The organism is Myroides indicus, assembly GCF_004364575.1.
Taxonomy (GTDB): Bacteria; Bacteroidota; Bacteroidia; order Flavobacteriales; family Flavobacteriaceae; genus Flavobacterium; species Flavobacterium indicum_A.
Window position 1 is genome coordinate 1 of record NZ_SOAG01000006.1, and the last position, 57,671, is coordinate 57,671.

47 protein-coding genes and 2 pseudogenes (1 of these 49 running past the window's edge) are annotated in these 57,671 nt (G+C 35.3%); 11 read left to right on the forward strand and 38 right to left on the reverse strand.

The window, feature by feature from the left end; genetic code table 11:
• Positions 1-108: pseudogene (locus C8P70_RS14300) on the forward strand (IS982 family transposase); the annotation flags it as partial.
• An 11-nt stretch (positions 109-119) separates the two neighbouring features.
• On the opposite strand, the pseudogene C8P70_RS03570 reads toward C8P70_RS14300, so the two are convergent.
• A pseudogene (locus C8P70_RS03570) lies at positions 120-563 on the reverse strand (IS982 family transposase); the annotation flags it as partial.
• Between the two features lie 252 nt (positions 564-815).
• Here C8P70_RS03570 and C8P70_RS03575 point away from each other — a divergent pair.
• Both C8P70_RS03575 and C8P70_RS03580 read left to right on the forward strand, forming a co-directional pair.
• Positions 816-1,571 (forward strand): hypothetical protein, encoded by a 756-nt coding sequence (locus C8P70_RS03575; protein WP_133711970.1) that lies wholly within the window; start codon positions 816-818, stop codon positions 1,569-1,571.
• Between the two features lie 72 nt (positions 1,572-1,643).
• Complete coding sequence (locus tag C8P70_RS03580) at positions 1,644-2,438, forward strand: hypothetical protein (protein ID WP_133711971.1); 795 nt, start codon at positions 1,644-1,646, stop codon at positions 2,436-2,438.
• Between the two features lie 89 nt (positions 2,439-2,527).
• On the opposite strand, the gene C8P70_RS03585 is transcribed toward C8P70_RS03580, so the two are convergent.
• Complete coding sequence (locus C8P70_RS03585) at positions 2,528-4,795, reverse strand: inorganic phosphate transporter (protein WP_133711972.1); 2,268 nt, start codon at positions 4,793-4,795, stop codon at positions 2,528-2,530.
• Positions 4,796-4,938: 143 nt separating this feature from the next.
• Between C8P70_RS03585 and C8P70_RS03590 the strand changes: the two genes are divergently transcribed.
• Positions 4,939-6,942, forward strand: a complete 2,004-nt coding sequence (locus C8P70_RS03590) for a thioredoxin domain-containing protein (protein WP_133711973.1) — start codon at positions 4,939-4,941, stop codon at positions 6,940-6,942.
• A 4-nt stretch (positions 6,943-6,946) separates the two neighbouring features.
• The gene (locus tag C8P70_RS03595) at positions 6,947-7,714 is read left to right on the forward strand and encodes a mechanosensitive ion channel family protein (RefSeq protein ID WP_133711974.1); all 768 of its coding nucleotides are present in this window, start codon (positions 6,947-6,949) and stop codon (positions 7,712-7,714) included.
• 58 nt (positions 7,715-7,772) lie between these two features.
• Here the strand turns inward: C8P70_RS03595 and tsaB are convergent, their stop codons facing one another.
• The 19 genes from tsaB to ruvB all read right to left on the reverse strand — a co-directional run bounded on the left by tsaB (position 7,773) and on the right by ruvB (position 30,335).
• Positions 7,773-8,450, reverse strand: a complete 678-nt coding sequence (gene tsaB / locus C8P70_RS03600) for a tRNA (adenosine(37)-N6)-threonylcarbamoyltransferase complex dimerization subunit type 1 TsaB (protein ID WP_133711975.1) — start codon at positions 8,448-8,450, stop codon at positions 7,773-7,775.
• On the reverse strand, positions 8,450-9,694 hold the full coding sequence (locus tag C8P70_RS03605) for an efflux RND transporter periplasmic adaptor subunit (RefSeq protein WP_133711976.1): 1,245 nt from the start codon (positions 9,692-9,694) through the stop codon (positions 8,450-8,452). The genes tsaB and C8P70_RS03605 overlap by 1 nt, the downstream gene beginning before the upstream one ends.
• A 3-nt stretch (positions 9,695-9,697) precedes the next feature.
• The gene (locus tag C8P70_RS03610; protein ID WP_243832654.1) at positions 9,698-11,158 is read right to left on the reverse strand and encodes a TolC family protein; all 1,461 of its coding nucleotides are present in this window, start codon (positions 11,156-11,158) and stop codon (positions 9,698-9,700) included.
• Positions 11,159-11,235: 77 nt separating this feature from the next.
• Complete coding sequence (locus C8P70_RS03615; protein WP_133711978.1) at positions 11,236-11,457, reverse strand: hypothetical protein; 222 nt, start codon at positions 11,455-11,457, stop codon at positions 11,236-11,238.
• Positions 11,458-11,468: 11 nt separating this feature from the next.
• A complete protein-coding gene (locus tag C8P70_RS03620) occupies positions 11,469-12,014 on the reverse strand; it encodes a DUF420 domain-containing protein (protein ID WP_133711979.1) in 546 nt (181 codons plus the stop codon).
• Between the two features lie 2 nt (positions 12,015-12,016).
• Positions 12,017-12,640: an SCO family protein gene (locus C8P70_RS03625; protein WP_133711980.1), complete on the reverse strand. Its 624-nt coding sequence runs from the start codon at positions 12,638-12,640 to the stop codon at positions 12,017-12,019.
• A 1-nt stretch (position 12,641) separates the two neighbouring features.
• A complete protein-coding gene (locus C8P70_RS03630) occupies positions 12,642-13,298 on the reverse strand; it encodes a hypothetical protein (RefSeq protein WP_243832655.1) in 657 nt (218 codons plus the stop codon).
• A gap of 72 nt (positions 13,299-13,370) precedes the next feature.
• Positions 13,371-13,727 (reverse strand): cytochrome C oxidase subunit IV family protein, encoded by a 357-nt coding sequence (locus C8P70_RS03635; RefSeq protein ID WP_133711981.1) that lies wholly within the window; start codon positions 13,725-13,727, stop codon positions 13,371-13,373.
• 20 nt (positions 13,728-13,747) lie between these two features.
• Complete coding sequence (locus tag C8P70_RS03640) at positions 13,748-14,728, reverse strand: cytochrome c oxidase subunit 3 (protein ID WP_133711982.1); 981 nt, start codon at positions 14,726-14,728, stop codon at positions 13,748-13,750.
• 47 nt (positions 14,729-14,775) lie between these two features.
• Positions 14,776-15,357 (reverse strand): cytochrome c oxidase subunit 3, encoded by a 582-nt coding sequence (locus C8P70_RS03645; protein ID WP_133712045.1) that lies wholly within the window; start codon positions 15,355-15,357, stop codon positions 14,776-14,778.
• 2 nt (positions 15,358-15,359) lie between these two features.
• Positions 15,360-16,274, reverse strand: coding sequence for a heme o synthase (gene cyoE, locus C8P70_RS03650; protein WP_133711983.1), 915 nt, complete (start codon positions 16,272-16,274; stop codon positions 15,360-15,362).
• 92 nt (positions 16,275-16,366) lie between these two features.
• On the reverse strand, positions 16,367-17,113 hold the full coding sequence (gene deoC, locus C8P70_RS03655) for a deoxyribose-phosphate aldolase (protein ID WP_133711984.1): 747 nt from the start codon (positions 17,111-17,113) through the stop codon (positions 16,367-16,369).
• 46 nt (positions 17,114-17,159) lie between these two features.
• On the reverse strand, positions 17,160-17,546 hold the full coding sequence (locus tag C8P70_RS03660; protein WP_133711985.1) for a VanZ family protein: 387 nt from the start codon (positions 17,544-17,546) through the stop codon (positions 17,160-17,162).
• Positions 17,536-17,916, reverse strand: a complete 381-nt coding sequence (gcvH, locus tag C8P70_RS03665) for a glycine cleavage system protein GcvH (protein ID WP_133711986.1) — start codon at positions 17,914-17,916, stop codon at positions 17,536-17,538. The genes C8P70_RS03660 and gcvH overlap by 11 nt, the downstream gene beginning before the upstream one ends.
• 55 nt (positions 17,917-17,971) lie before the next feature.
• Positions 17,972-25,357 (reverse strand): T9SS outer membrane translocon Sov/SprA, encoded by a 7,386-nt coding sequence (sov, locus tag C8P70_RS03670; RefSeq protein WP_394346287.1) that lies wholly within the window; start codon positions 25,355-25,357, stop codon positions 17,972-17,974.
• Between the two features lie 3 nt (positions 25,358-25,360).
• Complete coding sequence (gene ruvA / locus C8P70_RS03675; RefSeq protein WP_133711987.1) at positions 25,361-25,942, reverse strand: Holliday junction branch migration protein RuvA; 582 nt, start codon at positions 25,940-25,942, stop codon at positions 25,361-25,363.
• Between the two features lie 82 nt (positions 25,943-26,024).
• Positions 26,025-28,307, reverse strand: coding sequence for an NADP-dependent malic enzyme (locus tag C8P70_RS03680; RefSeq protein ID WP_133711988.1), 2,283 nt, complete (start codon positions 28,305-28,307; stop codon positions 26,025-26,027).
• Positions 28,308-28,372: 65 nt separating this feature from the next.
• Positions 28,373-29,293 (reverse strand): tRNA epoxyqueuosine(34) reductase QueG, encoded by a 921-nt coding sequence (gene queG / locus C8P70_RS03685; protein WP_133711989.1) that lies wholly within the window; start codon positions 29,291-29,293, stop codon positions 28,373-28,375.
• Positions 29,294-29,309: 16 nt separating this feature from the next.
• Positions 29,310-30,335: a Holliday junction branch migration DNA helicase RuvB gene (ruvB, locus tag C8P70_RS03690; protein ID WP_133711990.1), complete on the reverse strand. Its 1,026-nt coding sequence runs from the start codon at positions 30,333-30,335 to the stop codon at positions 29,310-29,312.
• A gap of 166 nt (positions 30,336-30,501) precedes the next feature.
• On the opposite strand from ruvB, the gene C8P70_RS03695 reads away from it, so the two are divergent.
• Positions 30,502-31,140, forward strand: coding sequence for a class I SAM-dependent methyltransferase (locus tag C8P70_RS03695; RefSeq protein ID WP_133711991.1), 639 nt, complete (start codon positions 30,502-30,504; stop codon positions 31,138-31,140).
• A gap of 239 nt (positions 31,141-31,379) precedes the next feature.
• Here the strand turns inward: C8P70_RS03695 and C8P70_RS03700 are convergent, their stop codons facing one another.
• The 8 genes from C8P70_RS03700 to C8P70_RS03735 are packed head-to-tail and all read right to left on the reverse strand — an operon-like array spanning position 31,380 to position 42,620.
• On the reverse strand, positions 31,380-33,176 hold the full coding sequence (locus tag C8P70_RS03700) for a cytochrome c oxidase subunit I (protein WP_133711992.1): 1,797 nt from the start codon (positions 33,174-33,176) through the stop codon (positions 31,380-31,382).
• A 28-nt stretch (positions 33,177-33,204) separates the two neighbouring features.
• Positions 33,205-34,380 carry a cytochrome c oxidase subunit II gene (locus tag C8P70_RS03705; protein WP_133711993.1) on the reverse strand — a complete coding sequence of 392 codons (1,176 nt, stop codon included), beginning with the start codon at positions 34,378-34,380 and terminating at the stop codon, positions 33,205-33,207.
• A gap of 17 nt (positions 34,381-34,397) precedes the next feature.
• Entirely contained in the window at positions 34,398-35,693 is a 1,296-nt protein-coding gene (locus tag C8P70_RS03710) for a quinol:cytochrome C oxidoreductase (protein ID WP_133711994.1), read from the reverse strand.
• A gap of 31 nt (positions 35,694-35,724) precedes the next feature.
• Complete coding sequence (locus tag C8P70_RS03715) at positions 35,725-36,267, reverse strand: c-type cytochrome (RefSeq protein WP_133711995.1); 543 nt, start codon at positions 36,265-36,267, stop codon at positions 35,725-35,727.
• A 7-nt stretch (positions 36,268-36,274) separates the two neighbouring features.
• Complete coding sequence (locus C8P70_RS03720; protein ID WP_133711996.1) at positions 36,275-36,799, reverse strand: DUF3341 domain-containing protein; 525 nt, start codon at positions 36,797-36,799, stop codon at positions 36,275-36,277.
• Between the two features lie 6 nt (positions 36,800-36,805).
• Positions 36,806-38,215, reverse strand: a complete 1,410-nt coding sequence (nrfD, locus tag C8P70_RS03725) for an NrfD/PsrC family molybdoenzyme membrane anchor subunit (protein WP_133711997.1) — start codon at positions 38,213-38,215, stop codon at positions 36,806-36,808.
• A 39-nt stretch (positions 38,216-38,254) separates the two neighbouring features.
• Positions 38,255-41,305, reverse strand: coding sequence for a TAT-variant-translocated molybdopterin oxidoreductase (locus C8P70_RS03730; protein ID WP_133711998.1), 3,051 nt, complete (start codon positions 41,303-41,305; stop codon positions 38,255-38,257).
• A gap of 37 nt (positions 41,306-41,342) precedes the next feature.
• Complete coding sequence (locus C8P70_RS03735) at positions 41,343-42,620, reverse strand: c-type cytochrome (protein ID WP_133711999.1); 1,278 nt, start codon at positions 42,618-42,620, stop codon at positions 41,343-41,345.
• Between the two features lie 217 nt (positions 42,621-42,837).
• On the opposite strand from C8P70_RS03735, the gene C8P70_RS03740 reads away from it, so the two are divergent.
• The gene (locus tag C8P70_RS03740; RefSeq protein WP_133712000.1) at positions 42,838-43,218 is read left to right on the forward strand and encodes an SPOR domain-containing protein; all 381 of its coding nucleotides are present in this window, start codon (positions 42,838-42,840) and stop codon (positions 43,216-43,218) included.
• 70 nt (positions 43,219-43,288) lie between these two features.
• Here the strand turns inward: C8P70_RS03740 and leuS are convergent, their stop codons facing one another.
• The 3 genes from leuS to C8P70_RS03755 all read right to left on the reverse strand — a co-directional run bounded on the left by leuS (position 43,289) and on the right by C8P70_RS03755 (position 48,629).
• Complete coding sequence (gene leuS / locus C8P70_RS03745; RefSeq protein WP_133712001.1) at positions 43,289-46,102, reverse strand: leucine--tRNA ligase; 2,814 nt, start codon at positions 46,100-46,102, stop codon at positions 43,289-43,291.
• Positions 46,103-46,256: 154 nt separating this feature from the next.
• Complete coding sequence (locus C8P70_RS03750) at positions 46,257-47,639, reverse strand: S41 family peptidase (protein WP_133712002.1); 1,383 nt, start codon at positions 47,637-47,639, stop codon at positions 46,257-46,259.
• Positions 47,640-47,765: 126 nt separating this feature from the next.
• Positions 47,766-48,629 carry a LytTR family DNA-binding domain-containing protein gene (locus C8P70_RS03755; protein WP_133712003.1) on the reverse strand — a complete coding sequence of 288 codons (864 nt, stop codon included), beginning with the start codon at positions 48,627-48,629 and terminating at the stop codon, positions 47,766-47,768.
• Positions 48,630-48,766: 137 nt separating this feature from the next.
• Between C8P70_RS03755 and C8P70_RS03760 the strand changes: the two genes are divergently transcribed.
• From C8P70_RS03760 to truB, 4 genes are read left to right on the forward strand one after another with little or no spacing between them, the layout of a single operon-like run.
• Positions 48,767-49,648, forward strand: a complete 882-nt coding sequence (locus tag C8P70_RS03760; protein ID WP_133712004.1) for a cell division protein FtsX — start codon at positions 48,767-48,769, stop codon at positions 49,646-49,648.
• Positions 49,649-49,651: 3 nt separating this feature from the next.
• On the forward strand, positions 49,652-49,894 hold the full coding sequence (locus C8P70_RS03765; protein WP_133712005.1) for a DUF3098 domain-containing protein: 243 nt from the start codon (positions 49,652-49,654) through the stop codon (positions 49,892-49,894).
• Positions 49,895-49,904: 10 nt separating this feature from the next.
• Positions 49,905-50,720, forward strand: coding sequence for an undecaprenyl-diphosphate phosphatase (locus C8P70_RS03770; protein ID WP_133712006.1), 816 nt, complete (start codon positions 49,905-49,907; stop codon positions 50,718-50,720).
• The gene (gene truB, locus C8P70_RS03775) at positions 50,721-51,422 is read left to right on the forward strand and encodes a tRNA pseudouridine(55) synthase TruB (protein ID WP_133712007.1); all 702 of its coding nucleotides are present in this window, start codon (positions 50,721-50,723) and stop codon (positions 51,420-51,422) included.
• An 86-nt stretch (positions 51,423-51,508) separates the two neighbouring features.
• On the opposite strand, the gene C8P70_RS03780 is transcribed toward truB, so the two are convergent.
• The 6 genes from C8P70_RS03780 to C8P70_RS03805 all read right to left on the reverse strand — a co-directional run.
• On the reverse strand, positions 51,509-51,832 hold the full coding sequence (locus C8P70_RS03780) for a helix-turn-helix domain-containing protein (RefSeq protein ID WP_133712008.1): 324 nt from the start codon (positions 51,830-51,832) through the stop codon (positions 51,509-51,511).
• The gene (locus C8P70_RS03785; RefSeq protein ID WP_243832656.1) at positions 51,819-52,295 is read right to left on the reverse strand and encodes a helix-turn-helix domain-containing protein; all 477 of its coding nucleotides are present in this window, start codon (positions 52,293-52,295) and stop codon (positions 51,819-51,821) included. Before C8P70_RS03785 ends, C8P70_RS03780 begins: the two co-directional genes overlap by 14 nt.
• Positions 52,296-52,310: 15 nt before the next feature.
• Positions 52,311-54,278: an OmpA family protein gene (locus C8P70_RS03790; RefSeq protein WP_133712009.1), complete on the reverse strand. Its 1,968-nt coding sequence runs from the start codon at positions 54,276-54,278 to the stop codon at positions 52,311-52,313.
• A gap of 12 nt (positions 54,279-54,290) precedes the next feature.
• The gene (locus C8P70_RS03795; RefSeq protein WP_133712010.1) at positions 54,291-55,217 is read right to left on the reverse strand and encodes a PorP/SprF family type IX secretion system membrane protein; all 927 of its coding nucleotides are present in this window, start codon (positions 55,215-55,217) and stop codon (positions 54,291-54,293) included.
• A gap of 171 nt (positions 55,218-55,388) precedes the next feature.
• Positions 55,389-56,666, reverse strand: coding sequence for a gliding motility-associated C-terminal domain-containing protein (locus C8P70_RS03800; RefSeq protein ID WP_133712011.1), 1,278 nt, complete (start codon positions 56,664-56,666; stop codon positions 55,389-55,391).
• Between the two features lie 143 nt (positions 56,667-56,809).
• Positions 56,810-57,671 carry the 3' portion of a hypothetical protein gene (locus tag C8P70_RS03805; RefSeq protein WP_133712012.1) on the reverse strand. The gene runs 788 nt beyond the window's last position, so only the last 862 of its 1,650 coding nucleotides appear in the window; its start codon lies beyond the right edge, outside the window; it ends in the stop codon at positions 56,810-56,812.

The following is a 57,671-nucleotide window of genomic DNA, read 5'->3' on the forward strand; positions in this document are numbered from 1 at the left end:
AATTTCTTTACTAACCTTATCGCTGGAATTATTGCATATCATTTCTTGCCTAAGAAACCTGCAATTAGATATGAGAAAGTAATAACTAATCAATTAGCCTTGTTATAATCGAACTCAGGTTTATAGCCATAATAATGCATTTTCTGTGAGGCACAGTAACCTTTGTTTGGAAGTGCATAATCGGTTTCTTTGCAAATTTTACTACGTGAGCTTCTTGATAATTTACAAACTTCTAAAGGCATGCTGTCTACAATAAAATATTTTTCAGAATCATTAAATTTTTCTGCTAATAGTTTTCTAATACGTTCCATATATGTAAATAACCTTCTTTTTCTTCTGTTATAAACACTTCGTTCTATAAGTAACTTAATATCAGCAGGTAATATTCTAAAAAGTTGATGCTCACTATCAATACTCATATATTCTGAAGTCAGATTTATAGCGATTAATCTTAAATCTGTTAATTTAGGTTTGCGTATCTGATATAAAAAATTCTCACTTTCAAGACCTAATTTCTTTAATACATCTAAAATTTTATCGTAATTTGCTGTAAAGTTGTGCATTGAATTGTTTGTGTGGTAACTGCAATTCACTCTTTTTTAGAAAATTGCATAACTTTTATTCAATACTTATACAAATGCACTACGGGTAATACTTTACTTTAAAAACAACTTATTTCTATTCCGAAAATAATGTTCCTCTTTATATTAACGGATACTGCTTTTATGGGGAGCAATCTGAAAAATTTTGATTTTTTTTAAGAATCGGCATACCTTTTGTGTAAATTTTAACCATTAATTTTAAAATTTATTCTTATGAAAAAAGCATTTTCATTCTTATTAATTGTTCTTTTTATTGTTGCCTGCTCTGAGGATTATGATAATAACACGAATAACAATTTAACGAAAGAAGCTAAAGTTGTTCCCTATAAATCAATGCAATATGCTATTATTAATAGGACGGGGTTTGAAGTTAAAGCAAAATTTATAATGCTACCAAAATTTGCAAACTCTATTCTGGGTGGGTTTACTTTAAATACGTCTTATGGCCCTGAGTATATGGATGCTCTTCTTTCAATTCCTGAAAGTACAGATTATATAACCAATCAATATAGTGCAGACAAAATAGATTTTAATAGCGACCTTGTTATCCAAGAGTTAAACGATGAAGTTTTTATTGACCTATTAGACCCCTCAGATATAGGTTATTTTTTAAAATATGGCGTAAATTCAGATGTCTATCCTTATCACAAAGTTTATTTTGTAGAGTTTAAGCTAATAGGTCTTCCTGTATCGGGAATAGTATCACTTGATGATTACCCTGTGAATCCAGTTAGTATTTCTGTTAATCAGAATTATAATAATCCTGACTTTTCTTGTTTATACAATATTCAGGATGTGCATTTTGAAATTCCTCTTTCAGGAGGAACTATACCCCAACCCTTTTATGAAGTTAGATATTTTTTACCAGGAGTAACTCCTGTTTTTACAGATCTTACTATGGGGATAAAAGTTTCATATGAAAGAAATGATATGGATGACACCTATTATTTTATAATAGATCATATATAAATCTAAAATAATGAATATTAAATATTTAAATGATTATGAAAAAAAACAATTTTAACTATTGCAAGTTTCTTTATGCTATTTGCCTGCAGTGATGAGTATGTCCAAGAGACAGTAGATACTCTTCCAACGGCCTATACCAATGATCCGGGAATTCCTTACGAGTCTCCTTTTCTCAACGGTATATGCTGTTCTCTTGTTAATTATCATTTTATTAATGAGTCCGACTTAGATTTAGAATTTGTGCCATATGTTGGTTTAGCTCGATTTGATGGAGTTGATGATGGTAATCACTTTGGCTGGGCCCTAACTCCTGTTTCTAATTATCCAAATGTTCTGGCCAATGGAATGGAGTACCTCAGTCTTATAGAATGTTTACCTGTCTTTACTGCTTCTTATTCATCTGATTTTTACACTAATTTGGGACAACTCCCCACATCCTACGCATTGCCAAATACAGTATTCCATATCGCTAACCCTTCCTCGAATATATATGTTGAAGCAGGTTTTTTATCTGAAGACGGTAAATTTTATTCTTTTGAAGCGACTGTAACGGATCCTGTAACAGGAACCCCTGTAATCAATGAACATTTGAAATTTCCTTTTTTACCCAAAGGAGTAACAGACCCTAATACACTCTCAGGAGAATGGATTCCACTGCCACCATCGGGGATGGAAACGGAAGATTTGTGGTATCACCATGAAACACTTGAAATTTGTATTGGAAATGATTATATCAATCATCCTGGAGGAGGTGTTGGCTGGAATGACAAACCTTCAATAGTAGAATTTTCTTATAATGGAAAAGAGTACAGATTAGAGGCCTATACTACTTCTACTGATGCAGTAATTTCATTAAGCATCCTATAATAAACTTATTATAAATATCCTGAACAATAAAACGTAAAACACAAGCCATAAAAAGAGCGTTGAAACAAACGCTCTTTTTGTTTTTCGAACTACAAAAGTGACTTCCTTTTTGCCTCTATATCAAAATCTTTAAACAATTCTAATAAACCAATAGTAGATTTCATCAAGTCATCAGTTTCAAATAAGATGGAAAAATACAGCTTACTGTTTTTAGGACTGGTTTCTGTTGTACGGATACGGATTATTTGCTTTTGAATTAATCGGTCTACTGAAGAAATCAATTCATCTTTATCATTCAAGATTTGGTTGATATCTGAAAAATTCTCTTCGGTAAATAAGATTATAATTTTATCGAATAACTCCTGAAGTTTATTATCAATATGTTTTAAGTCTCTGATTTGGTTAAATTTTAATTTTTTGTGATTATTATCAACGTGCAAATAGCTATTTTGGGCAATAAAGCTCATGGCTTTAATCATATCCTGCAAATATCCTAAGGTCAAAACATAAAACTTACTAGCTTCTACAGAGGTTTCATCGAGGTTTTTAATAAAAAAATACACATTCCCTCTGAGCTTGTCAATTTCTTTTTCGAGTTTTTTTAACTGCTTTCTGCTTTTTTTAAGCTTATTTAAATCTTGTATAGCAACACCATCAATAATAGCAGTATACCAATCATTTATCTGGGTTATCACTCCGGCAATCTGCGAAGAACTTTCCGATGCTACTTCTTGAATGGTAACAATATCAACCTGATTTAATTTTAAATCCAAAGCTTCTTTTTCTTTTGTCTTTTTAAGGTGCATTTTATTACTTCTATACAATAAAATCCCCAACAAAATTAACATCCCTATCAGAGCATAAATCTCCCCTATTTTCAAAATATAGGCAACGACAAATGCAGCTATAAACGCAACAATAGCCGTTACAAACCACCCTCCAATCACATTAAAAACTCCTGCCACCCGGTACACTGCTGAATCTCTATCCCAGGCTCGGTCTGCAAATGAAGTTCCCATAGCAACCATAAATGTTACATAGGTAGTAGAAAGCGGAAGTTTCATTGATGTTCCTATTGAAATTAATATACTTGCCACCATTAGATTAACGGAAGCTCTTACCATATCGAATGCAGGTTCATCTTTCTTGGAACGTCTAGTTAAAAGTGGTTTTTCAAAACGTCTGTCCATCTTAATCTGTAAAGATTGAGGCAAAAAATAGTTTATTCCCATTCCTATCAGAACCACTCCTCTAACAATAACTTTAGACAGAATGTTAGGATTAAACTTTTCTTCTGATGACGAAGAATCTTCTCGAGCTAAACTTATTTCTGTTTCAATTACACTTCTGGCTTTTTTAGAAGTCCAAAGCGTATAAACCATTACCAGTCCGGCTATCAGCAAAAAATAAAAAGGTGCTACTACATCTTCTTCTGCTAATCTCCCCATCATATAAGTATCTGGTGTTTGTCCTGATGCAGAAAAAAACTGAAAAGACTGAAAAGCAGCAATAGGAACGCCTATAAAGTTTACCAAATCATTCCCGGCAAATGCTAGTGCCAATGCAAAAGTTCCTATAACTATAATTACTCTAAGAATATTTACTTTAAAAACACTCATTATAACCTGAGAAAGTGCTGTCCATACCACAAAACTCAACATGAGGATGGTCCACTGATTACTATCTATCCAAAAAGATGCTTCTGATGACAAAACACTAGAACCTTTGAGTCCTTTAATCAGAATAAAAAATGTAATTGCCGAAATTGCTACTCCGCCGAATATAGCTCCAAAATATTTTAATTTTCTATCAACCTGAAATGTAAAAATCAAACGAGAAATATATTGCACAATTGTTCCAAGTGCAAAAGACAGCAGTACTGACAACAAAATTCCAATTACGATTTCTGTTGCTTTTTCGGTATTAATATACGAAGGCAGAGTTGCCCAATTATCTTCTGAAATAATAATTTTAAGTACTGCCAAACAAACTGCCGCTCCCAATAATTCAAAAACAATAGAAACTGTTGTTGAAGTAGGAAGCCCTAATGAATTAAATACATCCAGCAATAAAACATCCGTTATCATTACTGCCAGAAAAATAATCATTACATCATTAAAAGTAAACATGCTGGGTATAAATATACCGCTGCGAGCTATTTCCATCATTCCTCCCGAAAAAACAGCTCCAATCAATATTCCTAACGAAGCTACGATCATAATTGTTTTAAACGAAACCGCTTTAGAGCCTAAAGCCGAGTTCAAAAAATTAACCGCATCATTACTTACTCCCACTGTTAAGTCTATAATAGCCAATACTGCTAAAGCTATTAACATTACAACGAAAATCTGTTCCATGTTATAAACAGTAACTTTAAAATGAGTTGCAAAATTCTCTATAATAAATCATTTCAAAGTTAACTTAATGTTATCTTTCGTTTTTAAAAGTCAGTATCAACCATAATATTTACCTTTGTGTTACATCATTTACAGCAATATCCATGAATGAGTTAGTTAAAGAATCTAGTCCGTATTTACTACAACACGCCCAAAATCCTATTCATTGGAAAGCGTGGAATCCCAATACCTTATTACAAGCACAAACAGAAAATAAGCTTTTAATAATCAGCATAGGGTACTCTACTTGTCATTGGTGTCATGTTATGGAGCACGAAAGTTTTGAGAGCCAAGAAGTAGCTGAATTAATGAACTCTCATTTTGTGGCTGTAAAAATAGACCGCGAAGAACATCCTGATGCTGATGCTTATTACATGAAAGCTGTGCAACTGATGACAAAACAAGGAGGGTGGCCTTTAAACGTTGTTTGTCTTCCGGATGGAAGACCTATTTGGGGCGGCACTTATTTTAAAAGAGAAGTTTGGCTAGACTCACTTTCTCAGTTATACAAATTATTTAAAAATCAGCCCAAAATTACTGAAGATTTTGCCAAACAACTTCAAGAAGGAATAACCATATTAAGTTTGGCTCCTCTTCCAAGCAATAATAATGCTTTTCAGCTGGAAGAAGCTCTTGCAAAATGGAAAAAGAGCTTTAACCATGAATATGGCGGATATATGCGAACACCCAAGTTTATGATGCCTGACAATCTTCTTTATCTTCAAAAATGGGGCGTTATACAAAACGATACCTCTCTTTTAAAATACATCGATCTTACACTAACCAAAATGGCTTGGGGAGGAATTTTTGATGTGGTTGAAGGTGGATTTTCAAGATATTCAGTAGATGAAAAGTGGCACATTCCTCATTTTGAAAAAATGCTTTACGACAATGCTCAACTTTTGTCAGTTTATGCAGATGCATATAAAAGAACTAAAGATCCACTTTACCAACAAGTGATTGAAAAAACCATCTCATTTATAAATAACAATTGGTATAATAATGAAGGCGGATACTTCTCCGCCTTAGATGCGGATAGTTTAACTGATGATAATATACTAAAAGAAGGTGCTTACTACAGTTGGAAAGAAGAGGAATTAAAAACTCTCATCCTACATGATTATGATTTATTTAAACAAGTTTTTAATATTAATGAATACGGATATTGGGAAAATGGAGAATACGTATTCATTCAGTCCAAAAAATTAGAGGACATTGCTTCAAAAAACAATCTTTCAACCAGAGAATTAGAGGCTAAAAAGAAAGATTGGGAAAGCAATTTGCTAGAATACAGAAAAAATAAAAAAATCAAGCCACGTTTAGACGACAAAACACTCACAGCATGGAATGCTATGTTGATTCAGGGCTTATTAGACTCTTATACTGCCACTCATCAGGATGAGTATTTGCATATAGCAATCCAAAATATGAATTTTATTCAAAAGAAGCTGTGGACCGAAAGCTGTGGACTACTACATACATACAAATTGCCAACAGCTTCTATTGCTGCCTATCTAGACGATTATGCTTTTTATATCCGAGCATTGATTGCCTTATTTGAACATACGGGAAGAGACCATTATTTATCTGATGCCAAAAACGCCCTTAATCTTACGCTAGACTATTTTCTAGATCAAACCTTCGGTTTCTTTTATTTTAGCCAAGACACTTCTTCTATTCCTGTAAAAAATATAGAAACAGAAGATAACGTCATCCCCTCTTCTAATGCAGTTATGGCTTTAAACTTATTAAAAATGGGTGTCTTATATCAGAACAATTACTATACAGAAATTGCCAAAAAAATGATAGAAACTGTAAAGACAAATATCGACTTCCCCTCGGCATATTCTCATTGGCTTTTGGCTGATTTATATCTACAAAATCCAATTGAAATAAGTATAGTGGGCTCGGATGCTGTTGAAAAATGTATAAACCTTCGGTCAAAGTTACTAACTAAAGCATTTTTATTTCCGGTTAATCAACAAACTTCGATCCCCTATTTGTCAGGATATACTGGCACTAATAAAACTTTAGTTTATTTTTGTAGTAATTTTACTTGTCAAGCTCCTGTAGAATACCAAGAATTCACAACTGATACTATTTTGTAATAAAATGAAAAAGTTAGATACTCTATTAACTCATTATGTTGAAAACACAATTGAGTACATACCACAAATTGTAACTGCTCTTTTTATTTTAGCTTTGGGATTATGGCTTATTCGAGCAATCAAAAAATTTACACACAAAATTTTAAGCCGTAGAAAAATAGATCCTACTTTCGCCAGTTTTATTTCTGATGTATTGATTTGGGGGCTACGCGTTTTACTCTTTGTAATAATTGCTTCCAAATTAGGCATTCAAACCAGTTCCTTTGTGGCTATCATCGGAGCGATGAGTTTAGCTATTGGTTTATCTCTCCAAGGATCACTAAGCAATTTTGCAGGAGGTGTATTAATTATTTTATTTAAGCCTTTTAGAATAGGCGATATTATTGAAGCTCAAGGAGAATCAGGCAAGGTCATTAATATACATATCTTTTCTACTCAAATTGTCAATTATCAAAACAATGTAATTTATATTCCTAATGGCGTATTGTCAAACGGAAAAATTAAAAATATCTCTCAAAATAATTTGCTAAGAGCAGAAGTTTTAGTTCAAACCAACTTACTTAAAAACACAAGTGAATTCATAGAAAAATTACAAACTGAACTTGAAAAATACGACAAAATACTTTTACAACCTAAACCCAGAATATTGATAAAAGAACTTCTTGATACCAAAATAACATATAATGTACAAGTTTGGGTAGAAAACGACAATTATAACATCGCTACTTCTTATATCTTGCTTAAAGCAAGAGAAATCAGTAATTCACTGTAAAATTTTTAAACCGTCAAAACAAAAATTTTTCAGAATCTACTCTTAAATAAATATTCCCTTATTTTTTCTTACCGGGCAATACAAAATCTTTTAAATAGTAAGGTTCAAAATAAGCTACATCTGCAAACTCTCCTTTTTGATATTTTTCGAAAGCCATAGCCGACATGTTCTTTGCTGAAGGATGAATTATTTCATCGTGGAAAATAAATTGATCATCAGTAAAAATAGATTTACACTTAGCAGCTCCATCACCAATAAAATGAATATTCAATTCATCATTTTTCAATTCTGCAAAAGAGTTTTCATCTACAATTTTTGCTTCTACAGACTGAATACAATTATAATCTTTATCAAAAACTGAACAAAAAACTTCCATTCTTCTTGCATCAAGCATAGGGATAATCAATCCATTTTCTACTACTAATTGCCGAGCTAAAATTTCCAACGTATCTAAAGCTATTAACGGAATATTCAGTCCATAACACAGCCCCTTTGCCGACGAAACTCCAATGCGCAATCCCGTGTAAGACCCCGGTCCATAGCTCACTGCAATTGCGTTTAAATCCTTAATCTCTTTTCTTTTATCTGCTAAGATTTCTTCTATAAATACATGTAGTTTTTCTGCATGCGAAAAATTTTCTTCTGCTATTTCTCTGCATATTTCTAACTTTCCATTAACCGATAACGAAACCGAGCAGTTTTTTGTTGCTGTTTCTATGCTTAATATCGTACTCATTATTTTTTAGGCTCTTCTCTTTTTATTTTATCGTCTTGTTTTAATGTTCTGCTAACCACAGAATAAGGTCCGGTAATAATCTCCTCATTTTCTTCCAAACCGCTAACTACTTCAATATTTGTATCATCTTGAATTCCTGTTTTAATAAATCTCAATTTCGCCACTCCATCTTCATTGATGTACACAGCTTCTTTTAATGACTCTTTTGCCTCTGTATTTTGTTTTTCTTTGTCCACTTCAGATTCACTTCTCATGACTACTGAACTAATCGGAATGGTTAGTACCTTTTTCTTTTCTTTTGTTACAATTTTTACTGCAGCTGTCATTCCTGGTCTAAACGGAGAATAATCTTTTAATTTACCATCCAATAAATCTTGGTAAGAGCTTTTTAAAATTTTAATTTTTACTTTAAAAGTAGTGACCTGATCTGCCGATGCAGTAGTATTAGACGCGGAATTTGCAATACTGGTTACTACTCCTTGAAATTCTTTTTTAGGATAAGCATCTACATCAATACGTACTCTGTCATTTTCTTTAACTTTGACTACATCATTTTCATTGATATCTACTTCTACTTCCATACTATTGAGATTAGCAACACGTAAAAGCTCTGTTCCTGCCATTTGCTGAGTCCCCAAAACTCTTTCACCTAATTCTACATCAACTCTGGAAATTGTTCCATCTGCAGGAGAATATATTGTTGTTTTAAGCAGATTTTGCTGTGCTTCCAGAAGTGCTGCTTTAGAACTTTCTACATTGTAATAAGAGGAGTTTTGGGTAGCTTTTCCGACTTCATAAGCAGAAACCACTTTATCCCATTCTGAACCCGAAATTACACCTTTTTCAAATAGAGTTTTATTTCTTTCATGATTTGCCTTCGCTTCTTTGAGTTGTGCAGTAGCCTGTTCTAAACCAGCTTTACTAGTCGCTAAAAGCGCAGCCATTCTATCTACATTTGACTCGTAAATACCCGGGTTTATTTCTACTAATAATTGTCCTTTTTGCACAATTTGCCCTTCTTTTACAGCTAAATTAATAATTTCTCCCGATACTTCCGGCGAAATCTTTATTTCTATTTCTGGCTGTACTTTTCCGGTGGCTGTTACTGTTTCTACAATATCAGTCCGTTTTATTTTTAAGATTTCAACTTCAATTCCATTATCCTTTTTATTAAAAAACTGACTTGCCATTACTGCAATAACAATTATTAAACCTATAAGTCCGATGATATATTTTCTTTTCATAACCTATTCATTTTTAAAGAGAGGAATCCCAAAATAATATTCTAAAATTTTTGTTTTAAAGATGTAATCATATTTTGATTTTAAAAAATCGGACTGAGCCGCAACATACATATTTTGGTTTTGGTTGAGCTCAAAAATATTGATTAACCCCACCGCATAACGTTCGCGAGCATATTCTAAAGATCTTTCTCTTGCATTTAATGTAAGTTCGCTGGCTTCAAACGTTTTTAAAGCGCTTTCGGTATCAGTATAAGCTTTGAAAACTAATTGCTCCAGCTTTAAAACCGCTACTTCTTTTTCATTTTGAATTTGTTCTAACGCCAATTTAGACAATTTGACTGAATTCCTTACCTGCATGCCGTTAAAAATAGGAATACTCAAACTCAATCCAAAAGTTGAACTTTTGTTATTGTCAAACTGCGTAAAAAAAGATTCTGGTCCTCCAAAAACAGTCATTCTATTTTGCTGCATTACCGTTTGATTAGTTCCTTCCACATAGCCGATTGGGCTGGTCGAAGACAATATTTCTTGTCCAACAATTCTATCCTGATAATAAATATTAGTCCCAAAGTTATAAAAACCTCTAAGTTTGGGATGATATGCTCCCTGAGCAATCCGAACATCTTTTTCAGCTGTTTCCACGTTTATTTCAGCTGTTTTTATATCGGTTAACGACTCAAATGCTCTCTCTTTAATTTCATTGGCTGTATAACTTGATATTAGTTCATCCTTTATTTCGTAATCTGAATCAGATATATCAAAATTCTCATAATCATCAATCTGTAATAGCTGAGCCAAATTTAGCTTTGCCATTACCCATTCATTTTGAGATGCAATTAATCTTTGATTTGCAGCGGCAACTGTTGCCTGAACATCCAGTAAATCGCCTGCCGGTACAACTCCTGCGTTTACCAATTCCTGCGTTTTGACTTCTTGATTTTGGTCAAACTCCAACTGAACTTTATTTGTTTTTATCAACTCTTTATTAAACAAAACCTGCAAATATGAATTAACGACATTTAATGCAACGTCTTCTTTCATTTTTTGAACCTGATATCTTGCAGCTACTAAAGCCAATCTGGATTTGACCAGCTTATTTTGGTTTTGCATTCCTCCGTAAATATCTACTCCTATACTAATTCCAAAATTTGATGCTTGAAATGTTTTTGAATCGGCAACAGAAGTAGTCAATGAGGTTACATTCATCTGATCGGAGATTGTCCAGGAATGATTAGCTTCGGCATTAATCGTTGGAAAAAAGTTTCCTATATTTTGCTGTTTATTAATTTCTGCACTCTGAGCTTCTAATTCATATTGTTTTATCTGAACATTATGCTCTATAGCATAATTGATACATTCATCCAAAGACCACTTCTTATTTTGAGCAAATGTACTTAGACCAAATGCAAAGCATATCGATAAAAAGTACATTATTTTAAAAAATCTGATCATATTGCGTTTCATTAAATATCTATTTGACGCTAAAAACCTAAAAATGTTACAATAAAAAAACCGCTGTTCAGCGGTTTTTTTAAAATCGATCACTTATGTTTTTTCTTGTACACTTTATAGCTAAAATACAAAGCGAAAGCCACCAAGAGATACGGAAAAACCATTAAGTACATAATCCCATTATTTACCGCTTCTGCTTTTACTCCTCCATCTTCTGTTTCCAATACTGCCCTACACATGGCACACTGAGCGAATAGATTCTGAAAAAAGGGAAAAAATAAGAACAGTAAAATCAGATTTATTTTTTTCATATTTCTAAATCTTAATTTACATAATAAGGAGAAATCATAAGATACACTATTACTCCTGTAACTGCTACATACAGCCACATAGGAAATGTAATTCGGGCCAGTTTTTTATGTCTTTGATAAGCTCCTGAAATTCCTCTAACAAAAGTAATCAACACAAATGGTATGATTACAATAGACAAGAGAATATGGGTCAACAAAATAAAAAAATACACATAGCGTATTACTCCTTCTCCTCCAAATTTTGTTTCAATTGAAGTCATGTGATAGGCTACATACATTGCTAAAAATGCTATTGAGCAGCCTATGCATATTTTTATAAGGTTTTCATGCAATTTCTTATTTCCTTTTTTTATAGCTATAACTGCGCTTACCAATAGCAAAACCGTAATACCATTTATAGTGGCATAAATCGGTGGCAAAAAGGACAAAGGTTTCACATCATATCCCAATTTTTGCAAATTGACGCTAAATAATACCGCAACAACGACAGGTATGGTTACAGACAAAATCCATATCCACTTCTTATATTTTTGTTCGATTTTTTTATTTCCTTCCATTTTTATTCTCCAAGCAATAATTTAATATCTTCTTTTATCATTTCTATGCCTTCATCGGCTGTACCGTCATAATAAACTATCGGATTCCCGTTTTCATCTTTTCTACATCTGATATTTCCCTCTTTGTCAATCAATGCAAATAAACCGGAATGTTCAAAACCTCCGGGAGCTTCGGGATTGGCACCGGCATATAAATTAAATTTATTTGAAAGCTCAAAAATATATTTTGAATCTCCCGTCATCATATGCCAAAAGGGTAATTTTACTCCCAATTCTTCTGCATGACGCTTTAATGCTTCGGGAGTATCTCTTAATGGATCAATAGTAATGGATGCTATTCCGAATTTTAGATTCCCGTAAAACTCTTCCTGAAGTTTAAGCATATTCTGATTCATTATCGGACAAATCGTAGGGCAGTTAGCAAAGAAAAATTCCAGAACATATACTTTGCCTTCATAATTTTTATTGGTAATTTTCTTTTGATTCTGATCTATCAGTTCGAATTCGGGTGCTGCCCCGATTAATAATAAATCGGATTTTTCAAATTTTTTTACAATTTTAGGCACAGCCCAAATACCAAAAATCAATACAATAAATGATATCCATATATACGATTTATCTCTCATATTATTCTACCTTCTTTAATCGTGAATTTTTCTTTAATGCAAGTCTGTATTCCGCTAAAACTACTTTTACGTCATCCATCATATCATTATGCAGTTCGGCAGCAGAAACCGAAGAATAACCTTCTTTATATTCTGTATCTCCTTTTTTATTTTTGCCTTTACGTCCTCTTAAGTTCATTGATTTATCAATGATGTAAACATTTGGTGTAGAAAAATCAGCATCTAGTTTTCCTACTAATTTTAAAGAATTAAAAAAAGATTTTAAATCCTGTTCTTCTACAAAGAGATAATCCCATTTTGACATGTCTGAAATAGGACTCAGTTCATCAATTACTCGTTGAGCTTCTGCTTCACTGCCTTTTGGTAAAACCATTACCAGCTGAAAATCCTCAAAGTCTTTATATTTATTATATATTTTCTGATTTAGATTAAAAGCATCTCCCCGATCATCAAACAGTTCTTTTCCCGGAAACCCTAAAACAGTAATTTTTTCTTTTAATGTAGGCTGATTTCCCAATATAGAATTTCCTTTAGGAAGGTCGTCTATTCCTTCTGTAATTATAGGCAATGGCTTAAATTGATTAATGCCCGTTGCAAAGAAGAGATATGCACTTATCGGCATAATAAACAAAAGAGCAAGAATAAAGTATTTTTTCATTTCTAAGCTATAACGGATTACAAAAATAAAAAAAGGCGGTCAATAAACCGCCTTAATTATACTAATATCTTATTAAAATATCCACTTCTGCTGCTGAGTTTGAAGTATTTCGTAAACATAATCTCCTTCAATCAAAACCAATGTGATTAAATAAACACAAAGAAATGACAAAGTTCCTGCTACCGACCATCTGAAAGCTTTCGTCTCCTGCTCAAGGTGCATAAAAGCCCACATGATGTAGTATGCTTTTACGATAGTAAGAATAATAAATATATAATTTAATAAACTCAATCCAAAAATATGAACGTGGTGTACGGATTCTGGTTTAAAAATACCTAAAACCACTTCTACAATTGTTACAATTGACAGTAAGATGAATACCGTCCAAATTCTTTTTGTATTTGAATGATGTGCTGTTTCTGATGCCATATTTTTCAAAAATTAATAAATTATACTAAATAGAAGAATGTAAATACAAACACCCATACTAAATCCACAAAGTGCCAGTATAGCCCTCCTTTTTCAACCATTTCATAAGAACCTCTTTTTTGGTAAGTTCCCAATAAAACGTTTGTAAAAATAATAACGTTAATCAAAATCCCTGTGAATACGTGGAATCCGTGGAATCCTGTAATAAAGAAAAAGAAATTTGCAAATGTTTTATGTCCGTATTCATTTCTAATCATATTTGCTCCTTCAACAACAAAAACAGCATCGTTTAAACGAGTCAAAGATTCCTCTCTTGAAAGGATCTGTTTGTGCTTTGCATCTGTTGTATTTTGAGTTCTGATTCGCAAATTAGGATTTGCTTCAAAGCCAGCCTTAACTTCTTCCAGAGAATAAGTAGGTGCAGAAGATCCACTCATAAACCAAGTACCTTTTGCTCTTGTAAGAGATACATCCTCTCTATTAGGATCTGTAATAGAAAAATCACTTAATGCGATTTGTTTTCCATCTTCTCCTACAAACTGTAAAATAGATCCTCCTCTTGTTTCAACAGCTCCGTAAGAACCTTGGATAAAGTTTTTCCACTCCCACGCTTGAGAACCTAAGAATACCAAACCGCCAAGTATAGTAAGAAACATATAAGTGGCTACTTTTCCTTTTTTCATCTGATGTCCTGCATCTACTGCCAACACCATGGTTACAGATGAGAAAATCAAAATAAACGTCATCAAAGCAACGTAATACATCGGTGCGTCTACACCATGTAAAAAAGGAAAGTGGTTAAACACCTCATCAGCTATCGGCCAAGTATCCATAAATTTATACCTTGTAAAGCCATATCCGACAAGGAATCCACAAAATGTTAATGAATCTGATAATATGAAATACCACATCATCAATTTACCGTAGCTTACTTTTAGAGGCTCGTTTCCTCCGTCCCAGATATTTTCTTTAGTAGCTGCTGTAGTAACTGTCGCTTCCATAAAAAGTTGTTAGTTATATAAAAGTTCCCAAATTTAGTTTAAATTTTCTATTTATAGAATGTAAAAAACAAAAACAAATATATCCAAAGCAGATCCAAGAAATGCCAGAACCACGTACACAGCTGTATTCCTATGTTCTGCTGTGAGTTATATTTTTGTTTAAAATGATTATAAATTACATAAAGTAAAGAAATCAATCCTCCCGTTAAATGCGCAATATGTACAATCACAATAACATACAAAAATGAAGTAGTAATTGTACTCTCACTTCCTGTAAAGAAATACCCTTCACTAATTACTTCTCCAAATCCTCTGAATTGCAAAAAAACAAATAACAATCCTAAAATCAAAGTAGAAAGCAGATAAAATGTAGTATTTCTGCGATTATCACCTTGTATGGATTTATACGCCATATGAATAGTTACGCTACTTAACAAAATGGCAATCGTACTATACAAAAATGCACTTGGCAATTGAAACTCACTAAGCCAATCCGGACGTGATTTACTCACTACATAAGCACTAGTTAATCCAGCAAAGACCATACCGATAGTTCCCATTGCAAAAAGCAACATAATTTTAAATGCCTTGCCTTTTTTTACGTATTCTTCTTGAACTGTCAAATCCATTTTCATCTCAATATTTTATCTAAAACATATATAATCTGTATCAGCGAAATATAAGTAACGCTTACCAGCATTAAGCTTCTGGCTGCCTTGTCTGTCTTTTGTTTGTACAACCGTATCGCCGCCCATAACATCCATAATCCTGCCAACAAAATCAGTCCTGCCGAAATCGGAGTCAGATAAAGTCTGCCGGTCAATCCTGTAACCGGAAAAACAGAAGCTATAATTAACCAAATCGTATACAAAACAGTTTGCATGGCTGTTTTAGAATCTCGTTTTCCGGTAGGCAGCATCGAAAAGCCGCCTCTTTGATAGTCGTCATACAAAAACCACCCAATTGCCCAAAAATGCGGGAATTGCCAAAAAAACTGAATCATAAACAGAGTCCCGGCTTCTATTCCAAACTGATTGCTTTCCGCAACCCATCCCAACATAAACGGAATTGCTCCCGGAAAAGCTCCCACAAATACAGATAAGGGAGTTATAGGCTTTAAAGGTGTATAAACGCTAGTGTATAAGAAGATTGATATAGCTCCAAACATCGCTGTTTTAGGACTGACATAATAGAGAATTCCCAATCCTAACAAAGTCAATATCACAGCTAAAATAAAGGCTGTGCTTTGCTTCACACGTCCCGAAGCAATAGGTCTGTTTTGGGTACGTTTCATTTTAGCGTCCAAGTCCTTTTCAATAATCTGATTAAAGGCATTAGAAGCTCCTACCATACAATATCCCCCGATAGATAAGGCTATAACTGTTAAAACATTAATACTTCTTAAGTCCGGAACAGCCAAAAGATAACCGGCAATCGTTGAAAAAACAACACTTAAAGCCAGCCCCATCTTTGTCATTTCCTTAAAATCTTTTAACAGGGATAGAGACATAGTTTTTTCTGAAGATATATTTAAAGCTGTTTTCATTTATTACTAATGAGTCGCAAATATACTCCAATTTTTTAAAACAAACTCAAAAACAAGGTTGTCAACTTTGGAATATAGTACTTTTTAACCTTTTAATAGCCTGCTGCAGATCCACTGCCGCTTACAATAAGTTTAGCAGATGATGTTCCTAATCTTTTTACGCCCAAACCTATCATTTCAAGAGCTGTTTTCCTATCTCTTATTCCGCCTGCTGCCTTTACAGGCAATGGACCTGCATTTTCAAGCATTAATACCAAAGCGTGAATTGTAGCACCATTTGGTTTGCCATCCGATGTTTTATAAAAACCTGTAGATGATTTAACAAAAACTTTATCGTAATCTTTCTCTGAAAATCTGCGCAAAACCACATTTTTTATCAGAGCAGTGATTTTGATAATTTCACCATCCGTCAAAGCTGCTACCTCTATAATCCACTTTACTGTTTTATCTTCTGACAATCCTAATGCCGTACACTGTTCAACTTCATCTTTAACCGTATTAATTTCTCCCTTTTTAAAAGCCTGATAATCCACCACATAATCTAACTCATCCGCACCCTCAGTTATCGCCTGACGAGCTTCCTTTAATTTTGCTTCCAAGCCACCGTTTCCTTCAGGAAAATCTATTACAGTACCAATCAAGACTCTGGAATTTGTTTTATCTACCAATTGTCTGCTTAATCTAACATATTCAGGACGAATCATCGCCAGTTTAAATTTTTCCTCAATTGCCTCATTTATCAAATCAACCACAATCTTTTCATTTTCAGATTCGCTTAGCCCCGCCTGTTCGGCTGTTTTAAGATAGGTTGAATCCATGTATTGCTTTAATTCTTCCATTGTTTTTCTTTTTTAAATAAATATAGCTCCATTTCTGGAGCTATATTTATAATTTATTTTCTTTTTTTGATATTGATTTTCCGATAAGCACTCCGGCAAGACTTCCTGAACAATTTGCTAAAACATCAGCCCATTCAGCACTTCGGGTCGAAGTAAAATAGTATTGTATTAATTCTATTATTCCTCCCATTAAAGCAGCAACAATAAAAATTATTCCTGCAAGCACCCTTTTGGAAGTATATTTATACTCTATAATTAAATATCGCAGCCATACTATTGAAAAAACAAAATAAAAAATAAAGTGAGCTATCTTATCTTTATTCGGAAAATTAAAAAAAGACGACTTAGGAACAGTATTTCCATCCGCCAGACAAGCTATTAATACGAAGCCCGTCCATAATATTCCAAATCCGAGATAAAATTTACGCTCCAATCAATTCTTTATATTGTGCATCTGACAACAAAGAAGCAGCTTCTTCCATATCAGAAATTTTTATTTTAATCATCCAGCCTGCTCCATACGGATCTTTATTCACTAATTCAGGCTCAGTTTCTAATCCTTCATTAAACTCAATAATTTCTCCTGTTAATGGCAAAAACAAATCAGAAACCGTTTTAACGGCTTCAACAGTGCCAAAAACTTCATCTTTATCCAAAGTTTGATCCAAAGTTTCCACTTCAACGTAGACAATGTCTCCTAATTCTCTTTGAGCAAAATCTGTAATTCCTACAGTAGCTATATCTCCTTCAATAGCTACCCATTCGTGATCTTTTGTGTACTTTAAATTAGCTGGTATGTTCATTTTATTTAATTTTTAGCAAATGTATAAAATATTATATGATTTGCACTTGTTAATATTAATTTCCAAAATTATAACGCATCGTAATTCCCGTATGGATATTTGTAATTGGATACATCGTAGAAATCACAGCTTTAGAAAACTGGTGATCATAAAAGAAAATAGCCGTTAAGTTTTTGCTCAGCATATAGTCTGCCGTAATTCTCAACGACCACATATCCTGTCCGCCGCCAACCTGATTGTTATCGTAATCTAAATACCTGATAATCGTTTCTCTTTTACTCAACGTCAGATCTGCCTTGATGTTAATATCACTTACTATTCTTCCGCCTGCTCCGTTATTTGCATACATGGAGGTAAATCCTACATCTTTAATTCTATATCCTAATCCCAACATAAAGTCCTGCCCTGTAGTTTCGGTCAACAAATTATTATCAAAGCTCAGTGCCAATGTTCTGTCTCGTCGTATTTCTGCAAGAACTTTGATGGATGATTTGGTTTCAAAATCAAAGCGCACCAACGGATTAAACTGCTCTGTCAATATAGCGGTATTTACAACGGTTTCTACCGGATAATTTCCATATTGATTTAACTCGTTAGGTTTGGCGTAATATTCATAATTTGAACTGAATGAACCCAATGTATAAGCCGCTCTGTAACCATGGTGGATTGAAAAGCGCTTAAATTTATCTTTAAACCAACCAATACGCATCAGTCCAGTATATTTTAAATTCCAATTTGGAAGCGGAATATTTTTAAACATTCCGGTCGAAACCTTACCTGCATCTGTTCCTGTATAAGCTGCTAAAAACGAAGGAAGTAAAACAGCCTGACTTCCTTTTCCATACCCGATAGGGAAACCGTCTTTGTCCAAATTGTTTGGATTATTGATATCAATTCCCCTGCCCGCTGCCAAGCGATTTGCTATTACAAGGCGGTTGTCTTTCATCTGATTAAATGGAGCAGAACTATTTAGCGTACTGCTTGAAAATGCTGTTCCTATCAAAATTGTAGAAATGCTGTAATTACCGTAATTATAAGGTGCCAAACCGTGATACATTCCGTCTATAACCTCATATTGCTCTGAAAAATTTTCTGATTTAACTCTTTCACCTGTCAAATCAATTATCAAATCAGGAATTAAGCTGACCGAAGCAGCAAAATTCAGGGTTTTATTATTTACTTGAGTAAAAGCCTGATTAAATTCAGGAAAATCTGTTAAATATCCCATTTTTGCAGCTTCATAACGCACATCTGCCTGACTTCCGAATACAAATCCCAGTGTAGGTTTAGAGGAACCGAAAAAACCTAATCCAGGCATGTATCCCGGCAACATTGTTCCGCTGTTTTCGGAATAATTAACCTGAATATTTTTAACCGAAGTCAGTAGTCCAAGCATAAAATCTCCTAAAGCGCTTCCCTCTTTCTCTTCTTTTTTATTGTTGTTGGTTTGAGCTACTTTTTGTCCTGGTACAATGGCTGCTTTTTTTGTATTGGTATTTGAACGCTTTTGTTTTTTAACCAATCCAAGGTAACGGTAAAACGTTTCCATATTCAAGCTCGTATTTAGCCTCTGTGTAAGCGAGTTTTGAATTGTATTTCCTAAATTATAAGTAATTCCTTCCAACTCTACTGTATAATACGCATCTGAAGCTCTTTGCCAATTAAAGTTTCCTGTATATTCGTAACTTGAACGAACGAACGCTAAAAACGGAATTTTACTAAAAGGGAGTTCGTAGTTCAACTGTACCTGTTGTGCAAACTGGTTCGTTTCTCCTATGTTAAAATAATCATCCCAAATAGTATTGCTTTCAATCACATTCCGCTGATCGTCATAATAATTACGCACAATATTACTGCTTCCTCCTGTATACGTCAAGCGCAGCGATTTAGTCAAATCAAAATTAAATCCGTAGTTGTAGTTAAAAAAGTAATTTCTTCGGTATAGCGGATCCAAGCCTATCCCTTCCACATCAATCAACCGGAATTGCTGTTTGTTATATTGCCGCATAATATTAGAGTTAAACGTAATATTGGAAGGCATATAATTAAAATTAAAGTCCCTGAACAACTGCCAGTATTTTCCTTTTAAGAAATCCATCTTTTTGAAGGGTTCTACCGGTTTGCTTTCAAAACTATAAGCATAATCCACGGCTGTTCTCGTTTGCTGATCGATCATAGATTCTACTTCAAAATCGTGATGCTTAACCTCGTTATAAGAATGTGAAAGAGTAATATTTTCTATGTCGTAAACTCGTTTTTTAGCTTCCGGATTCTTTTGCTTGTTTACTCCTATAAAGTTGATACTTTTCCTTTTGGTATAATCCGTTGCGCGTTTTTCCATTTCTTCTGCTATTGCTGACGAAGCTGCCACGGATTTCATCGTTTTTAATTTTATATCCGGATTAGCCGGATCGTATTCCGGCGTGATAAATTCTTCTCCGATAGCATAATTAAAAGGAAGGTTAATTCCCCATTTTTTAGGCAACAACTGCCCCAGATTAACATTGGTTACGATGTTGTAAGAGGTAAAATCTTCTCTGCTCCTTTGATTAGGTCCTTGTTCTAACCCGCCAAAACCAATGGTAGATCGAAAACCTGTGGCAGATATATTGGCAAAATCTGCTACATTGGCATCCACGCTTGCTGTCGCAGCCCAACCGCCTTTATTGTCCATATCCGACATGCGCAGTTCATCAAACCAAAATTCTCCTGCTAAAGCTTCTGCACCTCCAACTCTGTCCAAATCATTTCGTACGCCTATCATCATCATCCGAACATTTCCGAAGTTAGGATTTCCTTTAATTCCATAACGGAGTTTATTTGGTCGGGATACAGTACCATCTGACAGCTCATCTTCTTCTTTATAGAATATCTTATTATTTTGAGCATCGTTAGAAGCTTCATTCATCTTCATTATTTTCAGCTTTGTAAGCAACTCCAGATGCACTTCCATTTCGTTTTCAATAGGCCAGACCAGCTCTTCATGTCTCTCTCCAAAATTAGTTACTTTTAAAGGAATTTCCACTTGATAAAAATTATCTGTAAAATCACTTCCGAAACGCAAAAATGCAACCATTTCATCATCTCGTAATCGACGTGAAGAATTCTCTAAAGCTTCGGCATGAATAAACATTCTCAGCTTTTTAAATTGGCGCAAATCCAGATTAAAGCTTTTAAAAACCCCTCTGGAGTCTCCCGGAGCCAAACCATTTGGTGCTTTATTGATGTCTATCGGATACACTTTTAACGAAAGCGATTGTTCATCCTGATCAACAAGACTGTTATTTACGTAATACTGTTCTCTTTTTACTCCCGGCGGTATTACGTACGGTATTGGTTTTCTGTCGTAGTTTTCCTGGATATTAACAGAAGTAACGTCAAACCCTGTATTATTTCCTTGCGGTTCTGGTTTATCTTCATCCATCAGATTTCCGTCATACCGACGCCAGTCGGATCTAACTAAATCCAAACTTCCAAAACGAAGGGTTATTTGGTTATCAAACCCTGTCAGATACATACGCATAAAACGAACCGATCTCAAATCTGAAATAGGTCCTACTTTTTTCCCTTTTTCATCAATCGGAATTTTATATTGTACCCATCTTACAGGAGCAATAGATCCATCTGCCAATTGAACAGAGGTGTCACGTATATCCGTGATATAGTTTTCCCCTACTGCCGGATTAGCTTCTATTTTTACTTTATATTCAAAATACGCATTAATCGTATTCATCGTATTGTCTCCGTCAATATCTTCCGTATCGGGCTGATTGTTTCCTCCTCGTGTTCCGGAAACAGGTGTATTCCGTTCCGTTCCGTTATAATTTCTATAACGCTCTAAGATTCCTCCTTCTGCATCTAAGTAATGAATAAAATTATCGCCTGCCGGATCGTCTAAATGAGCAAATTGAGGAAACTTCACTTTTTCTTCTTCATCGTTAATTCCATCCAGTCCTACATCTTGCAAGCTGCGATTTTCGCCACTTACGTCAAAGGCGTAAATCAGTGATGGCGCTGCAGGTGTTTTACCCCAAATAGTTTCAATAGTTGAAACCGTACTGCCTGTTCCCGGCAATCCATTTTCATACTGCTTTTGTCCGTCTCTCAAAATATCCTCTGATATAAATCCAAAATTCAGCCTTAACTCTCCTTTATTCGTTTCTGAGGTTACATCGTTGGATTTTCCTACATAAGGATCCATCACCCAGAATTCAACAAACTCTATGTTAGACTGTTCAAAATTGGTTGTGTTCAACGCACGCATAACTCCTCCCCAGCTCTGTCTAGGCGTTTTAGTTACTGCAGTATTGACATATTCCGGGTTAAAGTTATACGGGCCTCTTTCTTTTGGATAGAATGTTAAATCCAACGTATTGACTACCCTGCTTTCTCCGTATGCAATATCTTTGGTAGGATATAACTCTTCGCTGAAAATTCTTCGGGTTTTATTAGAAGACAAATCATAGTCTCCAATTCCTGATGGTCTTGATCCTACATAAAACGTGGGATCAATAGTATACCAAGACAGTTTTCCTCTTCTGAAACCATATTCCAGCGAATAAGGCTTATCGTCAACCACATCATATGAATCTTTTTCTATTTCGTTTAATTCATAAAATCCTATTGGCGTACTTGCCAAACTCCAGGCAAACGGCGACCTAATATCTATTCTGGATTGTGTTCCTTCAAAATCGTCAATATACGAAGTTGCTTCTCCGTTCATTTGGTCGGATTTAGATGATCCGGGCTGTAAAAAAGCAAATTCTCCTCTAAAAGAAACTCTTGATTCTACGTCTGTATCAATATTGGGCAACTTATTAACTAGTCTGGTTAAAAACGGAACTTCTGTCGAATACTGCGTATTAAAACCCCAAATCGTATTGTTCACAGCTTCTTCTCCATATCCTGTTTTGTGAGTCATTGGTTTTTCCGACAACCTTAAAAAAGTTGCTCCAACCACGAAATCATTTGTGAACTGATGCTCTACGTTTACCCCAAAAAACCTTTTGGTTTGTTGTCCGAAAAAAGTATTGTTTTCTACGGATATATCAATCGGTGTATTTGACGCCAACAATGCCTGATCCAAAATCATAACTCGTCCGCGATTATAATCCACCGTGTAATCCACTCCTTCCACTAAAATCCTTCCTCCTGCATTTACCACTACTGATCCGGGAGCTACATTAAAGGCTCCTATCGGAATTCCCTCTCCCATAGCACTGGAATACTTTCCTTTTAAAAGAAATTTATTCTTATTGCTCTGACTTCGCTGAGCAGTTGACTTTAATGTTCGATACATTTCTCTGAACACATACTTCTTCTGATTTTCGTTATAAGAACCTGAAATCTTATAATCTTCACCTACGTTTGCCTTCAGTTTATTAAACAAATGCTCTCCAAAAGGTTCTACAGTAGTAAAAATAATTCGTCCGTTTAACGCATCTATCGTAATTCCATCAAAAGTATTATTGCTGTTTTGCTGATTCCGATTATTTCCGCCATAGCCCCCTGTATTTCCATAGTTTCCTCCTTGCCCGCCATAACCGCCGCTATTATTCATTCCTCCGGTGCCATTCGGATTATTGGGGTCAAAAACATTTTGCATGGCTCCATTGGGCAAGAAATCAAAAAAACCATCTCCTCCTTCCTGAGGATCGTTCGTGTAACTTAGCCTATCTAAGTGAAATACTTTTAACAAAGGCGTTTTTTCCACGTCTGCCGGTAAGGGCAAACCTCCCGCCGAAGAAATATAGTTCAGTGGACTTGGATCGGTATATAAAATATTAAATCTAAACTGGTCTTGAGTAATATTCATCGCACCCTGAATCTGATAGATATTTTTCATCATCAAGTTCCATACCGGAGCTTCAACCATGGTCAGATTACTCTTCAGCATTTTTAAAATCAGCGCTTGCGACCTTTGTACATTTTCATTGCCTGGTCCCAAATTAGGATCAATACCGTTTACATCTCCTCCATCCGTACCAAATTCTCCTACCTGATACACCTTATCGCCAATAGTATATTGAAAAGCAACTGCCAGAACTTCGTCATTAGACAAACGCTGCTGTAACGAAATATATCCTAACTGCGGGTGAAAAGTAAATTCATTTGAACTTAGTTTTCGGGCACTTTCCTGTTTTATAAAATCTACTCCTTCTTGTACTTTTGTATTAAACCCCGCAGATCCTGATGTACTAGTACGAATACTTTCATTCAAAAAGTTGGTTCCTATTTTTGCCGGATCATACTGGTTGTTTTTGTTATCTGACGGAGCGTCCAGCTGCATATTTACAATAAATCCGGGATCGGTATTAGATATAATCTCAAAATCTTCTCTTCCCATTAATCGTCCTTCCCCCAAATCCTGAATTGCAACAATGTTTCTTGCATTGTTATTTGTCGGATTAATCCTACTAAACTTATTAGTTACCCAAACTTCTACTCTTGTAATACGCGCTCGGCTATTGATATACGGATAATTCTTTAATGCTTCGTCATATTTATTTCTAAAATATTGCGATAAAAAAAAGTGCCTGTCTTCGTCATAATCCAAAGCATACAACTCAAAATCTTCCAACGTTCCCCCTCCTTCTGCGCGAATTGAGTTTGTTTCTGATTTTTGTTCAGAGAAGACTCCTGTTATCGTGGTTTTTCCAAATTTCAATTCCGTTTTTACTCCAAACAAACTTTGTGCTCCCTGTATCAGCGAACCGCTGATAGGCATACTGACGTTTCCTACTTCTACCTTCTGCACAATAGCATCTTCATCCGGAGTATACTCCAGTTTCATAATATTTTGAAAATCAAAAGTAGATTGTGTATCATAATTAGCATTTACAGCTAACCTTGTTCCAACCATCCCCTGCAATCCCATACTGATTCTTTGATCAAAATCAAAAGTCATTGTTTTACGATTTCTAGGCGAAAGCATCGGATTATCCTGTCGAGTGTAACGCATTCCCATATCAAACTCAACTGATCCGGAAGGTTTAATATCAATGGTATTAGAGCCAAATATTCCCGAAAACAATTTTGAATTCACATAATAACGCGGAAGCATGTCTCGTTGAACTTCTTCATCTTCCAAGTGACCATTAACTGCATTGAACTTTTGCTGAAAATATTTTTTCATTTCTGCTCGCAAAATGAGTTTTTCAAACTCTTCTCGACTCATGACGATGGGAAAGTTCATATTAAAGCCATCAAAAGTTTTTGTAAAGTGATAACTATCAGTCAGCGGATCATAGGTATAAGATTCCTTAATAATTTCAGGATCCGGCAATTCCACATTTCCTATCTCATAGGTAGGCTGTTGAATCGTATCATTTACAGCTCCTTCGCCATACACCTCTTCCTGTGCATAAATCCATACTGAATTACACAACAAAAAAAGCAATACACAGACCCAGGTTTTTATAACTGATAAATGGCTTTTCAAGACTTATAAATTTTTTAAAGCTTGCTTTATAATAAATTCTACTGAAGCATCGGGATTTTGTTTTACGATTTTATCCACCGTTTTTTCAGCAGTTTTTCTAACAAAACCCAACACCTCTAATGCAGATAACGCTTCATCAACATTTGTATTGTTAATAATTGGTAAAACTTCTTCTATATTGTATAGCTTGATTACTTTTTCTTGCAAATCGAGAATTACTCTCTGAGCAGTTTTTACGCCTATCCCTTTCACCGATTGAATAGTTTTGGCATCTCCCGCTGCAATTGCCTGCAATAATTCTTTTGTTGTAATAGAAGACAAAATATTCCGAGCCGTGTTTCCGCCTATACCCGATACGGAAATCAACAATTTAAATAGCTCTCTTTCGATTTTATCTATAAACCCAAAAAGTGTGTGGGCATCATCCTTTATTTGCAGGTATGTATATAAACGCAGATTTTCTGTTTGCTCTATTTGTGAATAGGTATGCAGGGAAATATGAATCTGATATCCAACTCCCCCGCAATCTATCACCACCTGAGTGGGTGTTTTTTCTATTAATCTTCCTTGTATATGCGCAATCATTCTATCCAATTTTCTCTCCAAAAATAGCAAATAATTTTAACTTTTTACTAACAGAAAAGAGATTGCGACATTTATTTAAAGATTATTTATTTTTCTTGCGATTTTCACGCACTTGTGCGTCCACAACAGCCACCGCTGTCATATTCACCATTTCATCTACACTGGCACCTAACTGAAATACGTGTACCGCTTTATCTAATCCTAAAATTATTGGTCCGATTGAAGTCGCACGATTAAGCTCTTTCAACATTTTATAGGTAATATTAGCAGCATCCAAATTTGGAAATATCAAGGTATTTACTTTTTTATTAACCAATTTAGAAAAAGGAAATTTTTGCTTTAACATTTGATCATTTAAGGCAAAATCTATTTGAATTTCTCCATCTACAATCATTTCCGGATATTGTTCGTGTAAAATACACACTGCTTCTCTCATCTTTTTAGGAGAGTCATTTGTTCCTGAACCAAAGTTACTATAAGAAAGCATTGCTATAACAGGTTCCATCCCAAACATGCGCACTGTTTTTTCTGTCATGTAGGCGATTTTTGCCAATTCTTCTGCACTTGGATTCGGGTTTATTGCCGTATCTGCCAAAAACATCGGTCCTCTTTTAGTCATCATCAAATTAGTAGTCGCCACTTTTGAAACTCCCTGCGCTCTGGGTATAAGTTCCAAAATAGGTTTGACTACTGACGGATAGCTGCGAGAATATCCGGTAAGCATAGCATCAGCTTCTCCTTCATTAACAAGCATAGCAGCAAAGTAATTGCGCTCTCTCATTAACTTTTGTGCTTCGTATAAAGTAATTCCCTTTCTTTGTCTCGTTTCCCAATAAACACTGGCAAAGCGCTCTCTTCTCTCTCTTTGCTCTTCCGTTTTAGGGTCAATGATTTCAACATTACTGTTAAATTCAATCTCTCTTTTGAGCTCTAATATTGTTTCTTTATCTCCCAATAAGATAGGAATAGTCATTCCTTCCTCATAAGCGATTTGAGCTGCTTTTAAAACATCTAAATGGTCTGCTTCTGCATAAACTACCTTTTTAGGCTCAATTTTTGCCCGATTGATTAACATGCGCAGCAATTTATTATCAGACCCCAAACGTTCTTCTAACTCTAACTTATACTTATCCCAGTCTGTGATTGCCGATTCTGCAACTCCCGATTCTATTGCTGCCTTAGCAACAGCCAAAGGTACCACAGATATTAGGCGAGGATCAAAAGGTTTTGGTATAATGTACTCTCTGCCAAAACTAAATTTAGTTTCACCATAAGCTATATTAACCTGCTCCGGTACGGGTTCTTTAGCTAATTTTGCTAATGCCACCACGGCAGCCATTTTCATTTCTTCATTAATTTTGGTGGCTCTCACATCTAAAGCCCCTCTAAAAATATAAGGAAATCCTAATACGTTGTTTACCTGATTAGGAAAATCGGAACGCCCCGTTGCCATAATAACATCTTTTCGGGTAGATGTTGCTACATCATAATCAATTTCGGGACGAGGGTTGGCCATGGCAAAAACTATAGGATTCGGAGCCATTGTTTGCAGCATTTCAGGAGTAAGCACTCCAGCAGTAGACAACCCGATAAAGACATCGCTATTTTTAACGGCTTCTGCAAAAGTAATGTCGTGTTCTACAGCAAAATCGCTTTGCTGTTCCGAAATACGGGCATCTCCTTTTTTAAGTACTCCTTTACTGTTAAACATTAAAATATTTTCGCGTTTAACGCCAAAAGCCACATATAATTTAGCACAAGCAATTGCAGCTGATCCTGCTCCGGAAACTACCATTTTTATTTCGGCAATATCTTTTCCCGCCAATTCTAAGGCATTTAGCAAAGCGGCAGCCGAGATAATAGCTGTTCCGTGTTGATCATCGTGCATTACCGGAATATTCAACTCTTCTTTTAAGCGACGTTCAATTTCGAATGATTCCGGCGCCTTGATATCTTCAAGATTTATTCCTCCAAAAGTAGGAGCTATATTTTTTACTGTTTCTATGAATTTTTCGACATCTGTTGTATCTATTTCAATATCAAAAACATCAATATCTGCAAATATTTTAAACAAAAGTCCTTTTCCCTCCATAACCGGCTTGGACGCTTCTGGTCCAATATCGCCTAATCCCAACACGGCAGTTCCGTTTGAAATTACTGCAACCAGATTTCCTTTTGCCGTGTACTTATAAACATTGTTTACATCTTTCGCTATTTCTAAACAAGGCTCAGCTACTCCGGGCGAATAAGCCAGCGACAAATCTCTTTGCGATGAATATCTCTTGGTTGGCACTACCTGAATTTTTCCAGGTGTTGGTTTGGCATGATATAAGAGTGCTTCTCTGCGTAAACTTTCTTTGTTCATAAAAATTGATTTAGTGTTACAAACAAAGGTAATCTTTTTGGAATACAATTGAAATCTGAAGCTTCTTATCTGGACAAAAAATCTATGTTGCGCATTAATCCTTCATACTTTGTCCGTTTTACCGCAGATTTTTTATATATTCCATTAAAAAGTTCACGGGTTAATTCTTTCCATTCCTGTTTATTGTAATTAATTAACTCTTCTTTAGGGGAAAACCGAGGTTCGGAATGAGGCTTGGCAAAGCGATTCCACGGGCATACATCCTGACATACATCGCACCCAAACATCCAATCATCTATTTCACCTTGAAATTCGTCAGGAATAGCATCCTTAAGTTCGATTGTCAGATAAGATATACATTTACTTCCGTTGACAATATAAGGCTGTTCAATGGCATTGGTAGGACAGGCATCAATACACTTGGTACAGGTTCCGCAATGATCTGTTGTAATTCCGTCAGCATCCAACTCTAAATCAAGAATCAATTCTGCAATAAAAAAGAAAGAACCACTTTGGCGTGAAATCAAATTGTTATTTTTCCCTATCCACCCTAAACCACTTTTTGCTGCCCATGCTTTATCCAATACAGGTGCTGAATCTACAAAAACGCGCCCGTCAACCTCACCTATATTATCCTGGATAAAAGCCAGTAAATCCTTGAGTTTGTCTTTTATTACAAAATGATAGTCCTCTCCGTAAGCATATTTAGAAATTTTAAAGGTGTCTTCTCGCTGTTGTTCTTGCGGATAATAATTAAGAGTTAGCGAAACAACGCTTTTCGCACCTTCTACCAGCAGTCTGGGATCTAATCGTTTGTCAAAATGATTTTCCATATACTGCATCTGTCCGTGCATATTCTGGTTCAGCCATTTTTCCAACCGCGGTGCTTCTACTTCTAAAAAATCTGCTTTTGAAATTCCGCACGACATGAACCCCAACCGCAAAGCTTCTTTCTTTATCATCAAACTGTACTTTGCTTTATTCATTTCAAAAACTACTTTTTTAATCAAACAATCCGCTTTGTTTTGACTGCCGGCTTCTTCCTAAATGATGATAGGCTTTATCTGTTACTTCGCGCCCTCTTGGTGTACGCATGATGAATCCCTCCTGAATAAGATAAGGTTCATAAACCTCTTCTATCGTTTCTGCATTTTCAGAAACAGCTGTTGCTAAAGTTGATAATCCGACTGGTCCTCCTTTAAACTTATCTATGATAGTGAACAAAATTTTGTTATCCATCTCATCTAATCCGAAAGAGTCCACATTTAATGCGTTAAGGGCATAACGTGAAATTTCTACATCAATACTCCCGTTACCTTTTATCTGTGCAAAATCGCGTACACGACGCAATAAAGCATTCGCAATTCTGGGAGTTCCTCTGCTTCTGCCTGCGACTTCTATCGCAGCTTCCAAATCAATTGGCACTCCCAAGATAGCAGCACTTCTTTCAATAATAGTTGCTAAAAGTTCTTTGTTGTAGTATTGCAATCTGCTTTGTATGCCAAAACGGGCACGCATAGGTGCAGTAAGCAAGCCTGAGCGCGTAGTTGCTCCCACTAAAGTAAATGGATTCAAATGAATCTGAACAGAGCGGGCATTGGGACCGGACTCCAGCATAATATCTATTTTAAAGTCTTCCATTGCGGAATAAAGATACTCTTCAACAATGGGGCTTAAACGGTGGATTTCATCTATAAAAAGTACATCTCTTTCTTCCAAATTGGTCAACAGACCTGCTAAATCTCCGGGTTTATCGAGAACGGGTCCGGATGTAATTTTAATACCAACTTCCAACTCATTAGCCAAAATATTGGCAAGTGTTGTTTTTCCAAGTCCCGGAGGTCCGTGGAAAAGAGTGTGATCTAAAGCTTCTCCTCTAAGATTAGCTGCTTTAACAAAGATCTTTAGGTTTTCCAACACCTGATCCTGACCTGCGAAATCGTCAAACGACAGCGGTCTTAACTTTTTTTCTACATCAATCTCCTCGGGAGAGTAATTGTGATTAGTTGGGTTCAAATGCTCATTCATAACCACAAAGATAGTATTTTTTGATGTTTGTTACAGATGATTTAGCTGAGATTATCCCGAAGAGTGCCTATGATAAATAAACATTGTAAACACGTATTCTGAAAAGAAAAGTGTATATTTCGACTCGTTTGTATAAAAGTCCTACTTTAATTGAATGCATTTAAAAATGAATTGCACCCTGTGTCAAACTTTATTAACTGAGAAAGCGGATGAAGAATATTATATTTGCTCTACATGCCATGCATATGTAAAAGATGAAGCGCTTTATTTTAATGCTGAAAGTGAAAAAAAGCATTATGAATATCACAATAACGATATACACGATATAGGTTATCAAAACTTTACTGCTCCTGTCACTAATACCATTCTAAAACTTTGTACAAGAGAAATGATTGGTCTGGACTATGGCTGTGGAAAAGGCCCTGTAGTTACCGAACAACTGGCAGAAAAAGGATACCGAATAAATCTTTACGATCCTTATTTTTACCCAAACATTTCTTATTTAAACGAAACCTATGATTATATTTTCAGTTGTGAAGTATTTGAACATTTTTACAATCCTTTTCAAGAGCTTAACAAGCTCAACTCTATTTTAAAAAAAGGCGGCTTGTTAATCATTAAAACGCATTTATATAAAGGTCAAACTGAATTTAAAAACTGGTACTATCGCAAAGACTTAACTCACGTATTTATTTACACTTTTAAAACTTTTGAATATATAGCCCAATATTTTGAATTTGATATTGTTCTCTTAACTGAAAAGTTGATTGTGCTTAGGAATCAAAAGACAACTTGTCCTGGCTAAGTTTTATTCAGAATAAAAATTTTACACACCCATTCTTAGGATTTTATACACTTTTTTTTGTGTATTGATTAAATCCTTTTATACCTTAAAAACTAAGGTAAAACCATTCCATTAAAAAAATATTTTCTCGTTACAAAAAGCAGATCCTGTAAAAGGCAACTTATTAACTATATAAATATAAAACCAAACAGACCGCTTTAAAGCGGTCTGTTTGGTTTTATATAAATCACTATTTTATATTAATGATGCATTTTTTCTTCACCCTCCAAGAAAGGCATATTTTGCGGTGCATAGTCTTCCGGTAATCCCGGTTTACTATAATCGTATGGCCATCTGTACACTACCGGTAATTCGCCCGGCCAGTTTCCATGGATATGTTCAACAGGAGTTGTCCATTCCAAACCATTTGCTCTCCAAGGGTTTTGAGGGGCTTTTTTACCATAGAAAATACTTGTAAAGAAGTTCCACAAGAAAAACAATTGGAAAACACCACCTACCAAAGCAAACACGGTAATCAATACATTCAAATCGTATAAATCATCAAACAACGGGAATGCTGTATTTGAATAGTAGCGACGAGGTAAACCTGCCAATCCTACAAAGTGCATCGGGAAGAATACTCCGTATGCGCACACTACAGTTCCCCAAAAGTGAATATATCCCAAGTTCTTATTCATCATTCGCCCGAACAATTTCGGATACCAATGGTAAATACCTGCAAACATTCCATAAAGAGCTGAGATTCCCATTACTAAGTGGAAGTGGGCAATAACAAAATAAGTATCGTGTACGTTAATATCTAAAGTTGAATCTCCCAGAATGATACCTGTTAAACCTCCTGTAATGAATGTAGATACAAAACCGATACAGAATAACATTGCAGGATTCATCTGAATGTTTCCACTCCAAATTGTAGTGATATAGTTAAATGCTTTTACTGCAGAAGGAATAGCAATCAACAAGGTTGTGAAGGTAAATACTGATCCCAAAAATGGATTCATACCTGATACGAACATATGGTGTCCCCATACAATGGTTGACAAGAAAGCAATACCTAAGATAGAAGCAATCATTGCTCTGTAACCAAAGATAGGTTTACGCGCATTACAAGCAATAATTTCAGATGCAAGTCCCATCGCCGGTAAAATTACAATATATACTTCCGGATGTCCTAAGAACCAGAATAAGTGTTCAAACAATACTGGAGAACCGCCTTGATAATGTAAAACTTCACCTGCCAAATAAATATCGGATAGGAAGAACGAAGTTCCGAAACTTCTGTCAAATATCAATAATAACGCTGCAGACAACAATACCGGAAAAGAAACTATACCAATGATAGCTGTAACAAATAAAGCCCAAACTGTTAGTGGCAATCTTGCCATTGACATTCCTTTGGTTCTCAAATTAATTACAGTTGCAACATAGTTTAAAGATCCCATTGTTGAAGAAACAATAAATATTGCCATTGAAATCAACCAAAGCGTCATTCCCATTCCAGATCCCGGAATAGCCTGAGGCAAGGCGCTTAACGGCGGATATATCGTCCATCCGGCTGAAGCTGGTCCTCCTTCAACAAAAATAGAGATAACCATAAGCAATGCAGATCCAAAGAACATCCAATATGACAACATATTTAAAAATCCTGAAGCCATATCTCTTGCTCCGATTTGCAAAGGAATAAGCAAGTTTGAAAACGTACCACTTAATCCGGCTGTTAAAACGAAAAACACCATGATAGTTCCATGCATAGTAACCAATGCAAGATAGGCATCGTTTTTCATTACTCCATCCGGAGCCATTCTATCACCTAATAGCCATTTGAACAATGTAAAAGATTCTTCCGGCCAGGCAATCTGCATTCTAAATAAAAGAGACATCATCACTCCGATAATTCCCATGATAACACCTGTAATCAGATATTGTTTAGCAATCATCTTGTGGTCTAAACTAAATACATATTTAGTAAAGAAATTCCCTTTATCATGATGGTCATGTTCATGACCGCTAACTATTTCGTGTCCTACTGCTGACATAGTATATTTTTTAATTTAATAGTGAGTTTTACTTTACTACCTGAGCTATAGCCTCATTATCTGTGTTAACTTCTGAAAGTTCTTCCGGAGTTTCGGCAGGCTGTTCTTCAGCCGGAGCATTCGACGCTTCTTCTGCAGCTACTTGCTCGCCTAATGTCGGAAGTTCTGCCAACCAAGCTTCAAAATCTTCCGGTGTATCTACTACCACTTTCAATTGCATATTATAGTGAGATGCTCCACAGATTTTATTACACAATAAAAGGTAATCAAATTCATAAGGTTCTAAAGCCTCCTCTCCTTTAGCCATTAATTTCTGACTTCTTTCTGCTCTAATGTTATTGATGTTGTTAACTTTAGTAACAAACTCCTCACGTTCTCTCATTTCTGCTGTAGTTACAGTGGGAACAAATGCAAATTGAGTTACCATTCCCGGCACGCAGTTCATTTGTGCTCTAAAGTGAGGGAGATAAGCAGAGTGAAGGACGTCTTGTGAACGGAACTTCAATACTACCTTCTTCCCTACTGGAAGGCGTAATTCTTTCGCCATTTTATCGTCAATTGCATTGGGATCTGACATATCTACCCCAACCAAATTGATACCTTTAATAAAGCGAACGTTTGCTTTACCTAGTGTATTATCTTTTCCTGAATAACGAACATCCCATGCAAATTGTTTAGCATAAACTTCTACAACCAACACATCTTCTTCTTCATCTACAAACATAATATCATTCCAAGCATATAAACCATATAGAATCAATCCTGTTAAAGTAATAACCGGAATAATAGTCCAAACCGCTTCCAATTTATCATTGTCTGAATAATAACGGGCTTTTCTTCCTTTGATTCCTCTTCCTTTAAAAGCGAAATAATGTAATAAAAACTGCGTGAATATCTGAACGATAAAAATCAATATCATAGAAATCCACATCAGGTTATCTACCAATATCCCATGCTCCGAAGCGGGATTACTCATCAAAGGCAAACTTCCGTACTTTACCAAACAAAATATGGTCATAATGTAGATGAAGCCTAAGAAAGCAAAAAGTAAATAACCATTGATGTTATTGTCTTTTTCATTGGCAATTTGTGAAGCTGCATCGTCAGGTCCTGAACCCACTTGTGTCAATTCAAATATTTTTGTCAATTGCCAAACAGCAATTCCTAACAAGACAACAACAGCTAATATTAATAAACTTGTCATTTGTTTAGCTTTAAATATTAATAATGAAAATGTTTACTCTCTTCAATCAGAGGATTATTTTTAACTAATAGCGGAACTTTAGATATTGATGTAAACCCTGCAAAAATAAACAGTCCTGCAAAAAACATCAAAGCAGCTATCTCTGTAATCCCGATAGACCATGAACCTCCTACTGTACCGGGACTAATCATCAGATAAAAATCAATATAATGTCCGAACACAATAGATACACCTGCCATTGAAATAATCCATCCCAAACGTTTGAAGTCTGAATTCATTAACAATAATACCGGCAAAACAAAATTTAATAATAACATTCCAAAGAAAGGAACATTGTATTCTTGAATTCTAAAAATAAAGTAAGTTACTTCTTCCGGAATATTTGAATACCATTGCAACATAAATTGAGAAAACCAAAGGTATGTCCAAAAAATACTAAATCCGAACATAAACTTCCCTAAGTCATGTATATGGCTTGTGTTTACATGCTCTAAATACCCTTTGCTCTTCAAATATAAAGTGGCAAATGCTATAACTGTAATTGCAGTTACAATGAAACTGGCAAACACATACCATCCAAACAAGGTACTATACCAGTGTGTATCGATTGACATGATCCAATCCCAAGAAGAAATTGACTCTGTGACAATAAAGAACACTAAAAAAACAGCTGTTGCTTTGAATAGTTTTTTGTGGTAAGATAAATCCCCTGTTTCATCCAACTTCAATGATTGTTTACGTGCGTAAACTCTATATAAGTTCCATCCTACTAAAAAGATTATCGCTCTGATTAAGAAAAAAGGAACATTTAAATAACCTGTTTTATTTTGAATAATTACATCGTGCTCTACAATAGCCGGATCCATCCAAATAAATAAGTGGTTACCTCCGAATGAGCTTACAAGCAATAGTATAAAAAAGATAATTGAACCTGGCAGCAAATAAGCAGATAAACCTTCCATAACTCTAAACAATACAGGAGACCATCCTGCTGCTGATGCATAGTTTAGAGCATAGAATACAAGGATACCAAGCGAAATCAACATCACGAAAATACAAGCAACGTATACCGCCGTCCACGGCTTATTTTGCATTTGAGTCAAAACGTGCTCTAAATGTTTTTGATGGGCATCGTGATCAGCTTCAGAAACTGAATGATGTTCGCCTCCGTCATGATGAGCTTGCTCTGTCAGAATCTGCTCTACTTCAGCAGTTGTCTTTGGTGCATTGAAAAACCCATAAGCAATTCCTATAATTCCTAATGCCATTAGGACTATTGCCAAGGTTTTCAGATTTTTTGAAAATGTGTACATATCTAAACTTTCAAATAAGTTTTACAATTTATTATTCTGATTTCAATTTTAAAACGTAATCTGTCACTAACCAGCGCTCATGTTGCGTTAACTGATTAGCATGAGATCCCATCGCATTCAAACCATAAGTAATTACGTGATAAATTCCTCCTTCGGTAAGTTCTCTGTCTTTGTAATCAGGAACTCCTAAGAATTTTTCTCTTTTCACCAAGTTACCTTTTCCGTCTCCTTTTGCACCGTGACAAACAGAGCAGTAAATTGCATATAGTTCTTTTCCTTTTTCTAAATCCTTTTCATTTTCTGCTAAAGGAGATTTCAGATTTGCTCTTGCCTGTTCCAATCCTTCTGTAGTATTTGGATAAGCCTCCGGTGTAAATCCTCTAGGTATAGACCCTTCTGCCGGTAATTGTCCTTCTTTTCCATTTTTAAAAGCAGGCGATTCCGAATAAGTTTCATAAGCTACCGATTCATACATATTAGGCATAAACTGGTAATTTGGACGCTCTTTGTTAAAACAAGAAGTAGTTAATACTGAAACGCCGACTAAGGCTGCTATTTTATATATCGTTCTCATTCTACAATTACTCTTTATCAATTACTTTAACTTCTACTGCTCCAGTTTTTTTGAAAAACTCAACCGCTTCTTCTTCCTCTCCATGAAGAGCTACTTCCATTAAAAAGTGGTCATCTGTAGTTCTTATATCCGGATTTTCAGCTTTTTTAAACGGCCATAGTCTACTTCTCATATAAAAAGTAATAACCATTAAGTGAGCCGAGAATAATACAGTCATCTCAAACATAATCGGAACGAAAGACGGCATATTCTGAATAAAACTAAAACTCGGCTTTCCTCCAATATCCTGAGGCCAGTCAACAATCATGATGTAATACATCATTGCTGTTCCAAAAGCCAGTCCTACTAATCCGTATAAGAAAGCACAAATAGCCAATCTTGTAGGTTTTAACCCCATAGCTTTATCCAAGCCATGCACCGGAAACGGAGTATAGATTTCTTCTATATGATGATGAGCAGATCTTGTTTCTTTTACCGCATCCATTAAGATATCATCATCATTGTATATTGCGTGTATAACTTTAGTACTCATAACGAATTAGTGATTTAAAGATTGATGATTTTCTTTATTATCTCTTGCCTTTTTGTAAAATTCACCTGATGACTTTAAGATAGTTTTCACCTCTGCCTGAGCAATTACAGGGAAACTTCTAGAATATAACAAGAATAATACAAAGAAGAAGCCGATAGTTCCTACGTAAATTCCGGCATCTACAAAAGTAGGCTGGAACATTGTCCAAGATGACGGTAGATAATCTCTATGTAAAGATGTTACGATAATTACGAAACGTTCAAACCACATCCCCACGTTAATCACTAATGAGATAATGAATGACGCCATAATGTTTGTTCTGATTTTCTTAATCCACATAACCTGTGGAGAAATAACGTTACAGGTCATCATCAACCAATATGACCACCAATATGGTCCTGAAGCACGATTTAAGAATGCATATTGTTCGTATTCAACTCCTGAATACCAAGCTACCCACAATTCTGTAATATAAGCAACCCCAACAATAGATCCTGTAATCATACAAATCATATTCATCAATTCAATATGCTGAATTGTAATATAGTCTTCTAAATTGGACACTTTACGCATAATAATCAACAGCGTATTTACCATTGCAAATCCCGAAAAAACTGCTCCCGCCACAAAGTACGGAGGGAAAATTGTCGTATGCCACCCAGGAATAACCGATGTTGCAAAGTCAAAAGATACGATAGTATGCACAGAAAGTACCAAAGGCGTAGCTAAACCAGCTAAAACTAAAGACACTTCTTCAAAACGCTGCCAATCTTTTACTCTTCCTGACCATCCGAATGACAAGATAGAATAAACTCTTTTGGTAAAAGGTGTAATGGCTCTGTCTCGCAACATGGCAAAGTCAGGCAACAAACCAGTCCACCAGAACACTAACGATACAGATAAATAAGTTGAAATAGCAAACACGTCCCATAATAACGGCGAGTTAAAGTTTACCCATAACGAACCGAACTGGTTTGGAATAGGCAACACCCAGTAAGCTAACCAAGGACGTCCCATGTGAATAATTGGAAATAAACCAGCCTGAACTACAGAGAAAATAGTCATTGCCTCCGCAGAACGGTTAATAGCCATTCTCCATTTTTGTCTGAATAATAATAATACAGCTGAAATTAAAGTTCCGGCGTGCCCGATACCTACCCACCAAACGAAGTTGGTAATATCCCAAGCCCAGCCGATAGTTTTATTTAAACCCCAAGTTCCAATACCTGTACCTATTGTATAAGCCATAGATGCAACTCCCCATAAAAAAGCTACCAAAGCAATAGTGAATACAGTCCACCATAGTTTATTTGCTCTTCCCTCTACAGGTCTAGCCACATCCACAGTAATATCGTGATATGATTTTTCACCGATAACTAAAGGTTTTCTAATGGGTGCTTCGTAATGTGACGACATAATCCTTTATATGTTTCTTTAATTAATAATTCTTTTAACTTAGATATTTCTAACCTTAACATGGTAGAATACATTCGGTTTTGTTCCAATATGTTCTAACAAATGATAAGCTCTGTCTGATTCTGCTAACTTAGTAACATCTGATGCCTTCTCATTTACATCTCCAAACACCATAGCTCCACTTGAACAAGCAGCAGAACAGGCAGTTTCAAACTCATTAGGCTTAACTGCTCTTCCTTCATTTTTAGCTTTCAAAATAGTAGCCTGAGTCATTTGAATACACAACGAACATTTTTCCATTACCCCTCTTGAACGAACAACTACATCCGGATTCAACACCATACGTCCTAAATCGTCATTCATATTGTAATCAAACTCACTGTTTTTAGCATATGAGAACCAGTTAAAACGTCTAACTTTATAAGGACAGTTGTTTGCACAATATCTTGTACCCACACAACGGTTATAAGCCATATGGTTTTGTCCCTGACGACCGTGAGAAGTAGCCGCAACCGGACATACTGTTTCACACGGAGCATGATTACAATGCTGACACATAACTGGCTGGAAAGCTACCTGCGGATTATCTGCCGGATGCTCCAATGTCAAGAAAGCACTTCTCGTTTCAACAAAACCTTTAGCATTCACCTTTTTATCAACATCTTCAGCAAAAGTATCTTCTGATGAGTAATATCTGTCAATACGCAACCAGTGCATATCTCTACTTCTTCTAATTTCTGATTTACCTACAACCGGAACGTTGTTCTCTGCGTGACAGGCAATCACACAGGCACCACATCCTGTACATGCATTTAAATCAATAGACAAATTAAAGTGATGCCCTACAGAACGATCAAAAGATTCCCATATATCAACAGATGCCGCTCTCACTTCCTCATGATCGTAAGAAACCATCGGGAAAATATTCCATTCTTTTGCATCTTTTGTATTGAAAATCTCTAATGTTGTATCTTTTAAGATATCCCCTCTACTCATCAATGTATTTTGCAACTGAACACAAGCAAATTCATGATCTCCACTTGCTTTTTCAATTTTTACGCTTTGTACATTATCAAAATTATTATACAATTTATAGGCATTTACACCTACTTGCATTTCTTCTTTTAAAGCTGCTTTTCTTCCGTATCCAAAAGCTAAACCTACAGTTCCCACAGCTTGTCCCGGCTGAATTAACGCGGGTACTTTTTCTAACTTCACTCCGTTAACCTCAATATTAACATAGCTACCGTTTAAACCTCCGTTAGCAACGTGATAATTTTTAACACCTAAGTTCTCTGCATCAACTCTGGAAATAGTTAAGTAGTTATCCCATGATACTCGTGAAATAGGATCCGGAAACTCCTGCAACCAAGGATTATTTGCCTGCTGTCCGTCACCCATTCCTGTTTTAGTGTACAGTACTAACTCAAAACCTTCTTCTTTTTTAGTTCTTGCCAACTCAGAAACAGCTCCAGAAAAATCTGCACTTGCATTTACAGCCGTATTCTCGCCTACAATAGCAAAACCGTCGTGAACCAACTGATTCCAGGTTAAATCAGCAGCAAATCCTTTACCTACTTCTTTTAAGTAATCATAGTAAGCCGTATTATTACCTGTCCACAACAAGATAGCCTCTTGAAACTGTCTTGTATCAAACAGCGGTCTAATAGTTGGCTGCATTACAGAATAATGCCCTTTATGAATCATTACATCTCCCCACGACTCTAGATAATGAGGTGCAGCCGCTGCAATAGTAGCAGACAAAGCCGTTTCATCTTCTTTTAATGAGAAAGAAACAGATGTTTTTACATTTTTTAATCCTTCAACAAATGAAGCGCTATCCGCCAGAGTATAAACCGGATTGACTCCCGACATAATTAAAGTATGCACATTTCCTGCATTCATATCTTTAATCAACTGACTAACCGCTTTTGCATCTCCTTTTCTCACATATTTAGTTTGTTCCGGCAAAAATGCTTCTGACTGCAAAGCTTCGTTTATCGCTAACACGACCAATTGCGCATTAACATCATCCAATCCTGTAACAACTACTCCTTTTGAACCAGCTGCTTTCAATTGTTGTGCTGCTTTAGCAATTGCTTCATCAGAAGATGTAGATGACGCACTAGCCCCTCCTCCAACGACTACATTATACAATTTAACCAATGCTGCTCTTTGCTCAGCTACTGTTAACGGCAAACGTACGTCTGCATTAGCACCAGACAAAGACATATTTGCCTCCAACTGAATGTGTTTAGACATTTTACCGTTCTTAGGAACACGACCTTTAGCATAAGCTGAATCATATCCTCCGCCTTGCCAGTCACCTAAGAAATCTGCACCTACAGAAACAATCACATCTGCTTTTCCAAAATCGTAATCAGCCAACCCTCTTGTTCCGTAAGCTTTTTCATAAGCATCCAACGCCGCCGAAGAAGACACCGCATCATATACAATATGTTTTGCAGTCGGATACTCTGTTACAAACTCTTCTATTAATTTATCAGTAGAAGGACTTGCCATTGTATTAGTAAACAATACAATATTACCTCCTTTTTCCTTTGCATCTTTTAAACTTGCTCTTACTCTTAAATCAACCTCATCCCATGAAACATCTTTCCCTTCAACTTTAGGCTGTTTTAAACGAAGACTATCATACATCGACAAAACCGATGCATTTACACGAGCATTAGCCCCTGAATATGCATTAGCAAGTTTGTTATTTTCAATTTTAATCGGACGTCCTTCACGGGTTTTAACCAGAACGTTTACAAAATCGAATCCATCCGCTATTGTAGTCGCATAATAATCTGCAATTCCGGGAATAATTTCTTCCGGCTGAACTACATAAGGAATAGATTTCACAACAGGTCCTTCACAAGCCGCTAAAGTTGCAGCAGCCGTAGAAAAACCTACATATTTCAAAAAGTCCCGACGAGTTGTTGATGAAGAAGACAACTTGTTTTTATCTCCAAGAAATTCATCTGTAGGAATTTCCTCAACAAACTCATTGTTTCTTAGCGTCTCAACAATAGAGCTATTTTCATTCAGCTCCTCAACACTTTTCCAGTATTTTTTGTTTGATGCCATTGTATATATATATTAGCTTCTTATTCTTAAATAATTATTAATAGTGACATTTACCACACTCTAAACCTCCCATTTGAGCAACTGTCAGTTTTTCAACACCGTATTTCTTAGACAATTCCTCGTGAATTTTAGCATAATACTCGTTGTCATCCATCTTCACATTTGTTTTTCTGTGACAATCAATACACCAACCCATTGTCAATGGAGAATGTTGCTTCATAACCTCCATATCTTCCACCGGACCGTGACAAGTCTGACATTCCAAACCAGCAACATTTACGTGTTGTGAGTGGTTATAGTAAACAAAATCCGGCAGATTGTGAATGCGAACCCATTTTACAGGTTTTTCCTGTCCTGTATATTTTTGAGCTGCCGCATCCCATCCGACTGCATCGTATAGTTTTTGAATTTCCCCGGTATAAAACTCGGGAGTATATTTACCGTAATCCTTATCAGCATCCCCTGTAAATTCACTGATGTTTTTATGACAGTTCATACATACGTTTAACGAAGGAATGCCTGATGTTTTACTTGAACGGGCAGATGAGTGGCAGTATTTACAATCAATACCATTATCTCCTGCGTGAATTTTATGTGAGAAGTGGATTGGCTGTACAGGCTCATACCCTTTATCAACACCAATCTGCATCATATACCCATACACAAAATAAGAACCAACCAATACCAACACAAATACCGAAACAATTACTAAAAATTGATTTTTAACAAAAGCTTTCCATATTGGAATCGTTGTATGAATCTCTTTTGCAAGACCATTGCTTTCAATAACTTTATTTAAAACTTTTCTAACAAAAAACAGCATTGTTACCAACAGCAACAACACTACAGTCAAGGCTCCTAAAACAATAATATCAGAAACTCCGTCGCCACCACTTTGCGCTCCCTGCCTTGCAGAAGCAGTTGCAGCAGCCGGTTCAGCTTTAGGCTCTGAAGTATAAGCTAAGATATTATCAATGTCTTCATCTGACAACCCAGGGAAGTCATTCATAACCACCTTATTCCATTCTTCAAAAAGCTTTACAGCTCTGGCATCTCCTGATTTTATCAAAGAAGAACTACTTTTAATCCATTTATGAAGCCATTCTACATCCCCATCGTGACGATCTACAACACCACGAAGTGAAGGTCCGGTAGAATTCCCATCTAACTTATGACAAGCGGCACAGTTAGAATTAAACAATTCCTTTCCTTTTGCTACATCCTGAGCAAATGAAATTGTCGTAAACGATAGCATTAGCGCTAAACAAAAGAATAAAATCCTTGAAAACGAATTATGGTCACCCACTTTTTTCATAGTTATAAAATGATTTTCAACTAAATTTAGTGTTTTTAACAGCTCTTTAATTTGCCGTTTTAATACACCTTATTTACAAACTCCGACAAAAATACAATTTATGCCTTACTCTTAAAACCTTTGTCACCGTTAAAACTCAATTTATACACGTTCTAAATAACCCCTATCTCACAACTTTTCAAGAATATTTGTATTTTTGTTTCAAATCCGATTCATTATGAGAATTTTAAGAATTTTTTTATTCACTACTGCTATTTTACTTAGCACAAACACAATTGTTGCCCAGCAGAAAAATATTGAAATAAATGAGCCTGAAGCAGTAAAAAAACTAATTTCGAGCAAAAGGCTAATCAATTCATCCAATACAGTTAATGACAAGTACAGAATTCAGATTTTTTATGGCAAAAACAACGAAGCCAATAATGCTTTGAATAAATTCAAACGCACTTATCCCGAAATAGATGCTACTATTATATACAGCAATCCATCCTATAAAGTTATGGTTGGAAGTTTTAAAACGAGATTGGAAGCAGAAAGAAATCTTTTAAACATTAAAAAAGATTTTGAACATGCTCTTATTATAAAACCGGGAAAATAAACTAATCTTCCATAATAAAAAAAGAGTCGGTTTTTGATATCAAAAACCGACTCTTTTTTATTGCTTAATATTAGCCTACTATATTAATAATTTTTCCAGGAACAACAATCACCTTTTTAGGCTCTCTTCCCTGAAGCTGATTTTGCGTTCTTTGATCCGTTAAGATTATTTTTTCTATTTCCTCTTGTTTCAAATCCAAAGGAAGCTCTATTTTAAACTTCATTTTGCCATTAAAAGAAACAGGATATTCTTTCGTGCTTTCTACTAAATATTCTTCTTTAAACTCTGGAAAAGCTATGTTAGAAACAGACTCTTCATGCCCCATCAAAGACCATAATTCTTCTGCGATGTGCGGTGCATATGGCGCAATAATGATAAGCAATGGCTCTAATATCTCTCTGTGGCGGCATTTTTGCTGGCTCAGCTCATTCACACAAATCATAAACTGAGAGACGGAAGTATTAAAAGAAAAACTCTCAATGTCTTCGCTCACCTTTTTTATAGTTTTATGCAAAGACTTATACATTTCTTTGGTCGGCTGATCTTCTACGACTGCCACTCCGTTATCATCTACATACAAACGCCACAGTTTTTTCAAAAACCCTGCCACTCCGGAAATCCCTGCCGTATTCCATGGCTTTGCCTGTTCTAAGGGACCTAAAAACATTTCGTACAAACGCAAAGTATCTGCTCCATATTCTTCACAAATCTCATCTGGATTAACGACATTGTAATATGATTTGGACATTTTCTCCACCTCGTGCCCAACAATGTATTTACCGTCAGAATTTAATATAAATTCCGCATTAGCATAGTCTGGGCGCCAAGCTTTAAAAGCCTCTATATTCAATTCTGAAGAAGCATTAACATGTCTTACGTAAGCATAAAGATGTTGTACTTTTTGGTCTTTAATCATGTCTTTTGACACAAAAGTATTCGTCCCTTCAATTCTGTACACGAAAGCCGAAGTTCCCAAAATCATCCCTTGATTAATCAATTTTTTGAAGGGCTCTTCTGTCGGTGCTTTTCCTATATCTTTTAAAAATTTATTCCAAAAACGACTGTACAACAAATGTCCCGTAGCATGCTCACTTCCCCCTATATATAAGTCCACATTTTGCCAATAATTCAAAGCTTTTTCAGAAGCAAATTCAGTTTCGTTTTTTGGATCCATATATCGCATCCAATACCACGACGAACCTGCCCAACCCGGCATGGTGTTCAACTCCAAAGGAAATACGTTTTTTTCATCAATTAATGAATTATCTACCACTTTATTTTTCTCGGTATCCCATGCCCAGCTATGCGCGTTGCCCAAGGGTGGCTGACCATCTTCAGTAGGCAGATACTTTTCTACTTCAGGCAAAACTATCGGCAAAAACGCTTTATCTATCATTTTGGGCAAGCCATTGATATAATACACCGGAAATGGTTCGCCCCAATATCGCTGACGGGAAAAAACAGCATCTCTCAATCTGTAATTTGTTTTTCCAGCGCCTTTATTTATTTTTTCGAGTTCTTCGATAACTTTGCGAGTTCCCTGTTTGTAATCCAATCCGTTTAAAAAACCTGAATTTTCTAATACAAAGCCTTCCTTTTCTACAAAAGCTTCTTCTGAAATATCTTTGTCAAAAATATTTTTTATCGGAATACTAAAGTGTTTAGCAAAGGCATAATCACGCGTATCTCCAGCAGGGACAGCCATTACTGCTCCCGTGCCGTATCCTGCTAAAACGTAATCGCCAATCCAGATTTCGATCGGTTCTTTTGTAAAAGGATGCTCTGCATATGCTCCGGTAAAAACGCCTGAAATTGTTTTTACATCTGCCATTCTATCCCGTTCGCTTCGCTTGGAGGTTGCTTCAATATATGTATCTACCGCCGCTTTTTGTTCTGCAGTAGTAATCTTTTTCACCAAATCATGTTCCGGAGCCAAAGTCATAAAGCTCACTCCAAAAATCGTGTCGGGACGAGTAGTAAAAACTTCTATATCTAACTCTGAATCCTGAACTCTAAATGAAACAGACGCACCTACAGATTTACCGATCCAGTTACGCTGGCTTTCTTTTAAGCTCTCTGTCCAATCAATTGTTTCCAATCCTTGAAGCAATCTTTCAGCATAAGCGGAGATCCGCATACTCCACTGCTTCATTTTTTTCCGAATCACCGGATGACCACCGCGTTCAGAAAGTCCGTCTTTAATCTCGTCATTTGCTAAAACAGTTCCTAAAGCAGGACACCAGTTTACTTCTGTTTCTGCCAAATAAGTAAGTCTGTACTTCAGTAAAACGCGTTCTTTTTCATCTGAACTAAAATCATTCCACTGCTCAGCTGTAAAAAACGGAATATGGTCATCACATACTGCCTGTACATTTGTATTTCCTTCTGCTTCAAATTCAGCAATCAAACTGTCAATATATTCTGCCTTATCTGATTTTTTATTATACCACGAATTAAACAGCTGAATAAATATCCATTGCGTGTGTTTATAAAAATCCGGATTAGACGTTCTTACTTCTCTGCTCCAGTCGAATGAAAAACCGATGCGATCAAGCTGTTCTCTGTATCGGGCAATATTCTCCTCTGTAGTCACGGCAGGATGCTGACCCGTTTGAATAGCATATTGTTCTGCCGGCAAACCAAAGCTGTCATATCCTTGCGGATGAAGAACATTATATCCTTTATGGCGTTTATAACGTGCAAAAATATCCGAAGCAATATATCCCAGCGGATGTCCTACGTGCAATCCTGCTCCTGACGGATAAGGGAACATATCTAAAACATAATACTTAGGTTTTTGCGAGTCGTTGTCCGTTTTAAAGGTTTGGTTTTCTTTCCAAAATTTTTGCCATTTAGCCTCAATTTCGTTCGGATTATATTTCATACTATTTAAATCAGATTATTCATTTTTAGTTCTATAGATGACTTAAAAAAATCAATTCGCAAAAATAAGCTATATTTCCAAGAATCAACAAACTTTAATTGGATTGTTTAGTAAATCTGATATATAGGACATGTTCCACTAAACAGTCTCTCGGCTACTGTTGTATTAAAGAATTTAAGACATATTCCAGCGCTTCAGATTGATTTGCCTCAATATCTGGCTGAACTCCGTTTTGATCTATTCTAAGACCGTCAACCGTGTAATAATCTGCTGTTGGTATCATCAGCTGATATTGATTCCCTAAATCAAAAAACTCACTGTTCAGCATTGCTCCTGCTGTTTTTTCTCCTACAATTACTGCTCTTTTGTTGTGTTTTAGTCCATACACAACAGGCTCGCTGGTACTAGCCGTTTTATGACTTACTAAAATAAAGACTTTTCCTTTATATCTATTTTTAACAGGATCTGCTTTTAAACAAATTCCTTCATTTTTATGTATGTCTTTTAATAACAAGTCATAATTGGAACTGCTAAAATTTAAGAAAGAAGAATAATTCTTTATATCGGGTAATTGTTTGTGATTGTCAAAATATTTTCGGGTCAGAAAAACGCCTCCGTAATACGGTTCTTCAGCTAATTGGTTTACAAAAGCCAAACCTGCTTCTATACTTCCTCCTGTATTATTTCTTAAATCGACAATAAGATTTTTATATCCCTTATCTTTTATTATCTCAAAAATACTGTCTATTTCTGTAGCAGATCCTCCAAAAGAGGTTAATTCCCAATAAGCTGTATGCTCATTTTTTTCCAGGAGCTTCATTTTTTTTTGAGAGGTAGGTACCGTATAATCTACATCTTCGGTATTTCTTAATAATCCATAATGAGAAAAAGGCAATTTACCTGCGTAGTAGTAAAATGCAAAAACAGCTTCTAGATCATCTTGAATCTTTGGACTTATTTTTAACATCCTACTCTTGAAAACTCTCCATTCTTTACTTTTTACAAGCTTTGCATCATAGATATATTTTTCGGTCATTTCAATTGTTTTTTCAAATAAGGCGGTGTAATCTTCTAAAGGGTAATTTTTATAGCTTTTGTCACCTGAAATAAAGCCTATTTTTTTGCCTGCCTTATTTGTCAATCCCGCTTCTAGTCTTTTTTCTACTATAATGCCGTTCAAATAATATTTTCCTATCGGAGATGTAAAAACACCCTTAATCTTGATAGTATCACTTGCTTTTTCCCATACTCCGTTTTCTATTCTCAGCAACGCTCCTTCTTTCATCGTATTGGTAAATACTCTGCTCAAAAGAGATGTCCATCCTCCAAAAATATCTTTATCGGCTCCTTTTCTGGTATAGGAAATAAAAGTGTTTTGACTAATTTCAACATTCATATACGTGCGTACACTTCCTACATCATCATGCGTAAACAGCAAATTCCATTTTCCTTCAAAAATATTATCTGTTTCTAAGGATTGAGAAGAACACGTAGCTGCAAAAAAAATTACACTTAACAGCCATACATAATTTTTCATTTGTACATTCTTTTATTTGATTTGAATGACAAACATCTTCTATTAAGCAATATAAAAAAAGGATATTGTTACTGATGACAAGGTTTTGATGTGTATAACAAGCTTTATCATTATTTGACAATTATTTTACCCGCTATATTGCTCAGAAGTAAAGCAGTTCTTAATTACTTTTATATATTTTCTTGAAACAGGTACTATGTCATCCATCCCTTTCAAGGTAATTTTATATCCTTGCGCATTTCCTTTCATACTGATTGCATAAGCTATATTAAAAATAAACGATCGGTGACATCTTTTAATTTTATCCGAAACTATTTGTTCTTCTATACGTTTTAAAGAAACACGCAAAACTTTATGTTTTACTTCCTTTTCACAAATAAAAAAAACTGTACAATAATTCCCTTCAGACTGAGCCATTATAAAATCATCCTCTTTTAAACAGAGACTTTCATTAACCAAATCTGATTTTAACTTGAATTCTTTTTGGAGGTCTCCATCCAAAGATTTTCTATCTGTAATATTTATGCCTGAAATTGTTTTGTTCAGGCTTACGTATCTTCCTAAAAAGTAAAGCATAAAAACAGGTATTCCCAGTAATAGCGTATAAACAAGCATTTCCAGCCAGCCATACCATGTGATTTTAAAACCACTGATAAAATAAGCATTATAAAAATAATTAAAAACTGAGCTGATCAATAAAGTTAATATTCCTTTTATTGTTTCCTTTTTAATATTCCAATTGCTTTGACAATGTTTTTTAAATTCTATAAGATCGCTTGCTGCAAAGCACAACGCAGAAAAGACGGCATAGGGCAGCAATAACCAATACTTATTAACATGGTGATAAGTATACGTTCCGAAAGGTTGAAAAGCAGTGAGAAAACCATAAACGGTCATTCCCACAAAAAAAGACCATCCCAAAACCTGATACATATAACGCGGTTTGGGATAAGGAATACTTAAAAATCTTTTTAAAGAAGTTACAATCATAATTAAACAAATCTCTTGACATTTGTAGTAAATAATCAAAAATACATTTTTATTTATATCATTTAGAAAACTTTAATCGTTATAGACCCATAAAAACATTTTTGTTTGCTATTTTTACACACTCTAAAAGTTAGACTATGGCGACCTCTTATGAAAAATATCAAAAGCGGAAATTGATTTCGTCTTATTTTTCTGTTATTATCAGTATATTTCTGGTTTTGGGCTTATTAGGCGTTTTAAGTTTATTTGTGATTCATTCACAAAAAATATCCGATAACTTTCGGGAGACTATTCCCATGACTTTATTCTTTAACGGTAAAACCAGTGAAAAAGAATTAACGGCTTTTGGTGAAAAGCTAAAACAAGCGCCCTATATTAAAGATTTCACTTTTGTTTCTAAAGAAGAAGCTGCCAAAAACCAGGAAGAAGCATTAGGAGAAAACTTTTTAGAATTTTTAGGATTCAACCCTCTTCAAGATTCCTACGACATTCATCTTAACAGTGACTATGTAGTATCTGACAGCATTGCTAAAATAGAAGCACAGTTTGCCTCCAATCCCAATATATCCGATATTATGTACGATAAACAGTTGGTAGAAATGGTAAATGATAATATTCAAAAAATAACGCAATGGCTTTTGATTACTGCCGGAGTTTTAACGCTTATCTCTATGTTACTGATAAACAGCTCACTCCGCCTTCTCATTTATTCAAGCAGATTCACAATTAAAACCATGCAGATGGTAGGTGCTACCAAACGTTTTATCCGCCGACCATTTATCTGGCACAGCATGCGGTTAGGCATTATAGGTTCACTTCTTGCAATCGCCGCTATTATAGGCTTATCCTTTTATGTAGATCAAAAATTTCCGGATTTAGATATTAATCCAACGCAAAATTATATGCCGATAGTTTTTGTATCTTTAGGTTTGTTTTTGGTGGGCATCATTATCACCAGTATAAGTACCTATTTTGCTACACAGCGCTTTCTTAACCTTAAATCAGATGAACTATATTAGACTATGAAAAATAATTCCGAAAAAAATACATTTTTATTTAATAAGAAAAATTACCTTATCCTGTTCATAAGTTTAGCAGTTATTGCTTTAAGCTTTTTTTTAATGGGAGGTGCTCATAACGACGATCCGACACAGTTTAATGAAGATATTTTTAGTTTTAGAAGAATACACCTTGCCCCTACCGTATTCTTCATCGGTATCGGTATTGCCATTTACGCTATCTTTAAAAACACAGAAAACAAATAATTAAAATTTCATGGACTTTATACAAGCCCTCCTTTTAGCCATTATAGAAGGATTAACAGAATATTTGCCTATATCATCTACCGCCCATATGGGCTTTACCGCCGCCCTTCTAGGAATGGAAGAGTCTGAATTTCTAAAAATGTTTCAGGTATCTATCCAATTCGGAGCCATCTTATCCATTGTAGTATTGTATTGGAAAAAGTTTTTTGACTTCTCAAACCTTACCTTTTACATTAAATTAGCTTGTGCTGTAATTCCAGCTTTGGTTCTAGGATATTTATTTGACGACAAGATAGAGGCGGTATTAGGAAACCAAATTGCTATTTCTTCTGTTTTGGTTTTAGGCGGAGTTGTGTTACTATTTGTCGACAAATGGTTTAAAAATCCAAAAATACACAGCGAAAAAGAAATCAGCATAAAAAAAGCTGTGACCATTGGATTTTGGCAGTGCTTGGCTATGATGCCGGGGACGTCGCGTTCAGCGGCCTCTATTATCGGAGGAATGACACAAGGTTTAAGCCGTAAAGCTTCTGCCGAGTTTTCATTCTTTCTGGCTGTACCCACTATGCTTGCTGTTACTGTTTACTCTATTTTTGTAAAAACATGGGGAAAAGGAACAGTTAATGAAATGAAGGGCTACGAAATGATTTTACAAGATCAGCAGCATATAAATCTCTTTATCATTGGTAATGTAGTGGCATTTTTTGTAGCTCTGATCGCCGTAAAAACGTTTATTTCTGTCTTAACCAAATACGGATTTAAATTTTGGGGGTGGTATCGAATAGCTATCGGAATCATTTTACTCATCTACTTTTACACCAAATAAATGGAAAAACTGACTCCGAATCTCTTCCAAAACGGACATATATTACTAATAGACAAACCTTTGCACTGGACTTCATTTCAAGCTGTAAACAAGATAAAATGGCTGCTAAAAACGAAGTTGGGTCTTAAAAAAATAAAGGTTGGTCATGCCGGAACACTTGACCCTTTAGCTTCAGGGCTACTTATTATCTGTACAGGAAAAGCCACCAAACAGATTTCAGAATTACAAGGATTGTTTAAAGAATATACCGGAACATTTTATATCGGCGCTACTACACCTTCTTACGATCTGGAAACAGAAATTGATTGTCTTTTTCCCACCAAGCATATTAACGAAACACTATTGGAAGAAGTACGCACCTCTTTTGTTGGCACTATTGAACAAAAACCACCTATTTTTTCGGCCATCAAAAAAGACGGCAAGCGACTATACGAACATGCGCGAAAAGGAGAGGAAGTAGAAATAGCCTCGCGTGCGATCACAATTCACGAGTTTGAATTAACGAGAATTGCCTTGCCAGAAATAGACTTTAGAACGGCTTGCTCTAAAGGGACATATATCCGCTCTCTGGCTTTTGATTTTGGAAAAGCGCTTCAATCAGGTGCTCATTTAACAGCATTAAGACGAACAAAAATAGGCTCTTATAATATTAAAAATGCAATTTCTTTGGAAGAATTTGAACAACAATTAGCAGAAGTCTAAATTATAATCAAAAAATTAAGGCACTATTTACTGTATGTAAATAGTGCCTTAATAGAAATATACTACACTATAGTGAAAGGTACTTTTTATTCAAACAATCCAGACTTTTTCCAGTTGAGCAATGTTGTTCTGCTCATTTTAAAATGGTTAGCCACCTCCTTATTGTTCAGCTCATTATTTTGTTGATATTTTAGAATCTCTACAATTGTATTTTTGTCATACGAACGATATTTTTGATTCATTTCTAAAACTTCTTTACTCTTTTTCTCAAAAATAATTTCATTTAATTGAATCACATCTATAAAATTCAATTCTTTTTTAGAGAGAATACTTTCGCACTTATACTTCTTATCCGGATGTCTACTGTTCAACAAATCAGTATAAATTTTTTTGTAGTTAGGTGTTGCCATTCTTTTTATGTTTTTTAATCCATTTATACAATGTTGTTCTGGGAATATTGTACTCTTTAATAATTTCACTTTTCTTTTTTTCACCCTTTTCAATTAGCTCCAAAATAAAATTGATAATTTCAATTGTATAAACGTTTTTCCTAAATTCAGGAATGCCTTTACTTTTTGATTTTACTTTGTTATAATTAATTGATTTAGGGGGTGCATACAAAACTAAATGTTGAGAGTAAACTCTGAAAAGATCATACTCTAAAAGTTTACTCCACAACAATAAAAGCTCTGTATTTATACTTTTAGCCTCATACATTTTATCTATTTCACTCTTAGAAATTTGCAGAAAACTTATGATACGAGATTCTTTAATTTCTCGATCCTCGACCAATTGTTTTATCAATTTACCTACGTGAATATTTTTAAAATGAAACTCCATCTCCACCTCCCTTTCCTTTTCGTCTAAATACATCTTAATGTTTATCAATTATAATTCCGAAACAATAAACTCCGACCTTCTATTTTGCTCATGTTCTTTATTTGAACACTTTACTCCTTTAGCACATTTATTTATTAAATTGGTTTCTCCATAACCTCGATAATGAACACGAGAAGAATCAATTCCATTAGCTATAATCCAATCAGCAGTAGAAGCGGCTCTTTGCTGAGATAACTTCATATTATAATTTTCATCTCCTCTGCTATCTGTATAAGACTTTACTTCAATTTTCATCTCTGGGTATTGTTTCATTACCTCCACTATCTGTATCAATTCGATCTCGGCATCAGGGCGAATCAAAGATTTGTCAAAATCAAAATGAATGGGGTTAAGCTGTAGTTTTTTAAATAGATCATCTTTGACCTTTATTTCTCTTTCCGTTTTTTCTAAACCAATATTAACTTCCTCTACACTCGGAATATGATTTAATACAACCGTATTCTCTACTGTATTGTAATTTTCAGCAGAGGTCTTAAGGCGGTATTTTAACCCGCAATTAACTTCTTCCGTCGTATACTTTCCTTGTTCATCTGAAATCACAGTGTCTAATACTCTGTAACTTGAATCATACAAAACAATCTCTGCTTTACTGATAATCTTATGGGTATCTTTATCAAAAACAACCCCTTGTATATTTTTCTTACATATTTTTTCAGCAAAAAAGTATATATCATCACTCCCGGTTCCTCCCGGACGGTTAGAACTAATAAATCCTTTTCCAATGAGAGGATCTATATAAAAGCCAAAATCGTCATAGGCACTGTTAATAGGACTTCCTAAATTGACAACCTCCCCAAAACTTCCATCTACATTTAATTTAGCTCTATAGACATCCAGACCTCCTAAACCTGGTCTTCCATCTGAAGAGAAATAAAAATAACCCTCTTTAGAAATAAACGGAAATGTTTCTCGTCCAGAAGTATTAATTTTATCTCCCACATTCTCTAACTTACCATAGGTTCCGGTAGCGTAAAGCGGTACGCGATAAATATCTGATTGACCGTAGCTTCCTTCTCTGTCCGAAACAAAATACAACCATTTATCATCTGGGGTTAAAGCGGGATGGGCTGTATTGTAATTATCTGAGTTAAATGGTAACTCTTCTGCTTTACTCCAGCTTCCGTTGTCTTGTTTAATGGATTTATAAATTTTCAGCAAAGATGCGTTCTCTTTATTAAAGCGTTTTTTTCCTTTTTCGCTAGCGTTATTTCGGGTAAAATACATCGTATTGCCATCTTGTGTAAAAACAGCTGTTGATTCATTTATTACTTTAGAATCAAGTTGCGGAGAAAACAGTTTCACGTCTCCAAAACTACCATTCATATTTATTTTTGTGCTGTACAAACTCGTAAAGTTCTCATTTGTCCAACTGTGAATCTGATTGGACGAATTCCTGGTTTTTCGCGCTGATGTAAATATCAGCTGGTCATCCAAAATAGCCGCTCCGAAATCAGAATATTCACTATTAATCGAAATCGAACGTATTTCGTAACGATCAGAAACAGCTTCTATTTCTTTCAGATAGTCCCTATTAGATTCAAATATTTTTACGCGGGAATCCCATTTTTCCAATGCGGCAAATTCTTCCATCACGGCATCAGATTTTTCATAGTTTCCAACTGTTTTTAGAGTTTGTGCATAACGATAATAATATTCAGATTCGATAAGCTGTTTTCCTTTATCTTCATATTTCCCCTCAAATAGTTCTTTATACCAATTGTGAGCTTGTTCAAGCTTACCATTAAAATAATATGCGTCTGCAAGTTTTTTTAAAATGGAAGTATTCATATAACCATTTTGTGCAATCTTTTCATAAATTTTGATAGCATCTACATAAGCGTATTGATCAAATTCGTTGTCTGCCTTTTTTTCCTTAGTTCTTTGTGCATAGCTTTGGAGACCGAAAAACAATAATATACAGCTCGTAAAAATGATGTTTATAATATTTTTTTTCATTTTTATACTCTTTTAGAAGAATCGAGGAGCTGCAACTCTCTTGATTCTGTTAAACAAATCAAACTTCATAAATATCTCATGCGACCCCGAGTTATAATTTGCCAGTTTGCTTGTTTCTGCGTCATAACTATACCCTATAAACACATTTTCACTGATCTGAAAACCTACCAATCCGCTTACAGAAGCATCCCAACGGTAAGCCGCTCCTGCTGTAAATTTATCGAAGAACATAAAATTAGCTGTTAAATCCACCTGCAGCGGAGCGCCTTCTGTTGCTTTTGCAAGAAAAGCTGGTTTAAACTTAATATCGGGATTTAATTCGAAAATATATCCTCCCGTCAGATAGTAATGCATTTTATCACGCATAGTCATAATTTCATTATCGTTATAACGCGTTGTAGTTAAAAAGGCGGGAACAGAAAATCCCACATATCCTTTTTCGGAATACATAAATAAACCAGCACCTATATTGGGAGTAAATTTTCCTGATATATTATTTTGAGATACCGGATCCAACGGATTGTAAATGTTTAACTTAGTATAATCTACGTCTAACAGATTTGCTGTTGCTTTAATTCCAAGAGCTAGTTTCCAATCATAATTAAGATCAATGGCATAAGACAAATCTATCGAAATGTTGTTTTCCGTCATAGCTCCAATGCGGTCATTGACAAAATGAATTCCCATCCCCATCCCCGATGTTCCCAAAGGAGTAGTTGCTGAGATATTGGCGGTTTTTGGAGCACCATCCAAACCTACCCATTGGGTTCGATACAGACCAAATATACTCAAGTGCTCAGTACTGCTAGAATAAGCGGGGTTAATGTTGGAGTGATTGTACATATATTGTGTATATTGCGGATCTTGCTGAGCATAAAGCTCAACAAGTCCATTGAACAATAATACACAAAGTGTAATTGCTTTTATTCTTATTTTCATAATTATTCATTTTAAATAAAAAAGAATTATGCTAGCCAATTAAATGCCTTTCAACAGGAGAATATTCTTTTTTCTACGACAATTTCTGATTTTTTACTCTTGTAATACTTCAGAATAAACAGATAATTCAGAAAGGAATTTTATGTCTGTATTCTATTTTTTATTGCAATATTAATTGTTTTCTAAATGTAAATAGCCTGACTTTTTAATCATTCGGGAACCATTTTCATTTTTATATTCATAGGTAACTATGTAAAAATAAGTACCTGTTGGAAGCTTACTGCCCTTATTTACCGTCACTCTTCCGTCAGAATATCCACGGAATACATTATCCCTACTATTATAGTTTGTAGTTTCATATACCCGTCCTCCCCAACGATTATAGATTTCAACTTTGTTATTCGGAAATCTGTTGATATTTTCTATAATAAAATAATCATTTTTGCCATCGTTGTCAGGAGTAACCAAATTGTAAATGACCACATCCCCTTCTAATATCCAATCTTTTTTAACAGTACCCAGCGTAAAAACACCATACCCTTTTACAGTTGCCGGAGTAGTGATTTCTTTGACAGAAGTATCCGCTACTCCTCCTTCATCTACCCACAATTGCTGCTCTTTATCCCAACGGACAATGTGAAGCTCTTCTTCAGGATTACCTAATAAGCTATTTGGTGTAGTACGTTCATCCCAACTTAGAGTCAGCATAATATCGCCGGAAACATTACCTCCTTTTTCTACAATCCAATATTCTCTGTCATTCAACAGATTAATTACGCCTGATTTATCTTTATTTGTTTTAAAAAAAGTTTTGTCATCCAGAATATACTTGCTTACAAAAGCATCCTTGGTTGTTTTAGGTGCTGTAATTCGAGCCGGGCGATACAGCCCTTGATCTCCTATAGGAAAAGTAAAAGCATCATTTCCTATTTTTTCTACTTCGCCTTCCACATGACTGTTGTGGCTGGCATTGATTGATTTAGCTCCACGGTGAAAACTCAATATTCCTCTCGACAAGCCGGTTTTCTCATTCAGAGTAGAGTCTACTTTAATTATACCATTCTGAAAATCTACAGTTCCATAAACGTCTATATTGCTCTTCAGATCAAATGCCATAAATGGTTCTGGATTATTAAAATCTATATTATAAAATTCAGTAAAGGCATTCCCCGAAAGTGTCTGGGTTCCATTTTGACTTTCGAGACGGGTAAAAACAGCTTTTCCTGTTTTGATATTTTTACCGATACTGTAAATTCCGTCATTATTAAAATCACTATAAAAATACGTTAGTCCGTCATTAGTTACTCTTCCATTTTCTTGATTTGAAAAAGGAAATAAAAAAGAAGTGACTGTATTTGAAGAGACTTTTAGAATACCTTGATTGACTGTTTGTGCTTGCAAATTAACAACAATTAACAAAAACAGCATATATATGCTTAACTTTTTCATAGGTTTTTATTTTTTAATCAGAGCATAATCGATAAATAACGACATACCACTTTTCTGCTAACTAAATCTTAATCTCAATAAGAGAATTAGAAAACAACTATTGCTTTTTTTACAATAATTATGTCCTCTTAACGATAAGCAGATTAAACTCCTACGGGCTTTTCAGTAGAAGCAAATTCTACCATCACTTTTGCGCTGACATCTGAGGGGCTTAAAATGGTATAGTTCTTTCCTGTCCCTACATTGAATGTTAATGTTTTGCTAGTCACTTTTACATCTGTTACAGAGACCGTCAATCCTTCTTCATAATTTAAGTATATCGATAAAATTTTATGTCCGTCTTTATCTAAAGTAACTCCGCTTGTAAGTGCGGTTTCTCCTTCAACAGTAGTTGTAAACTCTCCTCTGTAGATGTAATAAGTTACTCCGTTTTCTACATAAGTATCTCCTGTAAACACAGATGTGTTTGAACTGGCATCAATCGTATCTCCTAACTTATTTTTTATGATATTAGTCTGAGAATCATCGATATTTGTAATAGCGTTTACAATCGTCTGAGAGATATCTATCGGGGTTTTGACATCTCCAACCATGGTATAAAACACATTGGTTCCATTGACATCTCCATAGTAAACATTTCCTCCCTGATTGATGATGCTTTTAACCTGATTGTAAATATCTTCATTATTGGTAAGTGAATAAAGTATGTCGGCAGTTACGTCAATGTAATTTTGCTCTCCTCTTTCAGGAGTAAATTCGTAAACAATTTTATTGTCTCCCTTAACATCTGTAATAAGCTCGGTATAACCTGCTCCATCTACGCTGCGCCCGATAAACGTTCTGGTTTCATTATGAGTAACAATGGATTTGAATTCTAATGCAGCAATGTCACCCCAGGTTTCATTAGTACCATTCCATTGTTGAAATTTTGCATTCCCCGGATTGGCCGCATCCAATACAATTTTTAAGGCTCCGTCCTGAGTGGCATTTTTGGAGATATACTCT

Excerpts from the sequence above, each read along its gene's own strand:
- C8P70_RS03575 (WP_133711970.1), top strand. The coding sequence starts at position 816 with ATGAAAAAAGCATTTTCATTCTTATTAATTGTTCTTTTTATTGTTGCC.
- C8P70_RS03580 (WP_133711971.1), top strand. The coding sequence starts at position 1,644 with ATGCTATTTGCCTGCAGTGATGAGTATGTCCAAGAGACAGTAGATACT.
- C8P70_RS03585 (WP_133711972.1), bottom strand. The coding sequence starts at position 4,795 with ATGGAACAGATTTTCGTTGTAATGTTAATAGCTTTAGCAGTATTGGCT.
- C8P70_RS03590 (WP_133711973.1), top strand. The coding sequence starts at position 4,939 with ATGAATGAGTTAGTTAAAGAATCTAGTCCGTATTTACTACAACACGCC.
- C8P70_RS03595 (WP_133711974.1), top strand. The coding sequence starts at position 6,947 with ATGAAAAAGTTAGATACTCTATTAACTCATTATGTTGAAAACACAATT.
- tsaB (WP_133711975.1), bottom strand. The coding sequence starts at position 8,450 with ATGAGTACGATATTAAGCATAGAAACAGCAACAAAAAACTGCTCGGTT.
- C8P70_RS03605 (WP_133711976.1), bottom strand. The coding sequence starts at position 9,694 with ATGAAAAGAAAATATATCATCGGACTTATAGGTTTAATAATTGTTATT.
- C8P70_RS03610 (WP_243832654.1), bottom strand. The coding sequence starts at position 11,158 with ATGAAACGCAATATGATCAGATTTTTTAAAATAATGTACTTTTTATCG.
- C8P70_RS03615 (WP_133711978.1), bottom strand. The coding sequence starts at position 11,457 with ATGAAAAAAATAAATCTGATTTTACTGTTCTTATTTTTTCCCTTTTTT.
- C8P70_RS03620 (WP_133711979.1), bottom strand. The coding sequence starts at position 12,014 with ATGGAAGGAAATAAAAAAATCGAACAAAAATATAAGAAGTGGATATGG.
- C8P70_RS03625 (WP_133711980.1), bottom strand. The coding sequence starts at position 12,640 with ATGAGAGATAAATCGTATATATGGATATCATTTATTGTATTGATTTTT.
- C8P70_RS03630 (WP_243832655.1), bottom strand. The coding sequence starts at position 13,298 with ATGAAAAAATACTTTATTCTTGCTCTTTTGTTTATTATGCCGATAAGT.
- C8P70_RS03635 (WP_133711981.1), bottom strand. The coding sequence starts at position 13,727 with ATGGCATCAGAAACAGCACATCATTCAAATACAAAAAGAATTTGGACG.
- C8P70_RS03640 (WP_133711982.1), bottom strand. The coding sequence starts at position 14,728 with ATGGAAGCGACAGTTACTACAGCAGCTACTAAAGAAAATATCTGGGAC.
- C8P70_RS03645 (WP_133712045.1), bottom strand. The coding sequence starts at position 15,357 with ATGGATTTGACAGTTCAAGAAGAATACGTAAAAAAAGGCAAGGCATTT.
- cyoE (WP_133711983.1), bottom strand. The coding sequence starts at position 16,274 with ATGAAAACAGCTTTAAATATATCTTCAGAAAAAACTATGTCTCTATCC.
- deoC (WP_133711984.1), bottom strand. The coding sequence starts at position 17,113 with ATGGAAGAATTAAAGCAATACATGGATTCAACCTATCTTAAAACAGCC.
- gcvH (WP_133711986.1), bottom strand. The coding sequence starts at position 17,916 with ATGAACATACCAGCTAATTTAAAGTACACAAAAGATCACGAATGGGTA.
- ruvA (WP_133711987.1), bottom strand. The coding sequence starts at position 25,942 with ATGATTGCGCATATACAAGGAAGATTAATAGAAAAAACACCCACTCAG.
- C8P70_RS03680 (WP_133711988.1), bottom strand. The coding sequence starts at position 28,307 with ATGAACAAAGAAAGTTTACGCAGAGAAGCACTCTTATATCATGCCAAA.
- queG (WP_133711989.1), bottom strand. The coding sequence starts at position 29,293 with ATGAATAAAGCAAAGTACAGTTTGATGATAAAGAAAGAAGCTTTGCGG.
- ruvB (WP_133711990.1), bottom strand. The coding sequence starts at position 30,335 with ATGAATGAGCATTTGAACCCAACTAATCACAATTACTCTCCCGAGGAG.
- C8P70_RS03695 (WP_133711991.1), top strand. The coding sequence starts at position 30,502 with ATGAATTGCACCCTGTGTCAAACTTTATTAACTGAGAAAGCGGATGAA.
- C8P70_RS03700 (WP_133711992.1), bottom strand. The coding sequence starts at position 33,176 with ATGTCAGCAGTAGGACACGAAATAGTTAGCGGTCATGAACATGACCAT.
- C8P70_RS03705 (WP_133711993.1), bottom strand. The coding sequence starts at position 34,380 with ATGACAAGTTTATTAATATTAGCTGTTGTTGTCTTGTTAGGAATTGCT.
- C8P70_RS03710 (WP_133711994.1), bottom strand. The coding sequence starts at position 35,693 with ATGTACACATTTTCAAAAAATCTGAAAACCTTGGCAATAGTCCTAATG.
- C8P70_RS03715 (WP_133711995.1), bottom strand. The coding sequence starts at position 36,267 with ATGAGAACGATATATAAAATAGCAGCCTTAGTCGGCGTTTCAGTATTA.
- C8P70_RS03720 (WP_133711996.1), bottom strand. The coding sequence starts at position 36,799 with ATGAGTACTAAAGTTATACACGCAATATACAATGATGATGATATCTTA.
- nrfD (WP_133711997.1), bottom strand. The coding sequence starts at position 38,215 with ATGTCGTCACATTACGAAGCACCCATTAGAAAACCTTTAGTTATCGGT.
- C8P70_RS03730 (WP_133711998.1), bottom strand. The coding sequence starts at position 41,305 with ATGGCATCAAACAAAAAATACTGGAAAAGTGTTGAGGAGCTGAATGAA.
- C8P70_RS03735 (WP_133711999.1), bottom strand. The coding sequence starts at position 42,620 with ATGAAAAAAGTGGGTGACCATAATTCGTTTTCAAGGATTTTATTCTTT.
- C8P70_RS03740 (WP_133712000.1), top strand. The coding sequence starts at position 42,838 with ATGAGAATTTTAAGAATTTTTTTATTCACTACTGCTATTTTACTTAGC.
- leuS (WP_133712001.1), bottom strand. The coding sequence starts at position 46,102 with ATGAAATATAATCCGAACGAAATTGAGGCTAAATGGCAAAAATTTTGG.
- C8P70_RS03750 (WP_133712002.1), bottom strand. The coding sequence starts at position 47,639 with ATGAAAAATTATGTATGGCTGTTAAGTGTAATTTTTTTTGCAGCTACG.
- C8P70_RS03755 (WP_133712003.1), bottom strand. The coding sequence starts at position 48,629 with ATGATTGTAACTTCTTTAAAAAGATTTTTAAGTATTCCTTATCCCAAA.
- C8P70_RS03760 (WP_133712004.1), top strand. The coding sequence starts at position 48,767 with ATGGCGACCTCTTATGAAAAATATCAAAAGCGGAAATTGATTTCGTCT.
- C8P70_RS03765 (WP_133712005.1), top strand. The coding sequence starts at position 49,652 with ATGAAAAATAATTCCGAAAAAAATACATTTTTATTTAATAAGAAAAAT.
- C8P70_RS03770 (WP_133712006.1), top strand. The coding sequence starts at position 49,905 with ATGGACTTTATACAAGCCCTCCTTTTAGCCATTATAGAAGGATTAACA.
- truB (WP_133712007.1), top strand. The coding sequence starts at position 50,721 with ATGGAAAAACTGACTCCGAATCTCTTCCAAAACGGACATATATTACTA.
- C8P70_RS03780 (WP_133712008.1), bottom strand. The coding sequence starts at position 51,832 with ATGGCAACACCTAACTACAAAAAAATTTATACTGATTTGTTGAACAGT.
- C8P70_RS03785 (WP_243832656.1), bottom strand. The coding sequence starts at position 52,295 with ATGTATTTAGACGAAAAGGAAAGGGAGGTGGAGATGGAGTTTCATTTT.
- C8P70_RS03790 (WP_133712009.1), bottom strand. The coding sequence starts at position 54,278 with ATGAAAAAAAATATTATAAACATCATTTTTACGAGCTGTATATTATTG.
- C8P70_RS03795 (WP_133712010.1), bottom strand. The coding sequence starts at position 55,217 with ATGAAAATAAGAATAAAAGCAATTACACTTTGTGTATTATTGTTCAAT.
- C8P70_RS03800 (WP_133712011.1), bottom strand. The coding sequence starts at position 56,666 with ATGAAAAAGTTAAGCATATATATGCTGTTTTTGTTAATTGTTGTTAAT.